We start from the raw sequence: 57,671 nt of genomic DNA on the forward strand, positions 1-57,671 counted from the left end.
GGGGTACGCCTGGGGCGGCTCGTACGGCTGCTGTGTGCCGCCCTGGGGCTGCCCCTGGCCACCCCGGCCCGGTGGCTGGGGCTGCGGCTGGGGCTGCGGCTGTCGGGTGTTGGTCACGGTTCCCCCCTCATGGGCGCCCTCGTCCGGGGTGCCGTCGGACGCGACGGAGCCACGGGCGCTGCGTTCCCCCTCGGTTGCGGGTTCCGGCGCGGAGTCCTGTGTGACGTCCGTGCCGCCCGTCGCAGCGCCCGTGGCTCCACTCACGACCTACTCCTCGTGTTACTCCGCCGCGGGCTGCGCACCCTCGGCTGCGGTCGCCCCGGACTCCTCGGCCTCACCGGTCTCGTCGAGCCCGTCGGGCCCGTCGACCTCCTCGGCCTCGCGACCGGCCTCGGCGTTGCGCGCGATGCCGACGACGGCATCTCGCTTGCCCAGGTTGATCAGTTGGACGCCCATGGTGTCACGGCCGGTCTCCCGGACCTCGTTGACCCGCGTACGGATCACGCCACCGCCGAGCGTGATCGCGAGGATCTCGTCGGTCTCCTCGACGACCAGCGCCCCGACCAGCGAACCCCGGTCCTCGACGATCTTGGCGGCCTTGATGCCCAGGCCGCCGCGGCCCTGGACGCGGTACTCGCCGACCGCGGTGCGCTTGGCGTAGCCGCCGTCGGTCGCGGTGAACACGTAGGTGTTTTCCCGGACCACGTTCAGCGAGAGCAGTTCGTCGTCCTCGCGGAAGCTCATGCCCTTCACGCCCGAGGTGGCGCGGCCCATCGGACGCAGCGCCTCGTCGGTCGCGGTGAACCGGATCGACTGGGCCTTCCTGCTGATCAGCAGCAGGTCGTCGGTCTCGGAGACCAGCTCGGCGCCGATCAGCTCGTCGTCCGAGCCGTCCGCCTGCTCGCGCAGGTTGATCGCGATCACACCGCCGGAGCGGGGCGAGTCGTAGTCCTTGAGCGGGGTCTTCTTCACCAGGCCGGCCTTGGTGGCGAGGACCAGGTAGGGCGCCGCCTCGTAGTCGCGGATCGCCAGGATCTGGGCGATCTGCTCGTCCGGCTGGAAGGCCAGGAGGTTGGCCACGTGCTGGCCGCGCGCGTCCCGTCCGGCGTCCGGGAGTTCGTAGGCCTTGGCGCGGTAGACCCGGCCCTTGTTGGTGAAGAAGAGCAGCCAGTGGTGGGTGGTGGAGACGAAGAAGTGGTCGACGATGTCGTCTTCCTTGAGCTTGGTGCCCCGCACGCCCTTGCCGCCGCGCTTCTGCGAGCGGTAGTCGTCGGTCTTCGTCCGCTTCACGTAGCCGCCACGGCTGATGGTGACGACGATGTCCTCCTCGGCGATCAGGTCCTCGATGGACATGTCACCCTCGAAGGGCACCAGCTTGCTGCGCCGGTCGTCGCCGAACTTGTCGACGATCGAGGCGAGTTCCTCGCTGATGATCTGGCGCTGCCGCTCGGGGGAGGCCAGGATCGCGTTGTACTCGCGGATCTTGCGCTGGAGCTCGTCGTGCTCGGCGGTGATCTTCTGGTGCTCCAGGGCCGCCAGCCGGCGGAGCTGCATCTCCAGGATCGCGTTCGCCTGGATCTCGTCGATCCGCAGCAGGCCCATCAGGCCCTCGCGGGCCACCTCGACCGTGTCGCTGCGGCGGATCAGCGCGATGACCTCGTCGATGGCGTCCAGCGCCTTGAGCAGACCGCGCAGGATGTGGGCCCGCTCCTCGGCCTTGCGCAGCCGGAACTTCGTCCGGCGGACGATGACCTCGACCTGGTGCGTGACCCAGTTCCGGATGAAGGCGTCCAGGGAGAGGGTGCGCGGCACGCCGTCGACCAGCGCGAGCATGTTCGCGCCGAAGTTGGTCTGCAGGTCGGTGTGCTTGTAGAGGTTGTTGAGGACGACCTTGGCGACCGCGTCCCGCTTGAGGACGATGACCAGCCGCTGGCCGGTGCGCGAGGAGGTCTCGTCGCGGACGTCCGCGATGCCGCCGACCCTGCCGTCCTTGACCAGGTCGGCGATCTTCTGCGCGAGATTGTCCGGGTTGACCTGGTAGGGGAGTTCGGTGACCACCAGGCACTGGCGGTTCTGGATCTCCTCGACCTCGACGACCGCGCGCATGGTGATGGAGCCGCGGCCGGTGCGGTACGCCTCCTCGATGCCCTTGCGGCCCACCACCAGCGCGCCGGTGGGGAAGTCGGGGCCCTTGATCCGCTCGATCAGCGCTTCCAGCAGTTCCTCGCTGGACGCCTCCGGGTGGGCCAGCGCCCACTGCGCGCCCTCGGCGACCTCGCGGAGGTTGTGCGGCGGGATGTTGGTGGCCATGCCGACCGCGATACCGGCCGAGCCGTTGATCAACAGGTTGGGGAAGCGGGACGGCAGGACCGTCGGCTCCTGGTTGCGGCCGTCGTAGTTGTCCTGGAAGTCGACGGTCTCCTCGTCGATGTCCCGGAGCATCTCCATGGACAGCGGCGCCATCTTGCACTCGGTGTACCGCATGGCGGCGGCCGGGTCGTTGCCCGGGGAGCCGAAGTTGCCGTTGGAGTCGACCAGCGGCATCCGCATCGACCACGGCTGGGCGAGGCGGACCAGCGCGTCGTAGATGGAGGTGTCACCGTGCGGGTGGTACGTACCCATGACGTCGCCGACGACGCGGGCGCACTTGTAGAAGCCCTTCTCGGGGCGGTAGCCACCGTCGTACATCGCGTAGAGCACGCGGCGGTGCACCGGCTTGAGGCCGTCGCGGACGTCGGGCAGCGCACGCGAGACGATGACGGACATCGCGTAGTCGAGGTAGGAGCGCTGCATCTCCGTTTCGAGCCCGACGGGCTCGACGCGCATTCCGACGCCGTCGATGGTGGCGGGCGCGCCCTCGGCGGTCACGCCGTCCGGGGTCACAGGGGGGTTCTCGTCGGCCATGGTGGTTCAAAGTCCTTTCGAGCTGCGGCTGGTGTGCGGGCCGACAGGGCTCAGATGTCGAGGAAGCGGACGTCCTTGGCGTTGCGCTGGATGAACGAGCGGCGGGCCTCGACGTCCTCGCCCATGAGGACGGAGAAGAGGTCGTCCGCGCGGGCCGCGTCGTCCAGCGAGACCTGGCCGAGCACCCGGTGGTCGGCGTCCATGGTCGTCACGCGCAGCTCCTCGGCGTTCATCTCGCCGAGACCCTTGAACCGCTGGATGGAGTCCTCGCGGATCCGCTTGCCGTTCTGCTTGCCGCGCTCGATCAGCACGTCCCGCTCCGGGTCGGAGTAGGCGTACTCGAAGTCGTCCCGACCCCACTTGATCTTGTACAGCGGGGGGCGGGAGAGGTAGACGTGCCCGGCCTCGACCAGCGGTCGCATGAAGCGGAACAGGAAGGTCAGCAGCAGGGTGTTGATGTGCTGGCCGTCGACGTCGGCGTCCGCCATCAAGATGATCTTGTGGTAGCGGAGCTTCTCGATGTCGAAGTCCTCGTGGACCCCGGTGCCGAAGGCCGAGATCAGCGCCTGGACCTCGTTGTTCTGCAGGATCTTGTCGACCCGGGCCTTCTCGACGTTGAGGATCTTGCCGCGGATCGGGAGGATCGCCTGGTACTCCGGGTTGCGGCCGGACTTGGCCGAACCACCGGCGGAGTCACCCTCGACGATGAAGATCTCGCACTTGGTCGGGTCGTTGGACTGGCAGTCGCTCAGCTTGCCGGGCAGCGACGCCGTCTCCAGCAGCCCCTTGCGGCGGGTCAGGTCGCGCGCCTTGCGGGCCGCGACCCGGGCGGTGGCGGCCTGGATGCCCTTGCGGATGATGTCCGCGGCCTCGTTGGGGTTGCGGTCCAGCCAGTCGTTGAGGTGCTCGTGGACGACCTTCTGGACGAAGGTCTTGACCTCGGTGTTGCCCAGCTTGGTCTTGGTCTGGCCCTCGAACTGCGGCTCGGCGAGCTTGACCGAGATGATCGCCGTCAGACCCTCGCGGATGTCCTCGCCCGTGAGGTTGTCGTCCTTCTCGCGCAGCAGCTTCTTGTCGCGCGCGTAGCGGTTGATCAACCCGGTCAGCGCGGCACGGAAGCCCTCCTCGTGGGTACCGCCCTCGTGCGTGTGGATGATGTTCGCGAAGCTGTAGACACCCTCGCTGTACTGGGTGTTCCACTGCATCGCGAGGTCGACGGAGAGGTTCCGCTCCTTGTCCTCGGCCTCCACCGAGACCACCGTCGGGTGCACCAGCTCGCCCTTGCGGGAGTTGAGGTACTTCACGAAGTCGACGATGCCGCCCTCGTAGTGGTACCGCACCGAGAGCGGCTTGCCGTCCTCGTCCACGTGGTCCGCGCGCTCGTCCTTGAGCGAGATGGTCAGCCCCTTGTTGAGGAACGCCATCTCCTGGAAGCGCCGGGACAGCGTCTCGAAGCTGTACGTGGTGGTCTCGAAGATCTCGCCGTCTGCCCAGAACGTGACCGAGGTGCCGTGCTTGTCGGTGGCCTCGTGCTGGGCCAGCGGGGCGGTGGGCACGCCCTGCTTGTACTCCTGGGTCCAGCGGTAGCCGTCGGTGTAGATCTCGACCGCGACCCGGGTCGACAGGGCGTTCACCACGGACACGCCCACGCCGTGCAGACCACCGGAGACCGCGTACCCGCCGCCGCCGAACTTGCCGCCGGCGTGCAGCACCGTGAGCACGACCTCGACGGCCGGCTTGTTCTCGGACGGCACGATGCCGACGGGGATGCCGCGGCCGTTGTCGACGACCCGGACACCGCCGTCGGCGAGGATCGTCACCTCGATGGTGTCGGCGTGGCCGGCCAGCGCCTCGTCGACGGAGTTGTCGACGACCTCCTGCACGAGGTGGTGCAGACCGCGCTCGCCCGTTGAGCCGATGTACATGCCGGGGCGCTTGCGAACCGCGTCCAGGCCCTCAAGGACGGTGATCGCGCTGGCGTCGTACGACTTCTCCACCGAGGAGTCGCCCACAGCGCCGGCCGAACCCCCCTCTTCGGTAGAAGCCATGTTGTTCTCGTTGAGGTCGCCGGAGTCGGCCACGAAGCGCCCTTTCTGGCACAGCACGAGCCCTTCCGCACCTGTTGCGATCTCCCCGCGAAGGACAGGTGGGAGCGGCTCGTCGTTCGACTTGTTCCGCGAGTGGGCGGGATTGTCACCAGTCTACCGGTAGCGCCGACACTCATGGGGGTTTGTAGGCGCCTGAGTCGCCATGTGCCGCCCTGAACTGACGTCCGCCGACTCCCCATATACGAGAAGGGGGCCCAGGGCGCCCACGCGGGCACTCAGCGCTTCGGGATGTCAACCGGCGGCTACCGTGAGCGCAGTCTCATGCGTCACACGTGTTTACAGGGTCCGTACGGGCGTGCGCCGTTTCCCGTGAAACAGCCCGTGACCAGGCAAGAAAGCCCGGAGGGGGGCGGTGTTTCACGTGAAACACCGCCCCCCTCCGTCAACGCTCCGCCACGCGGGCGGGGTCAGCCGTAGGTGTCGCCGGGACCCTTGCTGCCCGGCGCCCGCAGCTGGCCGTACCGGCGGGCCGGACCGCCCGGCCCCCACACCTTGATCATCTTGACCGTGCCGTGGCCCAGGTCCTCGTTGAGGCGGGCCACCAGCGTCGGGGCCAGCAGCCGCAACTGCGTCGCCCAGGCCGTCGAATCGCACTGGACGGTCAGGACGCGGGCCTCCTCGTCGTACCGCTGCGGCTCGCAGTGCTGCGCCACCTCGGGCCCCACCAGCTGCGGCCAGCGGCCCATCACCCCACCGACCGCCGCCGGGGTCTCCCAGCCGCGCTCCGTGATCAGGCGGTTGATCGCGGCGCCCAACGGCAGCGGGTCCCGGCCGTCCGCCCGCGCGCCCGAACGCAGCCCACCGCGCCGGGCCTGCTTCTTCTGCTGCACGGCGGCACCCCGGGCCCGCGCCTGTTCCTTGGCGGCGACCAGCGCCTGACGGGCCAGGTCCACGCCGGACAGCTCCGGCGTCTTGGGGCGCTCCGGCTGGGGCTCGGTCACCGTTCCACCTTCTCCACGAGGCCCCCGGAGACCGCGTACCGCGCCCCGGCCAGCACCCCCGGCACATCGTCGTCCACCGCCGCGGTCACCAGCACCTGCTCGCCCGGCGCCACCAGCTCCGCCAACCGTTCCCGGCGCCGCGCGTCCAGCTCGGCGAAGACGTCGTCGAGGACGAGCACCGGCTCGTTGCCCTCGGCCCGCAGCAGCTCGTACGACGCGAGCCGCAGGGCCAGCGCGTACGACCAGGACTCGCCGTGGCTGGCGTAGCCCTTCGCCGGCAACTGCCCCAGCTTCAGCAGCAGATCGTCGCGGTGCGGCCCGACCAGGGTCACCCCGCGCTCGATCTCGCTCTTGCGGGCCTCGCCGAGCGCCACCAGCAGCACGCCGTACAACTCCTCGCGGTTCGAGACCGCGGCCATCGCCTCGCCGGCGGAGCCGCGGTACTCCAGCCCCAGCGGTCCGCCGCCCGGCGCCAACTGCTCGTACGCCTTGTCCGCCAACGGCCCCAGCGCGGCGATCAGGTCGAGCCGCTGGGCCAGCAACTCGGCGCCGGCCCGGGCCAGGTGCTGGTCCCAGACGTCCAGCGTCGACAGGTCCATCTGCCGGCCGCCGTGCCGCCGGGCCAGCGCCGCCGTCTTCAGCAGGGTGTTGCGCTGCTTGAGGACGCGGTCGTAGTCCGCGCGCACGCCCGCCATCCGCGGCGAGCGGGCAGTGATCAGTTCGTCGAGGAACCGCCGGCGCTCGCCGGGGTCGCCCTTGACCAGCGCCAGGTCCTCCGGCGCGAACAGCACCGTCCGGACGATGCCCAGCACATCACGCGGCCTGACCTGCGACGACCTGTTGATCCGGGCGCGATTGGCCTTGCCCGGGTTGAGCTCCAGCTCCACCAACTGCTGCCGTTCGCCCTGGACGACCGCGGCCCGGACGATCGCACGGTCCGCCCCCATCCGCACCAGCGGCGCGTCCGAGGAGACCCGGTGGCTGCCGAGGGTGGCGAGGTAGCCGACCGCCTCGACCAGGTTCGTCTTGCCCTGCCCGTTGGGCCCCACGAACGCCGTGACGCCCGGGTCGAGCGGGACCTCGACCCGGGCGTACGAGCGGAAGTCGGCGAGCGACAGGTGCGATACGTGCATGGCTACGCGCCGACCTCCCCGGCTGCTGAGCTGGTTGTGCTTACTTCTTGTTCTCGACCGCGTGGCCACCGAACTGGTTGCGCAGCGCGGCGATCATCTTCATCTGCGGGGAGTCGTCCTGACGGGACGCGAAGCGCGCGAAGAGCGACGCCGTGATCGCCGGCAGCGGCACGGCGTTGTCGATCGCGGCCTCGACCGTCCAACGGCCCTCGCCGGAGTCCTCGGCGTAGCCCCGCAGCTTGTCCAGGTGCTCGTCGTCGTCGAGGGCGTTGACCGCCAGGTCCAGCAGCCAGGAACGGATGACCGTGCCCTCCTGCCACGACCGGAAGACCTCGCGCACGTCGGTGACCGAGTCGACCTTCTCCAGCAGCTCCCAGCCCTCGGCGTAGGCCTGCATCATCGCGTACTCGATGCCGTTGTGGACCATCTTCGCGAAGTGGCCCGCGCCCACCTTGCCGGCGTGCACGGAGCCGAAGTCGCCCTCGGGCTTGAGGGCGTCGAAGATCGGCTGCACCTTGGCGACGTCGTCCTTGTCGCCGCCGTACATCAGCGCGTAGCCGTTCTCCAGGCCCCAGACGCCGCCGGAGACGCCGCAGTCCACGAAGCCGATGCCCTTGGCCGCCAGCTCCTCGGCGTGCTTCTCGTCCTCGGTCCAGCGGGAGTTGCCGCCGTCCACGACGAGGTCGCCGGGCGAGAGCAGCTCGGCCAGTTCGTCGATGGTCGACTGGGTGGCGGCGCCGGCCGGGACCATGACCCAGACCACCCGCGGGCCCTTGAGGCCGTCCACGAGGGCCTTGAGGCTGTCCACATCGGCCAGGTCGGGGTTGCGGTCGTATCCGATGACGGTGTGGCCGGCGCGGCGAATGCGCTCGCGCATGTTGCCGCCCATCTTGCCGAGACCGACGAGACCGAGCTCCATCACAGACCCTCTTTGCACATAGTCGTTGCTGTTCGTACCCGAGTCCGAGCCTACGCCCGAGACCCCGTGCACAGCTGTGGGCTCAGCCGCTCATCAGGGCCACGTCAGCCAGTCGCCGCAAGGGCCCCGGCGCACGCCGGGGCCCGCTCGGCACGAGGGCCGTCCGCCGCCGTCAGCCGGAGAGGCGGACCGGCATGATCAGGTACTTGTAGGCGTCGTCGGCCTCCGCGTCCTTCGCCGGGCGGCCGCTGAGCAGCGCCGGCTTCGTCGACGTGGTGAACGACAGCTGGGCCACCGGGGAGTCGATGGCCGACAGGCCCTCGAGCAGGAAGCCCGGGTTGAAGGCGATCGAGATGTCGTCGCCGTCCAGGTCGGCGTCGACCCTTTCCACAGCCTGTGCATCGTCGCTGGAGCCGGCCTCCAGGATCAGCACGCCCTGCTCGAAGCTCAGCCGCACCGGGGTGTTCCGCTCGGCGACCAGCGCCACGCGCTTGACGGCCTCGACGAAGGGCGCGGTCTCGATCACCGCGACGGAGTTGAACTCCGTGGGGAAGAGCGTGCGGTACTTCGGCAGGTCGCCTTCGAGCAGACGGGTCGTGGTCCGCCGGCCGGCGCCCTCGAAGCCGATCAGGCCCTCGCCCTGGCCGGAGCCGGAGAGCGCCAGGGCGACGGTGTCGCCGCCGCTCAGGGACTTGGCGGTGTCCAGCAGGGTCTTGGCCGGGACCAGGGCGACCGCGGAGGTGTCCGGGCTCTCCGGCTTCCACAGGAACTCACGGACCGCGAAGCGGTAGCGGTCGGTGGAGGCCAGGGTGACGGTGTCGCCCTCGATCTCGATCCGCACGCCGGTGAGCACCGGGAGCGTGTCGTCACGGCCGGCGGCGATGGCCACCTGGGCGGCGGCGGCCGCGAAGACCTCGGCGGAGACGGTGCCGGTGGCGGTGGGCATCGCCGGCAGGGCCGGGTACTCCTCCACAGGCAGGGTGTGGAGGGTGAAGCGGGAGGAGCCGCAGACGACGGTCACTCGTACACCGTCGGTGGAAATCTCCACCGGGCGGTTGGGGAGCGCACGGCAGATGTCGGCGAGCAGCCGGCCGGAGACGAGGACGGTGCCCTCCTCCTCCACGTCGGCCTCCACCGAGACCCGCGCCGAGACCTCGTAGTCGAAGCCGGAGAGGCTCAGGGCGCCGTTGTCCGCCTTCAGCAGCAGGCCCGCGAGGACGGGCACCGGCGGACGGGCCGGGAGGCTCTTGGCCGCCCAGGCCACTGCCTCCGCGAGTACATCGCGCTCCACCCGGATCTTCACCGGAAACCGCCTCCTGCTGTTGCTGGCTCTCGCCCTGCTGGCTCTTCGTCGTCGGCTGAGTTGCCGGAGACCAGTCTGACGCACGCCGTCGATGGTCGGTGCGGCTCGGGGTCAAGTCGGCTCGATGGGAGCGGCGCGCTCCGGAGACGAGTTGTGCACAGGGCCCGGTTCCGAACGATTTCCCCGGTAGATATCCCTGGTCGTAGTAGTAGGGCCTGTGGAAACCGTGGACAACTGCCTTCGTGCAGGTCAGCAACGATTTTTTGTCCACCGCGCCTGTGGGTGGAGGCCGTGGATAAGCGGCTCCAGCTGTGGACTGCGAGAAGTTCTGCACACCCCATGCACAGGGCGGAGGCACTTCTCCCCAGTGCCGTCCCCAGGAATACCCACGTTCCCCACAGCCCAACCCACCACCTTGGTGTGACCGCTTTCACTCGGCGCGGTGAGAGGTGGTGTCGCGTTGCCGAACAGTGGACAGCGGTGTGGAGAAGCTGCGGATCACTGGGGACAACAGCCTCTGACCTGTGGGTAGCCGGTGGACAAGTCCGCGCGCCGCCTGTGGACGAAAACTCTGTCCACAGGCTGTGGATTACGGTTGGCCACAAATCCACACCCGGTTGACCTCGTCCGATGGCCCGTCAGCAGGCCGGCCTGTGGATCCCACAGGGATAACTTTCCCCTCCCCAGGTTGTGGACGGAAGATTCTTGCCCAATCTGTGGAGAGAACCCGTGACCTGGCCAGGAATCGAACAGAGCTGACGCGCTCCACAGGTTTGGGACGGCGGCGGACGAGCCGCGGACCCCGGCGACCGGCCCGCGAACCGCCTCGCGAACCGCCTCGCGAACCGCCTCGCGACGCCGTCGCACCGCCCGCGGCGGCGCCCTCCAACGTCCTCGGACACCTCCCCCGTTCGCTCCGTACCGCGACGCCACGACGAAGGGCGCCCCGGGAGCGGGTCCCGGGGCGCCCTGGTGGCGGTGGCGGCCGGCGGCAGGCCGCCCGTCAGCCGTTCTTGATGCGGTTGGTCAGCTCGGTGACCTGGTTGTAGATGGAGCGCCGCTCGGCCATCAGCGCGCGGATCTTGCGGTCGGCGTGCATCACGGTGGTGTGGTCGCGGCCGCCGAACTGCGCGCCGATCTTCGGCAACGACAGGTCGGTGAGTTCCCGGCACAGGTACATCGCGATCTGGCGGGCCGTCACCAGCACCCGGCTGCGCGAGGAGCCGCACAGGTCGTCCACGGTCAGCCCGAAGTAGTCGGCGGTCGAGGCCATGATTGCGGTCGCGGTGATCTCCGGCGCGGAGTCCTCGCCGCCGGGGATCAGGTCCTTCAACACGATCTCGGTGAGCCCCAGGTCCACCGGCTGTCGGTTGAGCGACGCGAACGCGGTGACCCGGATCAGCGCGCCCTCCAACTCGCGGATGTTCCGCGAGATCCGGGACGCGATGAACTCCAGGACCTCCGGCGGTGCGTTCAGCTGTTCCTGCACCGCTTTCTTGCGGAGGATCGCGATCCGGGTCTCCAGCTCCGGCGGCTGGACGTCCGTGATCAACCCCCACTCGAAGCGGTTGCGCAGCCGGTCCTCCAGGGTGACCAGCTGCTTCGGCGGCCGGTCACTGGAGAGCACGATCTGCTTGTTTGCGTTGTGCAGGGTGTTGAAGGTGTGGAAGAACTCCTCCTGCGTCGACTCCTTGCTCGCCAGGAACTGGATGTCGTCGACGAGCAGGATGTCCATGTCCCGATAGCGCCTGCGGAACGCGTCCGCCTTGCCGTCGCGGATGGAGTTGATGAACTCGTTGGTGAATTCCTCGGAGCTGACGTACCGCACCCGGGTGCCCGGATAGAGGCTCCGGGCGTAGTGCCCGATGGCGTGCAGCAGGTGGGTCTTGCCCAGCCCCGACTCCCCGTAGATGAAGAGCGGGTTGTACGCCTTCGCCGGTGCCTCGGCGACCGCGACCGCCGCGGCGTGCGCGAAGCGGTTGGACGCGCCGATCACGAAGGTGTCGAAGAGGTACTTCGGGTTCAGCCGCGCCGTCGGTTCGCCGGGGCCGGTGGCCGGTGCGGGTTGCGCGGCGAGCGGGCCGGGCGCGCCACTGGGCGCCGGCAGCGCCGAACCGGGACCGCCGGGGCGACCACCGGGCCCGGGCGGCGGAAGCTCGGAGTGGTCGCGGCGCTGCTGCTCGTAGGGGGAGCGCGGGCCGTCCGAGGGCCGCGGCCCGCCGCGGTCCGGTCCCTGCGAGCGGTAGTCGTTCTGGTGCTGCTGCAGATGGGCGGGCGGCGAGGAACCGTACGGCTCGCGCCACTGCTCCGTGGACGTCTCGCGGTCGGGGTAGCCGCCGAGGTGCTGTTGCTGCCAGCCGTACTCCTCGCGCGGGCCGACCGCGTCGGTGCGGGAGTGCTGCGGCCACGCACCGGGCTCGTGCCGGAGCTGCGGGTAGTCGGGGTACGCGGGGCGGACGCTGGGCAGGTCGTCGCCCTGGTGCCCATAGCCCTGGCGTGAGTCGTGGCGCGAATCGTGACGCTCGTCGTAGCCGTCGTACGCATCGTGCTGCGGCTGTTGGTGCGGGGCATGCTGCTGCTGGTGCGGTGCCGGCTGCGGGCCCGGGGGCTCCTCGGAGGAGTCGTCGACGGTGATCGCGATCCGGATCGGCCGTCCGCACTCGTGGCTGAGGGCCTCGCCGATCAGCGGCGCCAGCCGACCCTCGAGCACGCCCTTGGCGAACTCGTTCGGCACGGCGAGCAGTGCGGTGTCCGCGACCAGCGCCAGCGGCTGGGTCCGCTTGAGCCAGTCCTGGTCCTTGGGCTTGAGGCCGTCGGCCTCCGACCGCAGGAGGTGATCGAGTACGCGCGGCCACACTGCGGCAAGATCGGCAGGTACATCAGCCACAGGGCACGCTCTCTCACAGTCCCACGAATGTGTGATTCTCAGGACGGGCGGGAAGGAAATGGAGTTCAGCCACGGTAGTCAGGGCGGGCCTGGGGATTCAAGTTGTTGTCCACAGGCTGTGCATAGTGTGTCCTGGCGGGGGCTCTCCGCACCGTTCCGGAGCTGGTTTGACCGAATGGCGTAGCCCCGCGTACCGTGACCAGGTCGAGTTGTCGATGGCTGCTGCCGCCTGCCTCCGATGGGCAATGATTACGCTCTCGTGATCGTGTAGCGGTGCACTCGGGCGTGGCGAGCTACTCGTGGGCGCACGGTGACAGCCAGTCGACGCCCACAAATCTGTCTCTCTGAGACAACAAGTTTCCTGGAGCCCCCGAGTGAGCAAGCGCACCTTCCAGCCGAACAACCGTCGTCGCGCCAAGACCCACGGTTTCCGTCTGCGCATGCGGACCCGTGCCGGCCGCGCGATTCTCGCGTCGCGCCGTAGCAAGGGCCGCGGCCGCCTGTCGGCCTGAGCAGCCTGAACCTAGGTCCATGACGTGCTGCCTACCGAACATCGGCTGAGGCGGCGCGAGGACTTCGCGACCGCGGTACGCCGGGGACGCAGGGCCGGACGCCCGCTCCTCGTAGTGCACTGTCGTAGCGGCGCAACGGACCCGCACGCAGCTGGGGGAAGTGTTCCCCCAGCGCGTGCGGGTTTCGTCGTGAGCAAGGCCGTTGGCGGAGCCGTCGTCCGCACCAAGGTCAAGCGGAGACTGCGCCATCTCATGCGCGATCGGCTGGACCGGCTCCCCGCCGGTAGCCTGGTTGTGGTACGGGCCCTGCCCGGCGCGGGTGAGGCGGAGTACGACCAACTGGCCCGCGACCTGGACGCCGCCGTCGAGCGGCTGCTGGGAGGGGCGCCGAAAGGCTGCAATCCCACCGGGGCGATGACCGACGGCGGCCGCGCCGCTGGCCCCGGGAAGCCCGGACGGGACCCGGGAGGGAGCGCACAGTGAAGTACCCGCTGCTGCTTTTGATCAAGATCTACCAGTGGACCATCAGCCCGCTGTTGGGCCCGGTCTGCAAGTACTACCCGTCGTGTTCGCACTATGGCTACACGGCCATCGACCGGCACGGCGCGGTGAAGGGGACTGCGCTGACCGCCTGGCGCATTCTGCGGTGCAACCCGTGGTCGCTCGGTGGCGTCGACCACGTCCCTCCCCGGAAGCGTCCGGTTTGGCATCAGCGGCTGAGGAGCCGTCTGGGCGGGCCCACCGTCCCTGAGCCTGTCGCCCAGCCCGAGACTCAGCCCAACGCCCAAGGAGCCTGATTCGTGGACACGATCCTCAGTCCTCTTTATTACGCAGTTTCCTGGATCATCGTCCAGTTCCACTCGTTCTACAGTTTGATCTTCAACGCGAACAGTGGAGCTGCGTGGGGTCTGTCCATCGTCTCGCTGGTGGTGCTGATCCGTATCTGCCTGATCCCGCTCTTCGTGAAGCAGATCAAGTCGACGCGGAACATGCAGGCGCTCCAGCCGAAGATGAAGGCGATCCAGGAGCGCTACAAGAGCGACAAGCAGCGCCAGTCCGAAGAGATGATGAAGCTCTACAAGGAGTCGGGCACCAACCCGCTCTCGAGCTGTCTCCCGATCCTGGCGCAGTCCCCGTTCTTCATCTCCCTGTACCAGGTCCTCAGCCACATCGCGCAGAACAAGACCGTCGGCTTCATCGACCCGACGCTCCTGGCGAGCGCGCAGAAGGCGCACATCTTCGGTGCGCCGCTCGCGGCGAAGTTCATGGACAGCGCGGCGAAGATCCAGAGCCTCGGCGCTTCGGTGACCGACGTCCGCGTGGTCACGGTCATCATGATCGTCCTGATGTCGGCGTCGCAGTTCTACACCCAGCGCCAGCTGATGACGAAGAACGTCGACCTGACGGTGAAGACGCCGTTCATGCAGCAGCAGAAGATGCTGATGTACGTCTTCCCGGTCATGTTCGCCGTCTTCGGCATCAACTTCCCCGTCGGTGTCCTCGTCTACTGGCTGACCACCAACGTGTGGACCATGGGCCAGCAGATGTTCGTCATCCGCCGCAACCCCACCCCGGGCAGCAAGGCGTACACCGAGCGTCAGGAGCGGCTGCGCGCCCAGGGCAAGCTGGTCGAGAGCCCGGTTGAGATCGCGGCGAAGGAGGCCGCCGAGGAGGCGCGCCAGAACCGCCAGCAGCCCAAGCGGCAGACCAAGGCCAAGCGTCAGGGCGGTGCCAGTGTCGGTACCGGTACCGGTACAGCGACCGGGACCGCGCAGAACCGCACGCGGGCGAGTTCGTCGGCGGGCAGCAGCGAGGCTTCGCAGGACGCCAAGGAAAAGGGTGGTACGCCCGCCAAGGGCGGCGCCTCCGGATCCCGTAACACCAAGTCCGGGCAGCGCAAGGGCCAGCAGCGCCCCAAGCACCCGTCCAAGAAGTAAGAAGGAGTCCTTACGTGACGGACACGACCCCTGCCACCAAGGGCACCGACACCCTCAGCCGCCTGGAGCAGGAAGGCGAGATCGCGGCCGACTACCTCGAGGGACTGCTGGACATCGCGGACCTCGACGGTGACATCGACATGGACGTCGAGGCGGACCGTGCCTCGGTGTCGATCATCGGCGACTCGGACAGCCGTGATCTGCAGAAGTTGGTGGGGCGTGACGGCGAGGTGCTGGAGGCGCTCCAGGAGCTGACGCGGCTCGCGGTGCACCGCGAGACCGGCGACCGCAGCCGTCTGATGTTGGACATCTCCGGCTTCCGGGCGCGCAAGCGCGAGGAGCTCGCCAAGGTCGGGACGAGCGCGGCGGAGGAGGCCAAGAGCACCGGCCAGCCCGTGAAGCTCGACCCGATGACGCCGTTCGAGCGCAAGGTCGTGCACGACGCGGTGGCCGCGGCCGGCCTGCGGAGCGAGTCCGAGGGCGAGGAACCGCAGCGCTGCGTGGTTGTTCTCCCGGCCTGACGCCTCGCGCTCAGTCTTTCTTTGGCCCCGTCTGCTCGCAGGCGGGGCCAAAACTTGTCAGCCTTCTGTGTTATCCCCGGTCGTAACGCCGGGTTCCCGGCAGGAAAAGCAGTCCAGAGGAAGGGCGGTTCCCGTGACCGAGGCATCAGCGGAGCTCCCTCCTGCGCCGAAAACGGCGCAGGAGGTATTCGGTGAGCGCTTTCCGGAGGCCGTGCGGTACGGCGAGCTGCTCGCCGATGCGGGCGTGAAGCGCGGGCTGATCGGTCCGCGCGAGGTGCCGCGACTGTGGGAGCGGCACCTGCTGAACTGCGCGGTGCTTTCCGAGGTGGTCCCTCAGGGTGTCTCGGTGTGTGACGTGGGTTCGGGTGCCGGGCTGCCCGGCATTCCCCTGGCGCTGGTGCGCCCGGACCTCAAGATCACGCTCCTGGAGCCGCTGCTGCGGCGGACGAACTTCCTTCAGGAGGTCGTCGAGCTGCTCGGGCTGGACCACGTCACGGTGGTGCGCGGCCGTGCGGAAGAAGTCATGGGCAAGCTTCCGCAGGTGCACGTGGTGACCGCGCGGGCCGTCGCGCCGCTCGACCGGCTGGCCGGCTGGGGGGTGCCGCTGCTGCGTCCCTACGGCGAGATGCTGGCGCTCAAGGGCGACACCGCGGAGGAGGAGCTCAAGTCGGCCCGTGCCGCGCTGAGCAAGCTCGGTGTGGTGGAGACCTCCGTCGTGCACGTCGGCGAGGGTGTGGTGGATCCGCCGTCGACCGTGGTGCGCGTCGAGGTGGGAGAGAGCCCTGGTGGGGTGCGCTTCGCCGCGAAGCGGGCGAAGGCGGCACGTACCAGCCGGGCATCGCGGCCGCGCCGACGCTGATGGCGGGCTCCCTGATCTGCTAATCCGTGGTGGGTGCGAGTGTCCACGGAATAGCAGAAAGGGCGAATTCCGCAGGTGCCACAAAAAGCCACAAGACGGAGTGTCGCGGCTTATTCGGACGCGGCGCTGGCATCGTGTTTCACGTGAAACGTCGTTCTCTGCTGCAAGGGATCATCGGCCGCGGTCGTGCGGCTGCCGAGCCGCACGACCGGAAACCCACACGGGTCACGAAAGTATCCACAGAGGTGGGTTCATCCACAGGAGAACGGACCTCACTGGTTCGCGATACCGAAAGCATGGCAGGCTCTCACCATTGTGAGCCTGATGTCGAGGAGAGTGAATCCTTGCGGTCCGACGCCAACATCGCGGGACCGATGACCGATCCGGTCCCCGGTCCCCGCAACGAGTCGTTCGGGGACGACGTTTCACGTGAAACGCCGCCCCTGATGGACAACACACCGGTAGGTCGCGCAGCGCAGCTGGCGGTAGGGGCCATGGGCCGCGTAGGCGAGGGGTTGCCCCGTCCCGAAGCGACCCGGGTCATGGTGGTCGCCAATCAGAAGGGCGGGGTCGGCAAGACCACCACCACCGTGAACCTCGCGGCGTCGCTGGCGCTGCACGGAGCTCGCGTGCTGGTGATCGACCTCGACCCGCAGGGTAATGCGTCGACAGCCCTGGGGATCGACCATCACGCCGAAGTGCCGTCCATCTACGACGTGCTGGTCGAGAGCAAGCCGCTCTCCGACGTCGTGCAGCCGGTGGTGGACGTGGAGGGGCTCTTCTGCGCCCCCGCGACCATCGACCTGGCCGGTGCCGAGATCGAGCTGGTCTCGCTCGTGGCACGCGAAAGCCGGTTGGACCGCGCCATCAAGGCGTATGAACAGCCACTGGACTACATCCTCATCGACTGCCCGCCTTCGCTCGGCCTGTTGACCGTCAATGCACTGGTTGCCGGCGCCGAGGTGCTGATCCCGATCCAGTGCGAGTACTACGCACTCGAAGGCCTGGGGCAGTTGCTGCGGAACGTCGAACTGGTGCGGGGGCATCTCAACCCCAAGCTCCACGTCTCGACCATCCTGCTCACCATGTACGACGGACGTACCCGTCTTGCTTCGCAGGTTGCCGATGAGGTGCGCAGCCACTTCGGCAATGAGGTGCTGCGGACGAGCATCCCCCGCTCGGTACGCATCTCGGAAGCGCCCAGCTACGGGCAGACGGTGCTCACCTATGACCCGGGATCCAGCGGTGCGCTCTCGTACCTCGAAGCAGCCAGGGAGATTGCGCTCCGGGGGGCTTCACCGCAGCCCGGAGAGCAGGGCCTGAGTGTGAACTACCAAGCACAGCACACCATCTCGGAGGGGTCTCAGTGAGTGAACGACGCAGGGGGCTGGGCCGCGGGCTGGGTGCGCTGATCCCCGCCGCACCCCAGGGCACGGATCAGTCCGGGTCGGCGGTGGGGCGGGGAGCCACGTCGCCGTCGTCCGTACCGGTTCTGGCACCGGACCGCGGAGTGGCGGCCGCCAAGGTGGCTTCGCTACCGACGCCCGGTGTTTCACGTGAAACAGAGGCGCCGGCGGGTGCGGAGAGCGCGGGCGACCTTCCTGCGGAGGTGGCCGGCGCGTACTTCGCCGAGGTGCCGCTGGATGCCATCCGGCCGAACCCGCGGCAGCCGCGCGAGGTCTTCGACGAGGACGCCCTCGCCGAATTGGTCACCTCCATCAAGGAGGTGGGCCTGCTCCAGCCGGTCGTGGTCCGTCAGACGGCACCGGGGCGCTATGAGCTCATCATGGGTGAGCGGCGCTGGCGAGCGTGCCGGGAAGCCGGGCTCGAGAAGATCCCCGCGATCGTGCGGGCGACCGAAGACGAGCGGCTGCTGCTCGACGCGCTGTTGGAGAACCTGCACCGGGCTCAGCTGAACCCTCTGGAAGAGGCCGCTGCCTACGACCAGCTGCTGCAGGACTTCAAGTGCACCCATGACGAGTTGGCCGACCGGATCGGGCGTTCGCGACCGCAGGTGACCAATACGCTCCGGCTGCTGAGGCTGTCGCCTTCGGTGCAGAAGAGGCTCGCGGCGGGAGTCCTCTCCGCGGGACACGCCAGGGCTCTGCTGTCGCTGGAGGATCCTGAGGAGCAGGACAACCTCGCGCGCCGGATCGTGGCGGAGGGGCTGTCGGTCCGATCCGTCGAGGAGATCGTGACGCTCATGGGGTCGAGCCCCGCGAGCGCCGGCAAGGCGAAGAAGCCTCGGGCGGGCGGTCGGGTGTCCCCCGCGCTCACCGGTCTCGCCTCGCGGCTGTCCGACCGCTTCGAAACCCGGGTGAAGGTCGACCTTGGCCAGAAGAAGGGGAAGATCGTCGTCGAGTTCGCCTCGATGGAGGACCTGGAGCGCATCCTCGGAACCCTTGCTCCGGGCGAGGGTTCGGTCATGGGAAGCGCGTCGACCGACGAGGGCGCCGAAGCACAGTGAGCTGAGGCGTGTGGCTCGGGGCGAGCCGTGTTCCGGAAACTGATACCGGAACACGGCTCGCCCTTTGCTTTCTGGCAGTACCCGCGCCCTTAAAGGGTGGATACGATGCGATCGGGTATGGCACGCATCCACGTGGAGAGACCTCACATCGAGGAGAGGGCCATGCGATCAGTGAGCCGCACCGGACTGCTGGTGGCGGGGTTCGGCCTCGCAGCCCTCGGAGGGTTCGTTGGTGGTCTGCTCAAGGAGCAGGCGACGCTGACAGCGCTGCGCGGTGCGGCAGGCGAGGGAAGCGAGGACCTGGTTCCATGGGCCGTCGGCTCGTACCGCTCACGCTGGACAACCTTCCAGATCTCCCCAAGCGCTGTCGCTCCTGCATCTTCTGGGAGCTCGACCCCGTCAGCGGCGAGGCCGCGGTAAAGGCGGGACGTCCAGAGCTGGAGAAGGAAGCCTGGATCTCGGCGGTGCTGCTGGAGTGGGGATCCTGCGGGCGCGTTGTCTACGTCGACGATGTGCCGGCTGGGTTCGTCATGTACGCCCCGCCGGCTTACGTCCCGCGCTCCACGGCCTTCCCCACCAGCCCGGTGTCGCCGGATGCCGTGCAGTTGCTGACGGCGTGGCTGACTCCTGGCTACCAGGGGCAGGGGCTGGGGCGGGTGATGGTCCAGACGGTGGCCAAGGACCTCATCCAGCGGGGCTTCAAAGCGATCGAAGCGTTCGGTGATGCCGGCTGGACCGAGCCGGCGTGTGTACTGCCCGCTGATCATCTCCTGGCCGTGGGCTTCAAGACCGTGCGCCCGCATCCCCGCTTTCCGCGATTGCGGCTCGAGCTACGCACCACGATCTCGTGGAAGGAAGACGTGGAGCTTGCCCTGGACCGTCTACTCGGAGCCGTGCAGAAGGAGCCAGCGCTCCGACCGTTGTAGTCCGCCGCAGCGATGTTTCACGTGAAACATCGGCAGGTGTTTCACGTGAAACAGGCCCGCCCCCATGAAGGGGCGGGCCTGTTTCACGTGAAACGTGACGTCGTGCCTCAGGCGAGGAAGTCCGCCAGGTCGCGCTCGATGGCGGCCTTCGGCTTGGCGCCGACGATGGTCTTCACGACCTCGCCGCCCTGGTAGACGCTCATGGTCGGGATCGACATGACGCCGTACTTGGCGGTGGTGGCCGGGTTCTCGTCGGTGTTGAGCTTGGCGATGACGATCTCGTCGTGCTCGGCGGCAATGGCCTCCAGAGACGGGGCAATCTGGCGGCACGGGCCGCACCAGGTGGCCCAGAAGTCCACGAGGACAGGCTTGTCGCTCTTGAGGACGACCTCTTCGAAGTTGGCGTCCGTGACGGTCACCGTGGCGCCGGCCATGGCAATCTCCTTACTGGGTGGGTGATGGGAAAAGCTGTGTGGTGCGCGGGTCAGGCGGAAGCGGTCTTCTCCGGCTCGGCCGTGGCCTCACCGTCGGAGAGCGCCACGAGGAACCGCTCGGCGTCGAGGGCCGAGGAGCAGCCCGTGCCAGCAGCGGTGATCGCCTGGCGGTAGGTGTGGTCGACGACATCGCCGGCCGCGAAGACGCCGGCGAGGTTCGTGCGGGTGCTGGGCGCATCGACCTTGAGGTAGCCCTCGTCGTCGAGGTTCAGCTGGCCCTTGAAGAGCTCGGTACGCGGGTCGTGGCCGATCGCGATGAAGAGGCCGGTGACCGGAAGCTCGGAGGTCTCGCCGGTCTTGATGTTGCGCAGCGTCAGGCCGGAGAGCTTGTTCTCGCCCTGGACCTCGGCGACCTCGCTGTCCCACACGAACTTGATCTTCGGGTCGGCGAAGGCACGCTCCTGCATGGCCTTGCTCGCCCGCAGCGCGTCGCGGCGGTGGACGACCGTGACGGACTTGGCAAAGCGCGAGAGGAAGGTGGCCTCCTCCATCGCGGTGTCGCCACCGCCGATCACGGCGATGTCCTGGTCCTTGAAGAAGAACCCGTCGCAGGTCGCGCACCAGGAGACGCCACGGCCGGACAGCTCGTCCTCGCGCGGAAGGCCGAGCTTGCGGTGCTGGGAGCCCGTGGCGATGATGACCGCCTTGGCGCGGTGGACCTTGCCCATGGTGTCGGTGACGGTCTTGATCTCCTCGGCGAGGTCGACCGAGACGATGTCGTCCGGCACCAGCTCGGCGCCGAAGCGTTCGGCCTGGGCGCGCATGTTGTCCATCAGATCCGGACCCATGATGCCGTCGCGGAAGCCGGGGAAGTTCTCCACGTCGGTGGTGTTCATCAGTGCGCCGCCGGCGGTGACGGCGCCTTCGAAGACGAGCGGCTTCAGGGACGCGCGGGCGGTGTAGAGCGCTGCGGTATAGCCCGCGGGCCCGGAGCCGATGATGATCACGTTGCGGACGTCGCTCACGGGTGTCTTCCTTGTCTCTGCCGACGGCTTGCTGGGGTCTCGGAACTCTCACCCCACCCAACGGATCCTAAGGGGCGAGCATTCCCGGCGTGCCACAGCGCACGTGCCGGCGTTCAGTCTCGTCGATACGAGTGGGTCAGCAGGACCTTCCCCGGAGCCGGCGGGCTGCTGGAGATACAGGAAGCAGTGACGACGTAGGCGGACACGCTCTTCGGGTCGGAGGGATGCGGCAGCACCACCAGGAACGCGTCCTTGCCCTCATAGACGCCGCGCGTGGAGGCCAGCGGCTGCTCGGGGCGCCCGATGCCCTGGCGTACACACGACGGAGCGGTGTCCGCCTCGCCTCGCAATGGCGTCGCGGGAGAACTGCGGGTGCCGATCTCCGGCGTTTGCTGAGCCTTCTTCGTGGCAAGCAGCTTGTGGACGTCCGTCCCGAGCGTCGCGGCAGTCAGTCCCGAAGGGGATTCTCCGTGGGCTGAGGAGGAGCTGTCCTGCCTGGTGGCTTGAACGCCGCCGCCGCTGCCGCCGCTCTGGATCAGCAGCCCACCGACGCTGAGCACCGCAGCTGCGGCCGCCGAGCCGAGCAGAACCCGTGGCCAGCGTCGGGAGCGAGACGTACGGCGCCCTGGCGTTTGGCGGCCGGGTCCGGAAGCACCGCGGGCTCGCCTGCCCGGTGGTGCGGACGCGGCGGTCCGGGCAGATGCCTGCCCGCTGGTTTCACGTGAAACAGGGGCAGCTGCGGTCGATGTTTCACGTGAAACCAGCACGGGGTCGGTCGATGTTTCACGTGAAACGGAAGCATGGAGCGGCGATGTTTCACGTGAAACAAGAGGCTCGCCCTCGGAGGTGACGGCATCCAGGAGTGCCTCGGCGGCGAGGGCGGCATCGATGCGCTCAGCGACATCGGCCGGCATCCGTGTCGGACCGGGGAGTGTGCCGAGGAGTCCTCGGATCTCGTCCAGGGAGGCACGTACGTCTTCGCACAGTGCGCAGCCAGCGAGGTGGTCCTGCAGATCCGCGGTGTGTGAGGGGGAGAGCAAGCCGTCTGTGAGATCGGAGATCTCGGAGACCTCCGGGTGCTCGCCCGCGCCGGTTGTCGACGTCACGCTCGCCCACCTCCGCCCTTCACGGCATCTGTGCCCTTCGGTCCTGCCGTCGGTGGGACGGATGGCCCCTGCGCCCGGTTCCTTCCCCCGGCCGCGGGATTGTTACCCCCGCCGTCGCCGCGCAGATGGGTGACCAAGGGCAGTAGCCGGGCTCGGCCTCGTGAGCAGCGGCTTTTCACCGTTCCGGTCGGTACACCAAGGATCTCGGCGGTCTCCGCGACGGAATATCCCTGCATGTCGACGAGCACGAGCGCGGCACGCTGCTCTTCGGGGAGGGTGCGCAGCGCGACGAGGAGTTCGCGGTGGAGGTCCTCCCGTTCCGCCGGGAGCGCCGCGGACTCTTCGGGCTCGAGGAGCTGTTCCAGACGCTCTGTTTCGGCGACCGGCGAGGTGCGGCGCGAGGCCGCCTTGCGGGCCCGGTCGAGGCAGGCGTTGACGGTGATGCGATGAAGCCAGGTCGTCACGGCGGACTGACCGCGGAAGGAGTGTGCGGCGCGATAGGCGGAGACGAGCGCGTCCTGGACGGCATCAGCCGCCTCTTCGCGATCACCGAGGGTTCGTAAGGCGACGGCCCACAGCCGGTCGCGGTGGCGCCGGACGATCTCCCCGAACGCGTCGGGGTCACCTTTCACGTGCAGCGCAAGGAGATCAGCGTCGGTTGGTGTCGAAGCCTCGTCACTGTCGGTGGACACGGGCCCCCCGGCCGTAGCTGCCTGATCTCGGTCCCATTGAAGCCCGCCCGGTGACGAATGTAAATGCTGGGAGAGACACCTCGGCGAGTGGAGATGATCTACGTGTGCAGAGGGGCGTGGACACGGAGGTCGGTGCGGCCTCGCGGCCGGTCGACTGCCGTGTCCACGCCCCTCGGACGGTGTGCGTGCTCAGCTGGTGAAGGACACCTCGGTCACGCCCTGCTTGTAGCCGGCGCCGCTGTAGGTGTCCTGCGGCGAATAGGGCATCGCCGTGATCCACACGACGACGTAGCGCGTCTTCGCGGGGGTCTTGAGCGTGACCTTGGCCGTGCCTCCCGACGTCTTGGCCGTACCGAGCTCCTGCATGGAACTCAGCGGTTCGGACGGTGAGAGGGAATCGGCCGCGTAGAGCGTCACCGTCGTGTGGTCACCGGTGTAGTGCAGCCCGATGGACGCGGTGCTTATCTGCTGCTTCGAGCCGAGGTCGTAGACCAGCCCGACGCCCTTCTTGAAGGCCGGGTTCAGATCGGGGCCCTCGCGGTAGCTCTTGCTGCGCCAGTAGGTCGAGGGGTCCCTGTCGTAGGTGTCCCGCGCCTCGTCGGGGTGTTGCGGCTGCCCGTCCGGGTAGTACTCGGCGCCGTCCACGATCTTGATGGCCTTGCCGTCGGGCTTCGTCCCGCCGCCGGCGGTCTGGGAGTTCCCCGGACCGTCCTGGTCGTTCTCCCGCTTCAGCAGGGTGTCCGCCAGCTGCCAGCTGCCCAGGCCCAGTGCGGCGATCAGGAGCGCGGACACCGACCACTTCAGCGCCTTGCCGGTGCGGCTCTGCAGCGGGGGCGGCGGCGGTGCGACGGGCTGCGTCGCTTGCACCGACTGACCGTTGTGGCCTCGCGGCTGGCCGTAGGAACCCTGCTGGTAGCCCGTGCGCTGGTACGGCGGCGGAGTCGAGAACGCGGTCTCCGGCGGACGGATGCGCGGCATCGCGGCGACCGCCTTGGCCAGCTCGTCCGGTGTGGTGCACGCCGGCTCCTGGCGGGATGCGGTGGCCCCGTCGTTGACCAGGGCCCGCATGGCGAGCTCGGACAGCCCCCGGTGCACGCCCGCGCGCACCTGGTCGGGTGCGATCAGACCGACGCCCTTGGGCAGGCCGGTCAGGCCGTAGGCGTCGTTCTCGTAGGGCCAGCGTTGGGTGAGGGCGGCGTAGAGCAGCGCGCCGATCGCCTCGGTGTCCGTGCGCTGCGGGTGCTCGCAGGAGATGCCGCGCAGCGCCGCCATGACGGCCAGGCCGCGGATGCGGTACTGCCCGGACTCCGTGCGCAGCACCGAGCTGGGGGTGAGGCGCAGGTGGGACAGGCCCTCGCGGTGGGCGGCGGCCATCGCCTGCGAGACCTGGCTGACGAGCTGGTACGCGTCGTGCGGTTCGAGCGGCCCGTTGGCGAGGACCGTGGCCAGCTCGGTGGCGTCCGGCAGCCACTCGTGGACGACGTAGACCAGGTCGTTGTCCTCGACGGCGTCGAGGACCTGGACGAAGCGGGGGTCGCCGAGGAGGGCGGAGGCCCGGGCGGCCGAGAGCACCGGACGGGCCCTGGGGTGGTCCGCGGGCAGGACGTGCACGCCCACTGCCCGGCGGAGCTTCTCGTCCACGGCGCGCCAGCTGCTGAATCCGTCCAGACGGGTGACGCACTCCTCGAGGCGGTAGCGTCTGGCGAGTTTGTGGCCGCTGTGGAGTTCGGGTGGCTTGGAGTCGGTCGCTTCGGCACCCTTGTCGCCGGCGCCTGCAGTGTCCGTTTCCGTGCTGGATACCTTCTCGGCCTCCGCACCGTCGTCCGTGGCCTGACCCGCCTTGGCGGTCAGCGGCTCTTCGCCGCTCGTGTCGGCCACGTCGACGGCAGCCGTGCTCCGTTCCGCCACCGTCGTTCCTGCCTCCCCATCCGTTGCAGGCTCAATGAGCCAAGACAATTGTGCCCACAGTCCGCCACTATGCACGACACACGGTGGCAGCCGATGGTTGTGCGCGGTCAGCGTCCGAGCTTGGATCTGACCATGCCGACCAGGGCGTTCAGCTCCTCGATCCGCATTTTTCGGGCGGCGAGGTAGAAGACGGCCAGAAGTGCGGCGGCGCCGCCGATGAGGGCGGCGAGTGATCCGACGAGTCCGGTGCCGAGTGCCTGCATCAGGACGTACACCAGGGCGCCGGAAACGATCGTGGCGGGAATGCTGGCGCCGGCCAGCCGCGCGTAGGTCCGCACCACGTGCGCGGTGTCCAGGTCGCCGTCCATCCGCTTGCTCAGCCGGCGCCAGGCCACCCCGACGCCGATGACGTACGCCAGCCCGTAGGACGCCGCCATGCCGATCACGGCCCAGCGGGCGGGCAGGAGCAGGAAGCAGAGCGCGGAGGCCGCGGCGTTGACGCCGGCGACGATCACCGTGTTGTAGAAGGGGGTGCGGGTGTCCTCGTACGCGTAGAAGGCGCGCAGGACGACGTACTGCACCGAGAACGGGATCAGGCCCACGCCGAAGGCCATCAGCATGTAGCCCATCGGGATGCCGGCGCCGGACGAGCCGTAGACCAGCGTGCATAGCGGGATGCCGAGTGCGAGGAAACCGAACGAGATCGGGACGATCGCCACGGCCGAGGTCCGCAGGCCCTGGGAGATGTCATCCCGGACGGCGCCGGTGTCGCCGTCGTGGGCGGAGCGCGCGAGCCGGGGCAGCAGCGCCGCCATGACGGAGACGGTGATGATCGCCTGCGGCATGTTCCAGATCAGCTGGGCGCTGGCGTAGGAGATGAAGCCGGTGCCCGGGTGGCCCTGCCGGTCCGCGGTGTTTCCGGCCCAGGTGGAGAGCTGGGTGACGACCAGGACGCCGGCCTGGTTGGCGAGGACGAACAGCACCGTCCACTTCGCGAGCTTGGCGGCCTTGCCCAGGCCGTGGCCGCGCCAGTCGAACCGCAGCCGCAGCTTGAAGTCGGCGTCCCGCAGGTACGGGATCATCGCCAGCGCCTGGACCACCAGGCCGAGGAGCGTGCCGATGCCGAGCAGGCGGATGCCCTCGTCGGGGATGGTGGTGACGCCGATGTGGCTGGTCTTCGCCGTGCCGTAGACCCAGATGAACAGGCCGAAGGTGGCGATCATGACGATGTTGTTGAGGACCGGGGTCCACATCATCGCGCCGAAGCGGCCGCGGGCGTTGAGGATCTGCCCCATGACGACGTGCAGGCCCATGAAGAAGATCGTGGGCACGCAGTAGCGGGTGAAGGCGACCGCGACCTCGTTGGCGGCTGGATCCCTGGAGATGTCGAACGAGACCAGCTTGACCAACAGTGGCGCGGCGAACACCGCCAGTACGGTCAGGACGCCCAGGACGACGACGACCAAGGTGAGCAGCCGGTTGGCGTACGCCTCGCCGCCGTCTTCGTCCTCCTTCATCGCGCGGACGAGCTGCGGGACGAAGACGGAGTTCAGGCCGCCACCGATGGTCAAGATGAAGATCATCGTCGGCAGCTGGTAGGCGACCTGCCAGGAGTCACCGAGCACCGCGCCGCCGAGCGCGGCGACGATCAGCGCCGAGCGGACGAAGCCGGTGAGCCGGGACACCATCGTGCCGGCGGCCATCACCGCGCTGGACTTCAGCAGTCCGGAGGCGCGGCCCCCGGACTGCTTGCCGGCCGCCGCCACGGGGGCGGGCTCCGGCTCGGGCTCCTCGGTGAGCTGCTGCGCCACCGGCTCCGGGCCGGTGGGGGACGCCATCGGCGCCACCGGCGCCTGTGGGGCCTGCGGCCCTTGTGGGGCCACCGGGGCCCCGGTGGCCGGCGCAGGGTGCGGCGGTTGGTAGGGCTGTTGCTGGTCCCGGAAGAGGTGGGCGAACGCGTCCCGCTCGGGCTGCTCGTCGGTCCCGTGGGCCGTCAGCGCGTCACCGCCGGCGAACTGCATCGTCGCGTCGGGATCGCCGTACGAAAGGTCCTGGGTCGGGGCCTGGGGTCCCGCCGGTGCGGGCGCCGGCCACTGCTGGGGGCCGGGCGGCTGCTGGTACAGGGGGTGTGCGGGGTGTCCCGGGGGCGGCGGGGGCGCGGCCTGGCCGTAGCCCGGCTCGGCGGTCGGACCCTGGCCCGTAGGGGCGGGCGACGTGTACGGATCGTTGCGGTAGGGGTTCTGCGCGTACGGGTCCTGGGCGTACTGCTCTTGATCCGCAGGGGGCGGTGGCGTCGGAGGGACCGCCCCCGAGGGATCGCCGTGGGCGCCCCGGCCGCGGTCACCGTCATACGGCGCATTCATCGCTGCCCCACCTCATCCGTCGCCGGCCATCCGGCCCCGTCGTCTATCAACGGTCCACTTTCTCACCTGAGTCGGACGGCCCGGACTTCTCCGAACCGGTGTCCGGCGTGGGCTCACCCGGCTGCCCGGGGGCGTCGCCGCCGGTGCCGCCGTCGTCGCCGTCCTTCTCGTCGGCGGCGGAACCGCCGTTGTCCTCGCCGTTTTCCTCGTCGTCGGTCTCCTCGGCCGCCGCCCGCTTGCGCTGGAGGTAGATCCGCACGCCGGCGAGCACCAGCAGGAGGACACCGCCGGCGATGACGAGCATCACAGTGGCGGTGATCTCGGTGACGTTCACGCGGAACGTCATCGGCTCACCGTAGGGCTTGCCGTCCGCGGTGTAGAGCTGTGCGGTCACCCAGGCCAGACCGTTGGCGTTCGCGGTGGTCTCGAACTTGAACGACTGGCTGTGGCCGCCGTCCACCTTGATCTGCTGGCTCTTGCCCACGTCCAGACGGTTGGGCTGCGACGAGGTCAGCCGCAGGGTCAGGCCCTGGACGCCCTGGAGGAGGTTGTTCTGGACCGTCACCGGGATCGTGGCGCTGCGCCCGGAGAGCGTCGCCTCCGACTTCGGGATCAGGCGGACCTTCTTGGTCAGGCCGTCGAGGTAGCCGCGGACCGAGGTGCGGAACGCCGCGGCCCCCTTGTCGTCGCCCCGCCACGACGTGGACATCTCCCGCATTATGGCGTTGCCGAAGGGGGTGACCACGCGCTCCGGCTGGGCCAGGACCACCTGGAAGTCGTCCAGCGCGGTCTGGGTGTCCTCGATCTGCTGGAACGCCTCGATGGGGAGTTCCTCCCGCCGCAGGAAGGACGGGTAGGCGGAGCGGCTGGGGATCTGGCGGTTGGCGTGCGGGTCGGGCTTGGCCTTGGCCGCGTCACCGAGCTTCGTCGGCTGGACCCAGTTGGCCTGCTCCAGGTTCCGCAGCGCGCTGGCCATCGCCTGGGCCTGGGGCGCCGAGGGCATGCGCTGCGGCGCGACGACGACGCTGCGCTGCTGCTCCGGGTTCTCCAGGCCGATCATCTGGGCCTCGGCGAGGAACTCCTGGATCGCCAGGCTGGCGTTCCCGGACTTCGACATGTCGCCTTCGAAGGCCCGGGAGAGCTGGGTGTCGGCGACGATGGCGGTGTTGCCGCCGCCGATGGGCCGGGCGGCCGTCGGGGTGTAGGAGAGGCTCTCGTCCCGCAGGCTGTCGCTGCGGGTGATGACGTTGTGGGCACCGGCCGACGTGGCGACGTCGACGATCGAGGAGTCGATGGCGCCGTTCACCGGCCAGGTGAAGTCGGTGCGCGGCTTCACGCCCAGGATGGTGTCGACCGTCTTCGAGGCGAGTTCGGTGGCCGGACCGAGGTGGCCGAGCGCACTGGGCACGCTCTTGCCGTGGTGCGCGAGCGAGGCCAGGTCCGGGTCGCCGAACGGCAGGGCAACGACCTCGTGCCCCTTCACGGCGTTCTCGAGATCGTTGAGCCACTGCATGGCGACGGCCTGGTTCTTGCCCATCGGGCCGTCCGGGCCGTGCACGCGGTACGTCTTGGTCATCGCTTCGACGGACGCGAGCAGGTCCGGATCGATGACGAAGGTCACCCGGAGGTTCTTGCCGAGCTCGATCATCTTCTGCAGCCGGCCGCCCGGGGCGATCTCCGCCGCGAGGTCGTCGTTGCGGAACACCGGCGTCTGCTGGGCGTCCGCGCCGGTCTCGGCCGTCAGGTGGGTGGTGGAGATCAGCGGCCACAGGTAGGTGAGCTGGGTCTTCTTCGCCGGGGCGGCGTCCTGCCAGGGCAGGAAGGTCCGGTCGATGCCGAGCACCTGGTCGTACGACGAGTTCGACGTGTGCCCGGACAGGGTGACCCCGAGCGGGTAGACGCCGTCGTCGTTGAGGCCGAGGTCCTTGACCGGGACGTTCACGGTGAAGGTGCGGCTGGCGCCCGGGTCCAGCCGGTCGACCTTCTCGGTGTGTTCGGCGATCTCCGCGCCGTCGGCTGCCGGCAGGTACCCGGTGCGCTTGGTCACAGCCTCGATCGAACTGCGGTCGTTCAGCGCGGCCCCGCGGTGCAGCCCGACGTGGGCGCCGGTGATCGGGTTCTTGCTGTCGTTGGTCAGCGTGCCGGAGACGGTGACCGTGTCGTCCTTGCCGGGCGCGGCCGGGGACATCGCGTTGATCGTGACACTGACCGGGTGGGAGCCGGCCGAGTCGGCCCGCGCCGTGGCCGCCTGCGGGAGCTGCAGTGATGCCACGAGCAGGGGCACTCCGGTGAGCAGCGTCACGGTCCTTCGCAGCCACCGGCCACGCGGCCGTTCAGTCGCCTGGAACCCTGCCGCATCGGCCACGCGCTCGCCCGTCCCTCGTCGTGATCAGTGGTCGTCGGATTGTGCGTCCACGAATGGTAACGAGGCCCGGCGCGCCGTAGTGCCGCGGACTGCGCCACATGATCACTACTCCGGGAATCCGTGTGCGCTTGTCCCCTTTATCAACGTGACGCCGCCTGCCGCGCGGCCACGTACCCTTTTCTGTTGTGCCGAACGCCAACGATGACTTCCCCACCCCGCAGCCCGAGCGGACCCCGCAGCAGACGGACGCGCTGAACCACGTGCAGCGCCGCGCCGTGAGCGAACTGCTGAGGGTGTCCCCCGTCGCGGACGACCTGGCCCGCCGCTTCCAGGAGGCCGGTTTCACGCTTGCCCTGGTCGGCGGATCGGTCCGGGACGCGCTGCTCGGCCGGCTCGGCAACGACCTGGACTTCACCACGGACGCCCGGCCGGAGGACGTGCTGAAGATCGTCCGGCCGTGGGCGGACGCGGTCTGGGAGGTCGGCATCGCCTTCGGCACCGTCGGCTGCAAGAAGAACTCGTTCGACATCGAGATCACCACCTACCGCTCCGAGGCGTACGACCGCACCTCGCGCAAGCCGGAGGTGTCGTACGGCGACTCGATCGAGGACGACCTGGTCCGTCGGGACTTCACGGTCAACGCGATGGCGGTGCTGCTCCCGCAGAAGGAGTTCGTCGACCCGCACGACGGTCTGGAGGACCTCGCGGCCCGCGTGCTGCGGACGCCGGGGACGCCGCAGGAGTCGTTCTCCGACGACCCGCTGCGGATGATGCGGGCGGCGCGCTTCGCCGCCCAGCTGGACTTCGAGGTGGCGCCCGAGGTCGTCGAGGCGATGACCTCGATGGCGGAGCGCATCGAGATCGTCTCCGCGGAGCGGGTCCGTGACGAGCTGAACAAGCTCATCCTGGCTCCGAACCCGCGCAAGGGGCTGCGCCTGCTGGTCGACTCCGGGATTGCCGACCGGGTGCTGCCCGAGCTGCCGGCGCTGCGCCTGGAGAGTGACGAGCACCACCGTCACAAGGACGTCTACGAGCACTCGCTGACCGTGCTGGAACAGGCCATCGACCTGGAGGACGACGGTCCCGATCTGGTGCTGCGGCTGGCGGCGCTGCTGCACGACATCGGCAAGCCCAGGACGCGGCGCTTCGAGAAGGACGGTCGGGTCTCCTTCCACCACCACGAGGTGGTCGGAGCGAAGATGACCAAGAAGCGCATGACTGGCCTGAAGTACTCCAACGACATGATCAAGGACGTCGCGCGGCTGGTGGAGCTGCACCTGCGCTTCCACGGATACGGCACCGGAGAGTGGACGGACTCTGCGGTGCGTCGCTACGTCCGGGACGCCGGTCCGCAGCTGGGGCGCCTGCACAAGCTGACCCGCTCGGACTGCACTACCCGCAACAAGCGCAAGGCCGGCGCCCTGTCCCGCGCCTACGACGGGCTGGAGGACCGCATCGGGCTGCTTCAGGACCAGGAGGAGCTGGACGCGATCCGCCCGGACCTGGACGGCAACGCGATCATGGAGATCCTCGACATCGGTCCTGGCCCGCAGGTCGGCAAGGCGTACAAGCACATGCTGGAGATGCGGCTGGAGCACGGTCCGATGGACCACGAGGCCGCGGTGGCAACCCTCAAGGAGTGGTGGGCCGCTCAGAGCTGAGCGTGCCGAGACGCGCGCGGCCGTGAAACCGACGATGTTTCACGTGAAACCGGGCGGAGTGCGATGGGGCGGTGTTTCACGTGAAACATGCCGGTAGCTGACCGGCCGTTTCACATGAAACACCGCCCCTCGGCGTTCCCGTGCTACTTCAGCGGCTCAAGGCAGAGCACGAACCGCGTGGTGGAGGAGCGGCGGTGGCGCTGGGTCTCCGTGTAGGCCGTGGTGTTCTTGGAGCAGAGCCCGAGGTCCGTGGTGTCGGGGTGGACGGCCTGCACCTTGTACGTGGCCCCCGCCGTGCCGCAGTCCACCACCTTGAGATCGGGCTTGATCTCGTTGCCCTCGTTCTTCATGCAGTTGCCGACCTCGGCGGTATCGGCGTCGTCCCAGGAACTCACCCAGGCGATTCCGATGACGATCAGGCCGACGACCACGACGATCCCCTTCAGGATCGCCTTGGGGGAGCGGGACGGCCGAGGGTTCTGCGGTGGAACGGGCGCCCCGCCCTGCATATAGGGCTGCTGCGGCGCCGGAGGGAAACCCGGCTGCGGCTGCTGGCCGTAAGGAGGCTGTGGCGGCTGCGGGTAGGCGTACCCGCCCTGCGGCGGCGGCCCGCCCTGCGGTTGACCGCCCGGGGGCGGTCCGTACGGGGCCTGAGGCTGCTGCGGGTAGGGCGGTTGGCCGTACGGCTGGTGTCCGTAGGGGTTCTGGCCGTACGGGTTGGGCCCCTGCGGCGGCGTGGTCATGGGAGTTCCCCCGAAATTGGTGTGCCCGGAAGTGAGCTGTCCGGGCGCGTGAATCAACGCCCGTAACGTACCGGCTCCGGCGACGGCGTCGCACGGGCGAGCGCTCCCGCTGGGGGGAGAGCCGCGCTCAACGGCGTCCGAAGCGGATCAGCGCCGCGGCGACCAGGGCGTAGAGCGCGGCGACCACGACGATCAGCACGGCGGACCGGCCGTCCGGCGGCAACATCAGGGCGGCGACCGCGGCGGCGCCGACGAAGGCGACGTTGAACAGCACGTCGTAGAGGGCGAAGATGCGGCCGCGGAAGGCGTCGTCGACCGACGACTGGACCACGGTGTCGGTGGTGATCTTGGTGCCCTGGGTGCCCAGGCCGAGGACGAACGCGGCCGCCAGCATGGGCGCCGGGCGGAAGAACAGTCCGAGCGCGGGGGTGAGGACCGCGCCCGCCACGGCGCAGCAGGCCATCCAGCCGAAGGGTGTGAACCGGCCGACCGCCCACGGGGTGACCACCGCGGCCGCGAAGAATCCGGCTCCCGACACCGCGACGGTCACTCCGAGCAGGGCCAGGCCCCCCGACGTGGTGTCGGACCAGGCGTACCGACACAGCATCAGCACCATCACCGTCAGCGCGCCGTAGCAGAAGCGGACCAGCGTCATCACGGTGAGCGCGCCCGCCGGGGTGGGGCGTGCGGCGAGATGGCGGAGCCCCTCCGCGAGTCCCCGCACTGTGCTCAACAAGGCTTCCTTGACGTGTGGTTGCAGGGAAGTGGGGTCGGGGCCGAGCAGCTGCGGCGTCATCCGCAGGGCGGTGAGGGCGGAGCAGAGGTATAGCAGCGCGGCCAGCAGGACCACGAACCCGTCGAGGTCCGCACCGGCCAGTCGGATGGCGAAGGCGAGTCCGCCGCCGACCGTCATGGCGAGCGTGCCGGCCGTGGGTGCGAGGGAGTTGGCCATCACCAGTTGCGTTCCGCCGTCGACCACGCGGGGCAGGGCGGCCGACAGCCCCGCCAGGACGAAGCGGTTCACGGCGGTCACGCACAGGGCGGAGACGTAGAAGAGCCAGTCCGGGACCTGCATCGCGATCAGGGCCCCGGTGAGCACGGCGAGCACGGTGCGCAGCAGGTTTCCGTACAGCAGGACCTGGCGTCGGCGCCAACGGTCCAACAGGACACCGGTGAACGGCCCGAGGAGGGAGTACGGCAGCAGCAGGATCGCCATGGCGGAGGCGATCGCCTGGGGGGACGCCTGCTTCTCGGGCGAGAAGATGACGAAGGTGGCGAGCGCTGCCTGGAACACGCCGTCGGCGGCTTGGGAGAGGAGCCGTGCGGCCAGGAGCGAACGGAAGTCGCGTAGCCGGAGTAATACGCGGAGAGCGCGCACAGCATGCATGAGGCACAGCCTCACACAGGCCGCCGGCCTCCGGGAGGAATACCCGGAGGCCGGCGGAGGGAGGGTGGGGCGGGCGTTTAGCGCTCGACCTCGCCACGGATGAACTTCTCGACGTTCTCCCGCGCCTCGTCGTCGAAGTACTGCACCGGCGGCGACTTCATGAAGTACGAGGAAGCGGAGAGGATCGGACCGCCGATGCCCCGGTCCTTCGCGATCTTGGCGGCGCGCAGTGCGTCGATGATGACGCCCGCGGAGTTCGGGGAGTCCCAGACCTCGAGCTTGTACTCGAGGTTCAGCGGGACGTCGCCGAAGGCGCGGCCTTCGAGGCGGACGTAGGCCCACTTGCGGTCGTCCAGCCAGGCCACGTAGTCGGACGGGCCGATGTGGACGTTCTTCTCGCCCAGATCGCGGTCGGGGATCTGGGAGGTGACGGCCTGGGTCTTGGAGATCTTCTTGGACTCCAGGCGGTCACGCTCGAGCATGTTCTTGAAGTCCATGTTGCCGCCGACGTTCAGCTGCATCGTGCGGTCCAGGATGACGCCCCGGTCCTCGAACAGCTTGGCCATGACGCGGTGCGTGATGGTGGCGCCGACCTGCGACTTGATGTCGTCACCGACGATCGGCACGCCGGCCTCGGTGAACTTGTCCGCCCACTCCTTGGTGCCGGCGATGAAGACCGGGAGGGCGTTGACGAAGCCGACCTTGGCGTCGATGGCGCACTGGGCGTAGAACTTCGCCGCGTCCTCGGAGCCGACGGGGAGGTAGCAGACCAGCACGTCGACCTGCTTGTCCTTCAGGACCTGGACGACGTCGACCGGGGCCTCCGGGGACTCCTCGATCGTCTCGCGGTAGTACTTGCCCAGACCGTCGAGGGTGTGGCCGCGCTGGACCTGGACGCCGGCGTTCGGCACGTCGCAGATCTTGATGGTGTTGTTCTCGCTGGCGCCGATGGCGTCCGAGAGGTCCAGGCCGACCTTCTTGGCGTCGACGTCGAAGGCGGCGACGAACTCGACGTCGCGGACGTGGTAGTCGCCGAACTGCACGTGCATGAGGCCGGGCACGCGGCCGTCCGGGTTGGCGTCCTTGTAGTACTCGACGCCCTGTACCAGCGAGGCGGCGCAGTTGCCCACGCCGACGATGGCTACGCGAACCGAACCCATTCCGGTTGCTCCCTGTGTTCTCGATGAGGACCTGTCGGACAGGGCCTCATGTGGTGGTGTCATTCGGACGGATCCGGCCGGGAACCACCCCGGTGCCGGGGCAGGCCGCCCGTATCTGCTGACTGGTCGTTCTCGCCCTGCGCGGTGGGCTCCGGAGCGCGCTGATCGCGCCCGGCTCGCTCGCTCTCGATGAGCTCGTTCAACCACCGCACTTCGCGTTCCACGGACTCCATGCCGTGCCGCTGCAGTTCGAGGGTGTAGTCGTCCAGCCGCTCGCGGGTCCTGGCCAGGGAGGTGCGCATCTTCTCCAGGCGCTCCTCCAGCCGACTGCGGCGGCCTTCCAGCACGCGCATCCGCACGTCCCGCGACGTCTGACCGAAGAATGCGAAGCGGACACCGAAGTGTTCGTCCTCCCAGGCCTCCGGTCCGGAGTGGCTGAGCAGCTCTTCGAAGTGCTCCTTGCCCGCCGGGGTCAGTCGGTAGACGATCTTGGCGCGGCGTCCGGTGAGCGCCGTGGCGGGAACCCCGTCGGGGCCACCGCCCGTTTCCTCCACCAGCCAGCCGTGCGCGACCAGCGCCTTGAGGCAGGGGTAGAGGGTGCCATAGCTGAACGCCCGGAACACCCCGAGCGAGGTGTTGAGCCGCTTCCGCAACTCGTAACCGTGCATCGGGGATTCCCGGAGCAGGCCGAGGACGGCGAATTCGAGGATGCCCGAACGCCTGCTCATCCTCCGCCTCCTAGGTCCTGTGCGGTCTTTATCTCGTGCTGATGTATCGACTCGATACATCCAGACGATAGAACGGCGCCCTGGGCGGAACAAGTGGTCGGACGGTGAACGGCGTCACATCACTTATTCGTGCGAGCCAACCTGACTGTTTTGGAGTGAATTTCAACACTGGGCAGGTTTTGGCCGTGCGTAGTCTGTGCGGCATGCAGACTGCCGGGAACCGTGGGCTTATACGTGACGTCCCTGACCTCGGCGTAGTGCGGCCCGCGCGTCAGGAACGGGTCGTGCTTCGGGGGGATCTGAAGACAACTACCGCCTTCAGGCGACGAGAGAGCGCGCCTGCCCGAGGAGTATTCGTTCCATGAGCGAGCACCGTCGCAAAGCACCCCAGCCGCAAGGTGGCGGGCGTGCTGCTGCCAGACGCGCCGCACCATCCTCCGGGCGCCGAGCGGCCCCTGGGCAGGGTGCCGGTGCCGGGGCCACGCCTCAGCCGCCTCAGCCGCCGCAGCAGCCGCGGCCGGGCGGACGTGCCGAGGCCCGCCGGGCTGCCCAACGCGGCAGTCGTCGGCGGGGATCCGAGCCCGCGGCGATGGCGTCCGGCGGTGGTGCCGGTCGCGGCGGCGGCCGCCGTGGCGGAGGCGGTGGCGGAGAAGGAGGCCGGGGGCGCGGTCGGGGCGGGGGCAAGCCGCCCAGAAAGCGTTTCCTCGACTACCCGCGCGCCCGCCACACCGGTTGGCGACGCTGGATGCCCTCCTGGAAACAGGTGGCCAGCATGTGCGTCGCGGTCGCCGGCCTGGTCGTGGGGGTGGCCGGCGTCGGCCTCGCACTGGTGCAGGTGCCCGACGAGAACAAGGCCGCCAGGTCGCAGAACAACGTCTACCTCTGGGCCAACGGCAAGACCATGGCCCGGGACGGCGAGACCAACCGCCAGGTGGTCGGGATCAGCGAGATCCCGCTTTCCATGCAGGAAGCGGTGATTTCCGCCGAGAACGCCTCGTTCCGGAAGGACCACGGCGTCGACCCCATGGGCATCCTCCGCGCGCTGTTCAACATGGCGCGGGGCGGCGACACCCAGGGCGGCTCGACCATCACTCAGCAGTACGTGAAGAACGCCATGCTGAGCCAGGAACAGACCCTGGACCGGAAGTTCAAGGAACTCTTCATCTCGGTCAAGGTCGGCTGGAAGCAGTCGAAGGACGAGATCCTCCAGGGCTACCTGAACACCAGCTACTTCGGTCGGGGTGCCTACGGGATCCAGGCCGCGGCCCAGGCGTACTACGGCAAGAACGCCTCCCAGTTGAACGCCAGTGAGTCCGCCTTCCTGGCCTCGGTGCTCAAGGGCGCGAACCTGTACGACCCGGCCGGTGGCATCGGGGCGAACGCCACCCCCGCGCTGAACACCGCCCGCGCCAAGGAGCGTTGGTCGTGGATCCTCGACCGCATGGTGGCGAACAACCACCTGACGTCGGCGGAGGAGGCCAAGTGGAAGGCCCAGGGCTTCCCCATGCCGCAGAAGCCCAAGGCGGGGGCCAGCAAGGGCGGCCAGGTCGGCTACCTCATCGACGTCGCCAAGAAGTACGTCCTCAAGCACACGGACATCAGTGAGGCCCGCTTCGACAAGGGCGGCTACACGATCCAGACGACCTTCGACGAGAAGAAGACCAAGGCGCTCGCCGCCGCGGTGCAGAAGGTCAACGACCGGTACATCAACCTGAAGAAGCGGCCCGAAAAGGACAAGTACGTCCAGTTCGGTGGTGCTTCGGTGGTGCCGGGGGACGGCAAGATCGTGGCCCTGTACGGCGGTGAGGGCTACGACAAGGGGCACTTCAGCAACAACGCCGACACCTACGGCGTGCCGGTCGGCTCGACCTGGAAGCCGTTCGTCCTCGCCGCGGCGATGAAGTACGGCAAGGTCGGTAGTGGTCAGCCGCTCTCGCCGGCGAGCAAGTACAACGGCGACGACCACCTCAAGGTGAGGAACCCGGACGGCACGTACGTCCTGAAGAAGGACAACACGCCCTTCTACCAGGTGAACGAGAGCGACTACCCCTGGGGCTACATCCCCTTGCGGAAGGCGATGGAGCAGTCGGTCAACACCCCGTTCGTCCAGCTCGGCATGGACGTCGGGATGGACAAGGTGCGGGACATGGCCCAGGCCGCGGGCATCTCGCCGGCCAGCTTCGACCGGAACCTCAACCCGTCCTTCGCGCTGGGCACCTCGACGCCGAGCGCGATCCGCATGGCCGACGCCTACGCCACCTTCGCCGCCTCCGGAACGCAGGCGGAGCCCTACTCCGTCACCAAGGTCACCTCCGAGGGCAAGGAGCTGCCGGGCTTCGAGAAGCCGAAGCCGCACACGGCGATCGACGCGAACATCGCCAACAACGTCACCGACGTGCTGGAGAACGTGATCCAGAACGGTACGGGCAAGTCGGCCAAGCAGCTGGGGATGCCCGCCGCGGGCAAGACGGGCACCACGGACGAGAACAAGTCGGCCTGGTTCGTCGGCTACACCAAGCAGCTGTCGACGGCCATCACCATGTTCCGCGAGGACGCGCAGAACCCCCGCCAGCTGTCCATGAACGGCGTCGGTGGCTTCGACTCGATCCATGGTGGTGCACTGCCCACCGAGGTGTGGACGCAGTACATGCTGCAGGCGATGAACGGGCTCACCTCGGAGCCCTTCCCGCCGGCCCAGTCGATCGGGCAGGTCATCAACGAGTCCGGTATGCCCACGCCCACGCCGACGCCCACGCCGACGCCCACGCCCACTCCGTCGGACAAGCCGAGCAACACGGCCTCCCCGACGCAGACCCCGACCGCAACTCCGACCGAGACCTGTTCTCCGTGGGACGTCCGTTGCAAGAACCACGGGGGGAACAACGGCGGCGGCAACGGCGGTGGCCCCGGTGGACCGGGTGGTGCCACCGGTGGTTCGCCGCCGGCATCGCCCGATCCGACCGGCGGTGGGAACAACAGCGGAGGTGGCATCTTCGGCGGCCCCACCGGCTCTGACAACAACTGAGCGTTTCACGTGAAACGGTGCCGACGTTTCACGTGAAACACGGCGCCACGAAGCCCCCGACCCGGACGACCGGGTCGGGGGCTTCGTCGCGTTCGTCCCCGGTGGGTACGGCAGGATGGGGCCATGACGAGCCTGCGACAGGACGAGCCCGTACGGCCGACGCGACGGGACGAGGTGGCGGCGGCCGGCAGCGAGCTGATCGGCGGGCCGATCGGCCGACGCGCTTTGCTCGGGGCGCACTGGCTGTCGCCGGTGCGGGTCGTCGCACTCGTCGCCATCGGGATGTTCGCGCTCGGCATGGTGCAGAAGCTGCCCTGCTACAACGGCGGCTGGTTCTTCGGTGCCACCAGCCAGTACGTGCACGCCTGCTACTCGGACATCCCGCACCTCTACTCGGGCCGGGGCTTCGCCGACGGCCTGATCCCCTACTTCGACAAGCTGCCCGGTGACATGCAGTACCTGGAGTACCCGGTGCTGACCGGGCTCTTCATGGAGGTTGCCTCCTGGATGACGCCGCACGGCGGCACGATCCAGGACCGGGAGCAGATCTACTGGCTGGCCAACGCCGGCATGCTGATGGTCTGCGCCGCGGTCATCGCGGTCTGCGTGGCCCGCACCCACCGGCGGCGTCCGTGGGACGGGCTGCTGGTCGCCCTGGCACCGGCGTTCGCCCTCACCGCCACCATCAACTGGGACCTGCTGGCGGTCGCGCTGACCGCCGCCGGGATGCTGCTGTGGTCCCGCAGCCGGCCGCTGGCGGCGGGCGTCCTGATCGGGCTGGCGACCGCGGCGAAGCTGTACCCGGTCCTGCTGCTGGGCCCGCTGCTGGTGCTGTGCTGGCGGGCGGGGGCCTGGCGCGCGTACGGGCGGGCCGTCCTCGGCACGGTGGTGTCCTGGCTGGTGGTGAACCTGCCGGTGATGATCGCCCACGATGCCTCCGGCTTCCACCTGAGGGAGGGCTGGGCGAAGTTCTACACCTTCAGCCAGGAACGGCCCATCGACTTCGGCTCGGTCTGGCTGTTGATCTCGCAGCGGACCGGCAACCCCCTGGAGAACGCCAACCTCTACGCGTCGCTGCTCATGGTCGTCGGCTGCGGAGCCCTCGCGCTGCTGACCCTCTACGCACCGCGCCGACCGCGCTTCGCGCAGCTCGCCTTCCTCGTGGTGGCGCTGTTCGTCCTCACCAACAAGGTCTACTCGCCGCAGTACGTCCTGTGGCTGATCCCGCTGGCCGCGCTCGCCCGGCCGCGTTGGCGGGACTTCCTGATCTGGCAGGCGTGCGAGGTCATGTACTTCCTGGGGATCTGGATGTACCTGGCCTACACCGGCAGTGGCGACAAACACCAGGGACTGCCGCCCGAGGGCTACCAACTGGCCATCGCCCTGCACCTGCTCGGCACGCTCTACCTCTGTGCCGTGGTGGTCCGGGACATCCTCCTGCCGGAGCGCGACGTGGTCCGCAAGGACGGCGACGACGACCCCTCGGGGGGCGTGCTGGACCGCAGCCCCGACGTGTTCGTGCTCGGACGCGCGTCCCAGGAGCCACGGCACGCGCTGCACTTCGAGGCGGCGCCGCGGGTGCGCTGGGGCGTCGTACAGGACTGAGGGCAGCGGCGGAGAGCGTCAGGGCCCGGTGTGCGGAACCTCCCGCACACCGGGCCCTGACGTCGGTCTGGAGCCGTACCGACGGCTCAGCGGTCCACGAGGCGGTCGTACTGCGTGGTGGTGTGCCGCAGGTGGGCGACCAGTTCTTCGCCGACCTTGGGCTCGGGGGCCTCGGACGGGACGAACAGGATCGACACCTGCATGTGCGGGGGCTCGGCGAACCAGCGCTGCTTGCCGGCCCAGACGTACGGCGCGAGGTTGCGGTTGACGGTCGCCAGACCAGCGCGGGCCACGCCCTTGGCGCGCGGCATCATCCCGTGCAGCGCCTTGGGGGACTCCAGGCCGACGCCGTGCGAGGTGCCACCGGCCACCACGACGAGGTAGCCGTCCGAGGCCACCTTCTGCTGGCGGTAGCCGAACCGGTCGCCCTTGGCGACGCGCGTGACGTCCAGCACCGAGCCGCGGTACTCGGTGGCGTCGTGGTCACCGAGCCAGAGCTGGGTGCCGATCCGCGCGCGGAAGCGGGTCTGCGGGAACTGCTGCTGGAGGCGGGCGAATTCCTGGGGCTTGAGGTGGCTGACGAACATGGTGTGCAGCGGGAGACGGGCGGCGCGCAGCTGGTCCATCCACCCGATGACCTCGTCGACCGAGTCGGTGCCGTCGGCGCGGTCCAGCGGCAGGTGGATGGCGAACCCCTCCAGCCGGACGTCCTCGATGGCCGCGGCCAGCTTCGGCAGGTCCTCCGGCTTCACGCCGTGCCGCTTCATGCTGCTCATGACCTCGATGACGACCCGGGCGCCGACCAGTCCGCCCACGCCCTCGACCGAGGAGACCGAGCGGATCGCGCGGTCGGGCAGCGGCACCGGCTCCTCGCCGTGCCGGAACGGGGTCAGGACCAGCAGATCACCGCTGAAGTAGTCCTTGATCTGGGCTGCTTCGTAGGTCGTGCCGACCGCGAGGACGTCGGAACCGAGCCGGGTGGCCTCGTCGGCGAGGCGTTCGTGGCCGAAGCCGTAGCCGTTGCCCTTGCAGACCGGGACCAACCCGGGGAACTGCTGGAGAACGCTCTGTTGATGCGCCCGCCAGCGTGCGGTGTCGACGTAGAGGGTGAGCGCCATGGCCGGCCCGGAACCTTTCTCGTGGCTGGGGTGTGTCAGGAGTGCGGTGGAGCGGTCAGCGGCGCGACATGTAGATGTCGAGCGCCTTGTGCAGGAACTTGTTGAGCGGGAAGTCCCACTCGCCGAGGTACTCCGCCGCCTGCCCGCCGGTGCCGACCTTGAACTGGATCAGACCGAAGAGGTGGTCGTTCTCGTCCAGCGAGTCGCTGATGCCGCGCAGGTCGTAGACGGAGGCGCCGAGCGCGTAGGAGTCCTGCAGCATCCGCCACTGCATCGCGTTGGAGGGGCGGACCTCGCGGCCGATGTTGTCCGAGGCTCCGTAGGAGTACCAGACGTGCCCGCCGACGACGAGCATGGTCGCGGCGGAGAGGTTCACCCCGTTGTGGCGGGCGAAGTAGAGCCGCATGCGGTTGGGGTCCTCGGAGTTGAGGGCGGACCACATGCGCTGGAAGTAGCCGAGCGGACGCGGCCGGAACTGGTCGCGCTTCGCGGTGATCTCGTAGAGCCGCTGCCATTCGGCCAGGTCCTCGTAGCCGCCCTGGACGACCTCGACGCCGGCCTTCTCGGCCTTCTTGATATTGCGGCGCCACAGCTGGTTGAAGCCCTTGTGGACGTCCTCCAGCGGGCGGTCGGCCAGCGGCACCTGGAAGACGTAGCGGGGCTGCACGTCGCCGAAGCCGGCGCCGCCGTCCTCGCCCTGCTGCCAGCCCATCCGGCGCAGGCGGTCGGCGACCTCGAAGGCGCGCGGTTCGATGTGACTGGCCTCGACGTCCCGCAGCCGCTTGACGTCGGGGTTCTGGATGCCGCCCTTGATCGCGGTGGAGTCCCAGCGGCGGATGATGACCGGCGGGCCCATCTTCACGGAGAAGGCGCCCTGCTGCTTGAGGTGGCTGAGCATCGGACGCAGCCACTCCTCGAGATTCGGCGCGAACCAGTTGATGACCGGGCCCTCGGGGAGGTAGGCGAGGTAGCGCTTGATCTTGGGCAGCTGACGGTAGAGGACCAGACCGGCACCGACCAGCTCGCCGGACGCGTCGAACCAGCCCAGGCTCTCGGACCGCCACTCGGCCTTGACGTCAGCCCAGGCCGGGACCTGCATGTGGCTCGCCGCGGGCAGGCTCTGGATGTATGCCAGATGCTGCTCTCGGCTGATGGTCCTCAGGGTCAGGCTCATGCGGGGCGCTCCTCGGCTGGTGTGTCCCCATCGGTCGGGGCTCCGGCTCTCGCGCCGAAGCCTACTGTGACCGGGGAGTACCCCGTCTGGGCCGTACGGGGCCGGGCCCCGTACGGCCGCAGCGCGGTGGTCTAGCCGACCACGCCGCCGAAGAGGCCGCCGTGTGCGAGACCGAGGTAGAAGCCGACGCCGGCGGCTCCGAGCCCGATGATCAACAGGAAGCGTTCAGCCGTCGTCGAGGAGATGTACTGGCCCCACAGGCCCGTTCCGATGCCGATCAGGCCCACCCAGGAACTGACCAGGTGCAGGCCGGGCGAGAGCGCGCTGAGGGCGGCAATCGCACCGAGTACCAAGGTCACGACCGCGAGAGTGTTCTCCACGGGATGGGATTGGCCGTCGCTGTTGAGAAGCGCGAGCAGATTCCGTTGGGTCCGTGCTGCCTGTGCCATGCGGCACCTCCACTGACAGGGCGGCGCACTGTAACGCCGCTCACACCCGTTGTGTTCCAGATTGAGGGGTCCGCCGGGCGGATTTCAACCGGAAGCGCGGAGGCAGGTACTCTGTACGGTCTGCGCACATGTCTGCCCGGATTCTCCGGCGGGCCGGGCGCGGAACGCATCACGACCCTCCTGCCACGGAACGACCGTGGCCGCTGAGTCCAAAGGAGGTGGGTTAACCATGCGTCACTACGAGGTGATGGTCATCCTCGACCCCGATCTGGAGGAGCGCGCTGTCGCCCCCCTGATCGAGAACTTCCTCTCCGTTGTCCGTGAGGGCAACGGAAAGGTGGAGAAGGTCGACACCTGGGGCCGTCGTCGTCTCTCGTACGAGATCAACAAGAAGCCCGAGGGCATCTACTCGGTCATCGACCTGCAGGCCGAGCCTGCGGTCGTCAAGGAGCTCGACCGTCAGATGAACCTGAACGAGTCGGTTCTTCGGACCAAGGTCCTCCGTCCCGAGACCCACTGAGCGCGTACGCGCCCAGCGGTAACCGGGTTCGAGTAGCAGCAACACCAGCAGCCAGCAGCACACCCGCCGAGAGGTTCCCCTAATGGCAGGCGAGACCGTCATCACGGTCGTCGGCAATCTTGTCGACGACCCCGAGCTGCGCTTCACCCCGTCCGGTGCGGCGGTCGCGAAGTTCCGCGTCGCGTCCACTCCCCGCACCTTCGATCGCCAGACCAACGAGTGGAAGGACGGCGAGAGCCTGTTCCTGACCTGCTCGGTGTGGCGTCAGGCGGCGGAGAACGTCGCCGAGTCCCTTACGCGGGGTACCCGCGTGATCGTCCAGGGCCGCTTGAAGCAGCGGTCGTACGAGGATCGCGAGGGCGTGAAGCGCACGGTCTACGAGCTCGACGTCGAGGAAGTGGGCGCGAGCCTGCGCAACGCGACGGCGAAGGTCACCAAGACCAGTGGTCGTGGTGGCCAGGGCGGCGGCTTCGGCGGCGGCCAGGGCGGCGGTCAGCAGGGCGGCGGCCAGGGTGGCGGCGGTTGGGGCGGTGGCTCCGGCGGCGGTCAGCAGGGCGGCGGCGCTCCGGCCGACGACCCGTGGGCGACCGGTGGTCCTTCTGGCGGTGGCCAGGGCGGCCAGGGTGGCCAGGGCGGCGGCGGTGGCTGGGGCGGCGGCTCCGGCGGCGGCTACTCGGACGAGCCGCCCTTCTAGGTCCGGGCGATGCGTTCGTCCGCCGATGTTTCACGTGAAACGGCTCGTTTCACGTGAAACGAGGCAGGCGAACGGCCTGGGGCCTTGAGGGCGTCAGCACACACTTCTTGAACTCACTGGAGAGAGACAATGGCGAAGCCGCCTGCTCGCAAGCCTAAGAAGAAGGTTTGCGTGTTCTGCAAGGAGAAGATCTCCTACGTCGACTACAAGGACACGAACCTGCTGCGGAAGTTCATTTCCGACCGCGGCAAGATCCGTGCCCGCCGGGTGACCGGCAACTGCACTCAGCACCAGCGCGATGTCGCCACGGCCGTGAAGAACAGCCGTGAGATGGCGCTGCTGCCCTACACGTCCACCGCGCGATAAGGGAAGGGTGACCGACAAATGAAGATCATCCTCACCCACGAGGTCTCCGGCCTCGGTACTGCTGGTGACGTTGTTGACGTCAAGGACGGGTACGCCCGTAACTACCTGGTTCCGCGTGGTTTCGCGATCCGCTGGACCAAGGGTGGCGAGAAGGACGTTGCGCAGATCCGTCGCGGTCGCAAGATCCGCGAGATTGCCACGATCGAGCAGGCCAACGTGGTCAAGGCTCAGCTCGAGGGCGTCAACGTGAAGCTGGCCGTGCGTGCCGGCGACGCGGGCCGCCTGTTCGGCTCCGTCACCCCGGCCGACGTCGCCTCGGCGATCAAGGCTGCCGGTGGTCCGGACGTCGACAAGCGTCGCGTGGAGCTCGGTTCGCCGATCAAGACCCTGGGCGCGCACCAGATCTCCGTGCGTCTGCACGCCGAGGTCGTTGCGAAGCTCGGCGTCGAGGTCGTCGCCGCCTGAGCGCAGTTCGCAGCAGCACGTTGAAGGGCCGCACCCCACCACGGGGTGCGGCCCTTCGCGTGGAACGGGGGCGCGGGGCCGGGGGTCAGTCCTCGTTCTGGGCGCGCTTGTAGAGATTGGCGATGTCCTCGTCGAAGTACGAGGCGTAGGAGACGTCGTCCTCGTCGCCGCCGCCCTCGTGGCCGCCGAGGATGCCTATGACCGTGCCGGTGTGGCTCTTGGGGTCGTAGTCGGCCAGCCAGGGGCTGCCGCTGGTGCCGCCCTCGAAGTCGGTGCACTGGATGCGCATTTGGGTGTCGCTGAACTTCGTGGTGCGGTTCTGGCAGGAGATCGGGGTGTCGCGGCTGGTGGGGTAGCCGGTGATCTTCACCTGGTTGTCGAAGCCGCGGTCGATGCCGAGGGTGTTGCCGCCGAGGACGTCCTGGATCTCCTTGCCCTGCTTGGCGTCGAGGACGAGGAAGGCGACGTCGAGGTCCTCGTCCTGGGACTTCGCCCAGCGGTCGTCGACCACGACCTTGCTGACCTTCCACAGGCCGGTCGGCTCGTCGCCGTTGCGGTAGTCGGGGGCGAAGACCAGGTCGTCCACCGGCTTGCCGGCGTCGGCGTCGAAGGCGCAGTGGGCCGCGGTGATCAGCATGTTCCGGCCCGGGCTCTGCACCACGCTGGCGGTGCAGAAGTGGGAGCCGTGGTCGTCCTTCTCGAAGACCGCGCCGATCCGGGCGTTCTCCTCCGTCCTGCGCGGCGTGTAGGCGTTGCCGTTCTTGGGCGGGGCGCTGGCAGAGGGGTCCTGGTCCTCGGGCTCCTCGCTCGACGCGCCGGACGTGCCGTGACCGGTGTGGCTGCCGGTGGCTCTGCTCGGATGGGTCTCCTCCGCCGCGTAGCCCACCACTGCAGCTGCCCCCACGATGACGAGCGTCAGGGGCAGGACGGATTTCCTGGCAAGCGAGCGCACAAGGTCATTATCTGCACGGGCCCGGGATTGGCGAGGTGGTTCACCGGGAGGCACCCGTCACAATCCACCGGCCGGACCGCGTGCGCAGCCACAGCGTGAGCATCCGGGTGGTCATCATCAGGGCCATCGCCCACCACAGGGCGACGAGGCCGCCGCCGAGGGCGGGGACCGCCAGGGCGGCCGGGGCGAAGACGGCGAGCGTCACCACCATCGCTCCGGCGAGGTAGGGTCCGTCCCCCGCGCCCATGAGGACCCCGTCGAGGATGAAGACGATGCCGGCGACGGGCTGGGTGACCGCGACGACCAGGAGCGTGGTGAGCAGCGGGGACCGGACGGCGGGGTCGGTGGTGAAGAGCGGGACGAACAGCGGCCGGGCCAGCACCACCAGCACACCGAGGACGATGCCGGAGGCGATGCCCCACTGGACCATGCGGCGGCAGGCGGCACGGGCGCCGTCCTGGTCGCCGGCCCCGAGGTAACGTCCGATGATGGCCTGGCCGGCGATGGCGATGGCGTCCAGGGCGAAGGCCAGGAGCTGCCAGAGGGACAGGACGATCTGGTGGGCGGCGACGTCGGCGTCGCCGAGCCGGGCGGCGATCGCGGTGGCGATCATCAGCACCGCGCGCAGCGAGAGCGTACGGATCAGCAGCGGGACGCCGGCCTGCGCGCAGGCGCGGATCCCGGCGGCGTCCGGGCGGAGTGAGGCACCATGGCGACGGGCGCCGCGCACCACGACGACGAGGTAGACCGCGGCCATGCCGCACTGGGCGATGACGGTGCCCCAGGCGGAGCCGGCGATACCGAGTCCGGCGACGTAGACGAGTACGGCGTTGAGGGCGGCGTTGGCGGTGAAGCCGCCGACGGCGACGTACAGCGGGGTCCTGGTGTCCTGGAGGCCGCGGAGGACTCCGGTGGCGGCCAGGACGACCAGCATCGCGGGGATGCCGAGGGCACTGATGCGCAGGTAGGTCGTGGCGTACGGGGCGGCGGCCGGGGAGGCGCCGAAGGCTTCGACGAGCCAGGGTGCGGTGGGCAGGACGGTGACGATGACGGCCGCGCCGAGGAGGAGGGCGAGCCAGATGCCGTCCATGCCCTGGCGTATCGCGGAGGGGAGGTCGCCGGCGCCGACCCGGCGGGCGACCGCGGCGGTGGTGGCGTAGGCGAGGAAGACGAAGACGGAGACGGCGGTGGTGAGGAGGGCGGCGGCGACGCCGAGCCCGGCGAGCTGGCGGGTGCCCAGGTGGCCGATGACGGCGCTGTCGACCATGACGAAGAGCGGTTCCGCGACGAGGGAGCCGAAGGCGGGCAGCGCCAGCGCGACGATCTCGCGGTCGTGGCGGCGGAGGGCGCGCCGGGGCGTCGCGGGGGCCTGGGTCATGAGGGGCAATCTAATCGTCCACAGGTAACAGATGCAACCGTGTTGCGGTCCTTACTTTACGCTGTGTGTCGCTACCGTCCGCGTGGCGTTGGCGCCGATCATGAACAGGTTGCCGAAGTTTTTCTCCCCCACAGCCTATGGATGAGAAACGTGCAGGTCAGAGGGGTGCTGGTGGCGTGATTGTGTGCTTGTCCACAGAAGTTTCCCCCAGCCCGTGCACAGGATCCGGGGACTTCTCCACAGCTATGAGGCGGTCATCCACATGGCCTGTGGATAACCAGATTGGCGGACGGTGCGTGCGGGCCTACCGTGGTCCGGCACCCGCCGCCTGTTCCGACCTTGAGACCCCGTCCGAACTCGACGCGCCGTAACCGGAGTCGGGCGTCTCGAATGTCAGGGCTGTGCCGTAAGAAAGAACCGCACAGCAAGGTCCGCGTCGCGGACGGGAGGAGGTGCCGGGGTGAGCATTCCCGAGCCCATGGACGACCCCTGGGCGGACTCCGGTCCCAGCGACCTGCTGCCGGCCGCCCGCTCCCGCCGCGGTGACGGCAAGGGCCGGGGCCGTGGCGGCGACCGTGCGGAGCGCGACGAGGACGGCGGGAACTCCTGGGCCGGCGGGTTCGAGCGCGTCCCGCCGCAGGACCTCGACGCCGAGCAGTCCGTGCTCGGCGGCATGCTGCTGTCCAAGGACGCCATCGCGGACGTCGTCGAGGTGCTCAAGGGGGACGACTTCTACCGTCCCGCCCACGAGCTGATCTTCCAGGCGATCCTCGACCTGTACGCCAAGGGCGAGCCGGCCGACCCGATCACCATCGCGGCCGAACTCACCAAGCGCGGCGAGATCGGCCGGGTCGGCGGCGCCTCCTACCTGCACACCCTGGTGCAGTCGGTACCGACGGCCGCCAACGCCGAGTACTACGCCGAGATCGTCCACGAGCGGGCCGTGCTCCGCCGCCTCGTCGAGGCCGGCACCCGGATCACGCAGATGGGATACGCGGCCGACGGCGATGTCGACGAGATCGTCAACAAGGCGCAGGCGGAGATCTACGCCGTCACCGAGCAGCGGACCAGCGAGGACTACCTGCCGCTCGGCGAGATCATGGAGGGCGCGCTCGACGAGATCGAGGCGATCGGCTCGCGGCAGGGCCAGATGACCGGTGTGCCGACGGGCTTCACCGACCTCGACGCGCTCACCAACGGTCTGCACCCGGGGCAGATGATCGTGATCGCGGCCCGTCCTGCCATGGGCAAGTCCACGCTCGCGCTGGACTTCGCGCGGGCCTGCTCGATCAAGAACAACCTGCCGAGCGTGATCTTCTCGCTCGAAATGGGGCGCAACGAGATCGCGATGCGTCTGCTGTCCGCCGAGGCGCGGGTCGCGCTGCACCACATGCGTTCCGGCAGCATGACGGACGACGACTGGACGCGGCTGGCGCGCCGGATGCCGGACGTCTCGGCCGCCCCGCTCTACATCGACGACTCGCCGAACCTCTCGATGATGGAGATCCGCGCCAAGTGCCGGCGGCTGAAGCAGCGGAACGAACTCAAGCTCGTGGTCATCGACTACCTCCAGCTGATGCAGTCCGGTGGTTCGAAGCGGGCCGAGAGCCGTCAGCAGGAGGTCTCGGACATGTCCCGAAACCTCAAGCTGCTGGCCAAGGAGCTGGAGCTGCCGGTCATCGCGCTGTCGCAGCTGAACCGTGGCCCCGAGCAGCGCACGGACAAGAAGCCGATGGTCTCGGACCTGCGTGAGTCCGGTTCCATCGAGCAGGACGCCGACATGGTCATCCTGCTGCACCGCGAGGACGCCTACGAGAAGGAATCGCCCCGGGCCGGTGAGGCCGACCTGATCGTGGCGAAGCACCGTAACGGCCCCACCGCGACCATCACCGTGGCGTTCCAGGGCCACTACTCGCGCTTCGTGGACATGGCACAGACCTGAGCCGGGGGTTGTGGGGTCTCGGACTTCGTGGCCGAATCTCACGGGCGACGGGCAAGCGAGGGCAGGTCTGACACGGATCTCGCATACGCCGGGCTGCTGCGTACGGCTGGAGGGCGGTTCGGGCTTGGTCGTCGATGTCCGGTCGGCGGACCGGGTCGGCCCGGAGGAACACCGAGCCAAGCCGGGAGACAGCGGGAAGCTGCTCAGCGCCTCGTCTCGTACCTGGTCAGGACCACGCCGCCGGGAAACGTCCGCGTCTCCACGAGGTTCAGGTTCACCCAGCCGTCCAGCGCGGTGAAGAACGGCGTGCCGCCGCCCACCAGGACCGGATGGGCGGCGATCACGTACTCGTCGATCAGCCCGGCGCGCAGGGCCGCCCCGGCAAGCGTTGCGCCGCCGATGTTCATCGGGCCGCCGTCCTCGGCCTTGAGCCGGGTGATCTCGGCGATCGCGTCGCCGGTGACCAGGCGGGTGTGCCAGTCGACCTCGTCGATCGTCGAGGAGAACACCACCTTCGGTGTGTCCCGCCAGTTCCGCGCGAACTCGATCTCCGCCGGGGTGGCGTCGGGCTGCTGGTCGCCGGTCGGCCAGTAGGAGCTCATCGTCTCCCACAGCTTGCGCCCGTACAGCGACAGGCCACTCGCCTGCTCGTGGTCGAGCCACCACTGGAACAGCTCGTGGCTCGGCGGTCCGCTCCAGCCGATGTCGTCGCCGGCCGCGGCGATGTAGCCGTCCAGCGTCAGGTTCATGCCGTAGATCAGTTTCCGCATGGTCCAGCCTTCCGTCCGTGGGTGTCCGGCGTAGAGACCAGCGCGGCTCGGGAAACTCATCGGTGCGCGATCTGGGCTCGCCGGTGGTCACGCGCGGCGAGACCCTACAGGGGCGCCGTAGGGTCTCAGGTTTCGCGGCACCGTCTCGGTCGCGGGAGGCGAGGCGCCGCGGAGATCCATCAGAAGCGCCCTAGTAAACCTGGTCCGTTGTGGACTCCTGGAACTCCACCACGGCCGCGCCGTGCTCGTGGGCCCACTGCGTCAGTACGGCGATCGGCTGCACCAGCGTCCGGCCCAATTCCGTCAGCACGTACTCGACCTTCCCGGCCTCGGCGCGGCGGTCGACCAGGCCGTACCCCTGCAACCGCCGCAGCGTCTGGGTCAGCACCTTCCGCGAGATTCCGCCGATCAGGTCGACCAACTCGCCGTGCCTGCAAGGTTCCCGGCTCAACGCGAACAGCACGACCACCGACCACTTGTCGGCGATGATCTCGATCGCCAGCCGAGCCGGGCAGTCGGCGAGGAAGACGCTGCCGGGGTACTCATGCATGCCCCGACGGTAGCCCGCCGCCAGGTACCTGGAGGTACCCACCGCCTCACTAGCGTCCACGGCGGAAGCCACCGAGCAGGGGGACCGCATGAGAGCAGAGACCACATGGCCGGGCGGGCGGAAGGTCGTCGCGCTGGTCACCGTCGCGTTGGAGCTGTGGTCACCAGGGCACTGGCCCGCCTACGCGCCGATGGCCGCGGCGTGGCCGCTGTCCGGCACCGACGACACGCACAGCACCTCCTGGGCGGAGTACGGCGTCACCACCGGCATCTGGCGGCTGCTCGACGTCCTCGGTGACCTGCCCGCCACCGTCGGCGTCAACGGACTGGTGGCCGAGCGGCACCCCGAGACCGTCGCGGCCGTGCACGAGGCGGGTCATGAGATCGCCGCACACTCCTGGGCCCAGGACGTGGTGCCCGCGCTGCTCGACGTCGATGCCGAGCGGAGCAACATCCGTCGTTGCACCGACGTCCTCCGCCGGGTCACCGGCGTGCGCCCGACGGGGTGGATGAGCCCCCGCGCCACCGGTTCGAGGCACACTGACGGCCTGCTCGCCGAGGCCGGCTACCGCTGGACCGGCGACCACGGCGACCACGACCTCCCGCAGGTCCTGCCCACCGCGCACGGTCCTGTGGTCTCCCTCATGCACAGCGACCACTCCGACGTCCGCGACACCGCGGCCGGCCCGCACGCCTACCGCGACCTGCACCGTGAGCTGCTGGACCAGCTGCTCGCCGCCCCCGGCCCAGGCGTCTTCCACCTGACCGTCCACGCCCACGTCGGAGGCCGACCGCTCCTCGCGGGCATGGTCGGCCAGATCCTCGACCACCTCCGTGCGTCCGGCGACGTCTGGGTCGCCACCCACGCCCAGGTGGCCGAACACGTCCTGACACACCAGGGAAGAACGCCATGACCCACGTCCTCGTCGTCGGCGGCACCGGAGCCATGGGCCGCCACGTGATCCGGCACCTGTTGGCCACCACCGACGCCACCGTCACCGTCCCCACCCGCCACCCGCAGTCCGCCCACGCCACCGAACTCGCCGCCAGCGCGCCCGACCGCGTGCGACTGGCCCGCTCCGACGAGGCGGCCCTGGAGGTCCTGATCGGGCAGGCCGACCGGGTGTTCGCCAACACCGACTTCTTCGCGACGGGCAGCGCCGTGGGTGAGTACCGGCAAGGGCTGCACCTGCTGGCCGCCGCGGAGCGGGCCGGCGTGGAGCGCTTCGTCTGGTCCTCGTTGGACAGCGCGGTGTCCCTGACCGGCCACCCCGTCCCGCACTTCGACAGCAAAGCCGCCGTCGCCGCCCACATCGACCTGATGCGGTCGGAGGAAATGCTCCGCAAGGAGACCGACGGCTGGTACACGGACCACGTGTCGGTACTGACCACCGCGCCGTACTTCGAGAACCTGCGGGACCGACTCACCCCGAGACCGGACGGTCGGGGCGGCCTGACCTTCAGGCTCCCCCTCGGCGCCGCCCGCTACCCGCTCGTCGCCCTCGACGACATCGCCTGGTTCGCCGGCCACATGTTCGACAACTGGCAGTCCTGGGGCGCGCGCGACCTCGCGGTGATCGGCGACAGCCTCACCGGCGACCAGATCGCCGCCACCTTCGCGCAGGTCACGGGCACCCCCAGCAGCTACCTCCCGATGCCGCACGACGAACTGCGGGCCGCCGTCCCCGACTTCGCCCACGACTACGCGGCGATGTTCCGGTTCTTCGCCGACCGTGACCTCTACGCCCGGGACCGGGACATCGACCTCCTGCGCCGCCTGCACCCCGACGTGATGACCTTCGAGGACTGGCTGCACCACACCGGATGGACGGGATGACCACCCGCCACGTCGGCGTCCCACCGGCGGCCGGCGGGCGGGCGCCCGGGACGGTCGGCGATCCCGCTGCGGAACGTCCCGGACGCGGGGCTCAACTTCCGGAGGGTGAGGCGCCGTTGCCCCGGTGAGGGACGTCGAACGCCCGTGGCAAAATCAGCGGGTGCAGATCGGGATGCTGGGCCCCTTGGAGGTGCGCACGGCGGACGGCGGCTCGGCCGACGTGCCGGGCGCGCGGTTGCGCGGACTGCTGATCGCCCTCGCGCTCAGGCCGGGGCAAGTGGTCCCGAAGGCGTCGCTGATCGACTGGATCTGGGGGGAGCAGCCGCCCGCCGACGCGACGAACGCACTGCAGCGCCTGGTCTCCCGGCTGCGGAAGGTGCTGCCGGGCGGGACGGTCGAGGGGCACACGGACGGCTACCGGTTGGCGGTGCAGCCCGACGCCGTCGACGCCGTGCGGTTCGCACGCCTCGTCACCGAGGGGCAGGTCCGTACCGAGGACGCGGCCCGACGGGCGGGGCTGCTGCGCGAGGCCCTCGGGCTGTGGCGCGGTGCGGCCCTCCAGGACGTCGGTCTGCAGGACAGTGCCGCGTTCGACGCGGCGGTCGTCCGGCTGGAGGGGCTGCGCCTGACCGCCACGGAGGAGCGGGCCGACGCGGACGTCGCCCTCGGGCGCGGTGCGGAGGCGGTCACGGAGCTGACCGACCTGGTGGCCGCGCACCCGGTGCGCGAGCGGCTGGTCGCCGCGCTGATGCGCGCCCTCGCCGCGGACGGTCGCGACAGCGAGGCGCTGCTGGTGTACCAGCGCGCACGGGAAGCCCTCGCCGACACGCTGGGCGCCGACCCCTCGCCGGAGCTGTCCGCCGTGCACGTCGCGCTGCTGCGGGGGGAGTTGGGGCGGCGCGAGGAGAGCCGCAGGACCAACCTGCGCGCCGAACTCACCAGCTTCGTCGGCCGGGACGCCGAGGTCGCCGCGGTCCGCGGGCTCCTCGCCGAGCACCGGCTCACCACCGTCATCGGACCGGGTGGCGCGGGGAAGACCAGGCTGGCCACGGAGACCGCGCGCACCCTGCTCGGTGCGCTGCCGGACGGGGCATGGCTGGTGGAGCTCGCCGCCATCGGCGTGGACGGCGACGTGCCGCAGGCGGCGCTCGCCGGGCTGGGGCTGCGGGACACGCTGCTCGGCGGGGCCCCGAACGCGGAGCTGACGGACCGCCTCATCGCCGCGATCCGCGAGCGGGAGGCGCTGCTGGTCCTGGACAACTGCGAGCACGTCATCGAGTCGGCGGCGGTCTTCGTCCACCGTGTGCTCGGGGAGTGCCGGCGGCTGCGGGTCCTGGCGACGAGCCGGGAACCGCTCGGGATCACCGGGGAGGCGCTGTGGCCGGTCGAGCCGCTGGCGCTGCCGGCGCCCGACGCGGGCCCGGCGGGGACCGCGAACTCCCCCGCCGTGCAGCTGTTGCGGGACCGGGCCGGGGCGGTGCGCCCGGACCTCGCGGTCGACGGCCACGCGCTGGCGACGATGGGGCGCGTCTGCCGGGCGCTGGACGGGCTGCCGTTGGCCATCGAACTGGCCGCTGCCCGGTTGCGGACCCTGTCCGTCGACCAGCTCGCCAACCGGCTCGACGACCGGTTCCGCCTGCTGACCAGCGGCAGCCGGACCGCGCTGCCGCGGCACAAGACGCTGCGCGCGGTGGTCGACTGGAGCTGGGAACTGCTCACCGACGCCGAGCGGACGGTGCTCCGCAGGCTCTCGGTGTTCTCCGGCGGGGCGAGCCTGGAAGCGGCCGAACGGGTCTGCGCCGGCGACGGGGTCGAACCCGAGTCCGTGCTCGAACTGCTCACCGCGCTGACCGAGAAGTCGCTGCTGCTCGCCGAGGGCGACGGCGCGCCGCGCTACCGCATGAGCGGCACGATCAAGGAGTACGCCGGGCACCGGCTCGCGGAGGCGGGGGAGACGGACCGGGTGCGCCACGCCCACCTGGCCCACTTCACCGAGCTGACCGAGACCGCGGAACCGCACCTGCGCCGGGCCGAGCAACTCCACTGGCTGGCCACGCTGGAGGCCGAGCACGACAACATCGGCGCGGCGATGCGCGGCGCGCTCGCGGCGGGGGAGGCGCAGGAAGCGATGCGGCTCGCGGCGGCCGCGGGCTGGTACTGGTGGCTCGCCGGGCACCGGACCGAGGGCCGGGAGCTGATCGCCGCGGCCAGCCGGACGCCGGGCGAGGTCACCGACGAGGTCCGGGCCATGGCGTACGCCTTCATGGTGCAGTTCGTCAGCTCCGGACGGGGTGACGAGCACCGGGCCGCGGAGTGGATCCACAAGGCGTACCGGTCCAGCCGCCGCAGCCGGCGCCGCTCCCCGCTGCTGGGGCTCGTCGCCCCGCTGGAACGGATGCTGCGGGCGCCCGACACGGCCTTGTCCGCGTTCGAACCGCTCCTCGACGACGAAGACCCCTGGGTGCGCGCCATGGCCCGGCTGCAGTCGGGCAAGATGCGGATCGTGCACGGCCTGGGCGGGACGGAAGCCGACGCCCACCTGGAGAAGGCGCTCGCCGAGTTCCGGTCGCTCGGCGAGCGGTTCGGGATCTCGTTCGCACAGTCCGAGCTGGCGGACCGGATGGCCGCGCGCGGCGCGTTCGCCGGCGCGTGCGCGCACTACGAGCAGGCGATCACGGCGGTCACCGAGGTGGGCGCCACCGAGGACGTCATCCGCATGCGGGCGCGGCAGGCGCAGCTGTACTGGCTGCTGGGCGACGAGGACACCAGCGCGGCCACCCTCGCCGAGGCGCAGCGGTGCGCGGAGCGGGTCACCTGGCCGGACGCACTGGCCGAACTGGCGCTGGCGAAGGCGGAACTCGCCCGGTGGGCCGGCAACGCCGAGGAAGCCCACGAGCAACTCGGCGTCATGGCCGCCTTGCTGGGCGACGAGGCCGAGGGCGCGCAGATCCGGGCGTTGACGCACGACCTGCACGGCTACCTCACCGACGACCTCGACGAGGCCCGGACGCACCGCGCGGCGGCCTGCGCGGCGGCGGCCGAGGCGGGGTACGCGCCGCTGATCGCGCAGGTGCTGGTCGGGGTCGCGGACCTGGCACTGCGCCGCGACCGGCCGGAGCAGGCCGTGCGGCTGCTCGCGGCGAGCACGGACGTGCGCGGGCTCCAGGACCACTCCCAGCCGGACGCGGCCCGGATCGAGCGGGCCGTGCGGGACCGCCTCGGCGACGCGCGGTGCACCGAGGTGGCCCGGGAGGGGACGGGGACCGGCTGGTCCCAGCTGGTCGAGGACGCGCTCGTGCCGTGACGGGGCGGGCCGCCCGCGGCGCGCGGCCGGCGGCATCCCGGCGGACGGTTTGACCTTCAGGTTGGTCGAAGTCCGAGAATCGCGGCCATGGACGAGGACGGCGGGCTCTGAGGCATCGGCGCGTTCGCCCGGCGGGTGGGACTGACGCCGAGCGCGCTGCGCTTGTTTCACGTGAAACGGTGGGCGGGCAGGGGTGTTTCACGTGAAACGGCGGGCTGCGGAAGGCGTGTCGTTTCACGTGAAACCGGGCTCGGCTGCTGCTGGACGTCGCACCATGGCTCAGGAAGCGCCCGGCGGTGTTTCACGTGAAACACGGAAGCGCCGGCGGTGGCGGCCGCGGCAGGATGGCGAGCATGGCGGGCAGCCGCTCGCCGCTGCCCTGGGCCGGCCGCGCTGGCTTGCCGGGTGGGACGTCGCGTTGAGGAGCGTCATGACGGTCGTGGAGTCCGTGGAGCCCCAGGGGCCCGAGCCGAGGGAGAACGGGTGGCGCGAGGTGGTCCCGCGCGGCGGGGCCGTCGTGGACTCGGTCGAAGAGCACCGGGAGCTGATGCCGCAGACACGGCGGGCGCTGCTCCGACGGTTGGCCCTCGCGCAGGCCGAGGGGCGGGCGCCGTCGATGATGGGGGCGGTGGTCCGCGGGGGCGAGGTGGTCTGGACGGGGGCCCGGAGCTCGGTGGACGGGGAGGTGCCGCACGGGGACGTGCAGTACCGGATCGGTTCGCTGACCAAGAACTTCGTGGCCGTGCTGGTGCTCCGACTCCGGGACGAGGGGCTGCTGAAGCTCGACGACCCCATCGGGAACCACCTCGCGGACGTCCCCGTGCCCGAGGCGACCCTCGCCCAACTGCTCTCGCACAATGCGGGGTTGGCGGCCGAGCCCCGCGGTCCGTGGTGGGAGCGGACCGCCGGTGAGCTGCGGCCCGAGCCGGCCGACCTGTTCGGCGAGGGGGCACGGCTGCACCCGGCGGGGCGGCGGCACCACTACTCCAACCCCGGTTTCGCGGTCCTCGGGGCGCTGGTCGAACGACTGCGGGGCGGGACGCCGTGGGGCGAGGTGCTGCGCCGCGAGGTGCTGGAGCCGCTGGGCATGACGCGGACGACCCTTCAGCCGGAGATGCCGCACGCGGGCGGTTGGGCGGTCCACCCCTGGGCCGATGTGCTGCTGCCGGAACCCGCGCACGACACCGGGCTGATGGGGCCGGCCGGGCAGCTGTGGTCCACGACGGAGGACCTGTGCCGGTGGGCGGTGTTCCTGCTCCGGGGCGACGAGCGGGTGTTGAGCGGGGCGAGCCTGGCCGAGATGCAGGTTCCCGCGGTGCCGCCGGAGGGCGACGGCTGGGACGCGGGCTACGGCTTCGGGACGCAGCTCGTCCGGCGGAACGGACGCCGACTGGTCGGGCACGTCGGATCGATGCCCGGGTTCCTGGCGGTGCTGTGGGCCGATCCGGCGGAGGACACGGCGGCGCTCGCGCTGGCGAACTGCACCTCCGGCGTGCCGATCGCCGCGGTGGCGGCCGACTTCCTGGACGTCGTGGCCCACCACGAGCCGCGGATCCCGGAACCGTGGCGGCCCCTGCCCGGCGCGGTGGACGAGGAGCTGCTGGCCCTGACCGGGCCCTGGTACTGGGGCGCCAGCCCGTTCGCGCTGCGGCTGACCGGCGGGCGGGCCCTGGAGCTGGTCACGCTGTCCGGCAACGGCCGCACCTCGCGCTTCCGGGCCGAGACCGATGGGACCTGGACCGGGCTGGACGGCTACTACGCGGGCGAGACGCTGCGGGTGGAGCGGGCACCGGACGGGACGGTCAGCCACCTCGACCTGGGGACCTTCGTCTTCACCCGGGGCCCCTACGCGCCCGCCGGCCCGGTGCCGGGCGGGGTGGACCCGGACGGCTGGCGGGGAGTCTGACCGGGGCGTGCGCACCGACCGCGGGTGCCGGCGGGCGCGGCCCCGCGGCGGGTGGCCCGAGGCCCGGCGTCGGGCGCTCGGGCCCGTCCGGCGGGGGCGAAACGGGCGGACGTACAGTCGAGCCAGACGTCAGGAGCCGCCGCAGCGCGCGGCTCGCTACCGCTGGAAGGCCACTGTGACTGCCGTGACTGCGAACGCCGACACCCCGGTTCTGCTCGATCTGCCTCCGCTCGACGCCGCCCGTTTCGCGCGGATCGAGGACAAGGTCGCGGCGCTGATGCGCACCCGCTGCGATGTCGTCACGACGCAGGGCGAGGCGCTGCTGCCCCTGGAGGCGTGCATCCGCTCGGCGGTACGGCCCGGCAGCACCGCCCTCAACGTCATCACCGGCCCCTACGGCGAGACGTTCGGTGGCTGGCTGCGTTCCTGCGGAGCCGAGGTGGTCACCCTCAGCGCGCCGTTCACCGGCGCGGTCACCCCCGAGCAGGTGGCGGACGCGCTGCGGGAGCACCCCGAGATCGACTTCGTGAGCCTGGTGCACGCCGAGGCGGCGACCGGCAACACCAACCCCGTCGCCGAGATCGGTGCGGTGGTCCGCGAGCACGGTGCGCTGCTGATGCTCGACGCG

At 69.7% G+C, this 57,671-nt stretch carries 47 protein-coding genes and 1 pseudogene (2 of these 48 cut by a window edge); 22 read left to right on the forward strand and 26 right to left on the reverse strand.

Features of this window, described 5'->3' with window-relative positions:
- The 8 genes from ABD385_RS10540 to dnaA all read right to left on the reverse strand — a co-directional run.
- On the reverse strand, positions 1–264 hold the beginning of the coding sequence (locus ABD385_RS10540) for a DUF3566 domain-containing protein (RefSeq protein WP_344574841.1). It extends 441 nt beyond the left edge of the window; 264 of the gene's 705 nt are visible here — the first part of the coding sequence; it begins with the start codon at positions 262–264; its stop codon lies off the left edge, out of view.
- A gap of 15 nt (positions 265–279) precedes the next feature.
- Positions 280–2,904, reverse strand: coding sequence for a DNA gyrase subunit A (gyrA, locus tag ABD385_RS10545; RefSeq protein ID WP_344574843.1), 2,625 nt, complete (start codon positions 2,902–2,904; stop codon positions 280–282).
- A gap of 50 nt (positions 2,905–2,954) precedes the next feature.
- The gene (gyrB, locus tag ABD385_RS10550) at positions 2,955–5,009 is read right to left on the reverse strand and encodes a DNA topoisomerase (ATP-hydrolyzing) subunit B (protein ID WP_344574844.1); all 2,055 of its coding nucleotides are present in this window, start codon (positions 5,007–5,009) and stop codon (positions 2,955–2,957) included.
- A gap of 410 nt (positions 5,010–5,419) precedes the next feature.
- Entirely contained in the window at positions 5,420–5,953 is a 534-nt protein-coding gene (locus ABD385_RS10555; protein ID WP_344574845.1) for a DciA family protein, read from the reverse strand.
- Positions 5,950–7,086 (reverse strand): DNA replication/repair protein RecF, encoded by a 1,137-nt coding sequence (recF, locus tag ABD385_RS10560; RefSeq protein WP_344574846.1) that lies wholly within the window; start codon positions 7,084–7,086, stop codon positions 5,950–5,952. The genes ABD385_RS10555 and recF overlap by 4 nt, the downstream gene beginning before the upstream one ends.
- 40 nt (positions 7,087–7,126) lie before the next feature.
- Positions 7,127–8,005, reverse strand: coding sequence for a phosphogluconate dehydrogenase (NAD(+)-dependent, decarboxylating) (gene gnd, locus ABD385_RS10565; RefSeq protein ID WP_344574847.1), 879 nt, complete (start codon positions 8,003–8,005; stop codon positions 7,127–7,129).
- Between the two features lie 172 nt (positions 8,006–8,177).
- Positions 8,178–9,308, reverse strand: coding sequence for a DNA polymerase III subunit beta (dnaN, locus tag ABD385_RS10570; protein ID WP_344574848.1), 1,131 nt, complete (start codon positions 9,306–9,308; stop codon positions 8,178–8,180).
- A 1,003-nt stretch (positions 9,309–10,311) separates the two neighbouring features.
- Positions 10,312–12,195 carry a chromosomal replication initiator protein DnaA gene (gene dnaA / locus ABD385_RS10575; protein WP_344574849.1) on the reverse strand — a complete coding sequence of 628 codons (1,884 nt, stop codon included), beginning with the start codon at positions 12,193–12,195 and terminating at the stop codon, positions 10,312–10,314.
- A 374-nt stretch (positions 12,196–12,569) separates the two neighbouring features.
- On the opposite strand from dnaA, the gene rpmH reads away from it, so the two are divergent.
- From rpmH to ABD385_RS10620, 9 genes and pseudogenes are all read left to right on the forward strand, one after another.
- Complete coding sequence (gene rpmH / locus ABD385_RS10580; protein WP_009716483.1) at positions 12,570–12,707, forward strand: 50S ribosomal protein L34; 138 nt, start codon at positions 12,570–12,572, stop codon at positions 12,705–12,707.
- A gap of 24 nt (positions 12,708–12,731) precedes the next feature.
- Positions 12,732–13,100: pseudogene (rnpA, locus tag ABD385_RS10585) on the forward strand (ribonuclease P protein component); the annotation flags it as partial.
- An 86-nt stretch (positions 13,101–13,186) separates the two neighbouring features.
- Positions 13,187–13,504: a membrane protein insertion efficiency factor YidD gene (gene yidD, locus ABD385_RS10590; RefSeq protein WP_006604423.1), complete on the forward strand. Its 318-nt coding sequence runs from the start codon at positions 13,187–13,189 to the stop codon at positions 13,502–13,504.
- A gap of 3 nt (positions 13,505–13,507) precedes the next feature.
- Complete coding sequence (yidC, locus tag ABD385_RS10595) at positions 13,508–14,644, forward strand: membrane protein insertase YidC (RefSeq protein ID WP_344574852.1); 1,137 nt, start codon at positions 13,508–13,510, stop codon at positions 14,642–14,644.
- Positions 14,645–14,658: 14 nt separating this feature from the next.
- Positions 14,659–15,165, forward strand: coding sequence for a Jag family protein (locus ABD385_RS10600; protein ID WP_344574853.1), 507 nt, complete (start codon positions 14,659–14,661; stop codon positions 15,163–15,165).
- A 133-nt stretch (positions 15,166–15,298) separates the two neighbouring features.
- Positions 15,299–16,024: a 16S rRNA (guanine(527)-N(7))-methyltransferase RsmG gene (rsmG, locus tag ABD385_RS10605; protein ID WP_344574854.1), complete on the forward strand. Its 726-nt coding sequence runs from the start codon at positions 15,299–15,301 to the stop codon at positions 16,022–16,024.
- A gap of 296 nt (positions 16,025–16,320) precedes the next feature.
- Positions 16,321–17,394 (forward strand): ParA family protein, encoded by a 1,074-nt coding sequence (locus ABD385_RS10610; protein WP_344575026.1) that lies wholly within the window; start codon positions 16,321–16,323, stop codon positions 17,392–17,394.
- Positions 17,391–18,491, forward strand: coding sequence for a ParB/RepB/Spo0J family partition protein (locus ABD385_RS10615; RefSeq protein ID WP_344574855.1), 1,101 nt, complete (start codon positions 17,391–17,393; stop codon positions 18,489–18,491). Before ABD385_RS10610 ends, ABD385_RS10615 begins: the two co-directional genes overlap by 4 nt.
- A gap of 308 nt (positions 18,492–18,799) precedes the next feature.
- Entirely contained in the window at positions 18,800–19,417 is a 618-nt protein-coding gene (locus ABD385_RS10620; protein WP_344574856.1) for a GNAT family N-acetyltransferase, read from the forward strand.
- A 107-nt stretch (positions 19,418–19,524) separates the two neighbouring features.
- Here the strand turns inward: ABD385_RS10620 and trxA are convergent, their stop codons facing one another.
- The 7 genes from trxA to ABD385_RS10655 form a co-directional block, all read right to left on the reverse strand.
- Entirely contained in the window at positions 19,525–19,851 is a 327-nt protein-coding gene (gene trxA, locus ABD385_RS10625; RefSeq protein ID WP_344574857.1) for a thioredoxin, read from the reverse strand.
- Positions 19,852–19,901: 50 nt separating this feature from the next.
- Complete coding sequence (trxB, locus tag ABD385_RS10630) at positions 19,902–20,876, reverse strand: thioredoxin-disulfide reductase (protein ID WP_344574858.1); 975 nt, start codon at positions 20,874–20,876, stop codon at positions 19,902–19,904.
- 113 nt (positions 20,877–20,989) lie between these two features.
- Complete coding sequence (locus ABD385_RS10635) at positions 20,990–21,982, reverse strand: anti-sigma factor (RefSeq protein WP_344574859.1); 993 nt, start codon at positions 21,980–21,982, stop codon at positions 20,990–20,992.
- Positions 21,979–22,674: an RNA polymerase sigma factor SigM gene (gene sigM / locus ABD385_RS10640; RefSeq protein WP_344574861.1), complete on the reverse strand. Its 696-nt coding sequence runs from the start codon at positions 22,672–22,674 to the stop codon at positions 21,979–21,981. Before sigM ends, ABD385_RS10635 begins: the two co-directional genes overlap by 4 nt.
- A 189-nt stretch (positions 22,675–22,863) precedes the next feature.
- Positions 22,864–24,582, reverse strand: coding sequence for a protein kinase family protein (locus ABD385_RS10645; RefSeq protein ID WP_344574862.1), 1,719 nt, complete (start codon positions 24,580–24,582; stop codon positions 22,864–22,866).
- A gap of 107 nt (positions 24,583–24,689) precedes the next feature.
- Entirely contained in the window at positions 24,690–26,945 is a 2,256-nt protein-coding gene (gene murJ, locus ABD385_RS10650; RefSeq protein WP_344574864.1) for a murein biosynthesis integral membrane protein MurJ, read from the reverse strand.
- 46 nt (positions 26,946–26,991) lie between these two features.
- Positions 26,992–29,247 carry a DUF6049 family protein gene (locus ABD385_RS10655; protein WP_344574865.1) on the reverse strand — a complete coding sequence of 752 codons (2,256 nt, stop codon included), beginning with the start codon at positions 29,245–29,247 and terminating at the stop codon, positions 26,992–26,994.
- Between the two features lie 248 nt (positions 29,248–29,495).
- Between ABD385_RS10655 and ABD385_RS10660 the strand changes: the two genes are divergently transcribed.
- A complete protein-coding gene (locus ABD385_RS10660; protein WP_344574866.1) occupies positions 29,496–30,971 on the forward strand; it encodes a CCA tRNA nucleotidyltransferase in 1,476 nt (491 codons plus the stop codon).
- A 143-nt stretch (positions 30,972–31,114) separates the two neighbouring features.
- Here the strand turns inward: ABD385_RS10660 and ABD385_RS10665 are convergent, their stop codons facing one another.
- The 4 genes from ABD385_RS10665 to ABD385_RS10680 form a co-directional block, all read right to left on the reverse strand.
- Complete coding sequence (locus ABD385_RS10665; protein WP_344574867.1) at positions 31,115–31,714, reverse strand: LppU/SCO3897 family protein; 600 nt, start codon at positions 31,712–31,714, stop codon at positions 31,115–31,117.
- 127 nt (positions 31,715–31,841) lie between these two features.
- Positions 31,842–33,101: an MFS transporter gene (locus ABD385_RS10670; RefSeq protein WP_344574868.1), complete on the reverse strand. Its 1,260-nt coding sequence runs from the start codon at positions 33,099–33,101 to the stop codon at positions 31,842–31,844.
- A 77-nt stretch (positions 33,102–33,178) separates the two neighbouring features.
- Positions 33,179–34,261, reverse strand: a complete 1,083-nt coding sequence (locus ABD385_RS10675) for an inositol-3-phosphate synthase (protein WP_344574869.1) — start codon at positions 34,259–34,261, stop codon at positions 33,179–33,181.
- A gap of 59 nt (positions 34,262–34,320) precedes the next feature.
- Positions 34,321–34,989: a PadR family transcriptional regulator gene (locus ABD385_RS10680; RefSeq protein WP_344574870.1), complete on the reverse strand. Its 669-nt coding sequence runs from the start codon at positions 34,987–34,989 to the stop codon at positions 34,321–34,323.
- A gap of 361 nt (positions 34,990–35,350) precedes the next feature.
- Here ABD385_RS10680 and ABD385_RS10685 point away from each other — a divergent pair, with 361 nt between their 5' ends.
- A complete protein-coding gene (locus ABD385_RS10685; RefSeq protein WP_425585381.1) occupies positions 35,351–38,014 on the forward strand; it encodes a transglycosylase domain-containing protein in 2,664 nt (887 codons plus the stop codon).
- 123 nt (positions 38,015–38,137) lie between these two features.
- Positions 38,138–39,619 carry a glycosyltransferase family 87 protein gene (locus tag ABD385_RS10690; RefSeq protein ID WP_344574872.1) on the forward strand — a complete coding sequence of 494 codons (1,482 nt, stop codon included), beginning with the start codon at positions 38,138–38,140 and terminating at the stop codon, positions 39,617–39,619.
- Positions 39,620–39,705: 86 nt separating this feature from the next.
- Here the strand turns inward: ABD385_RS10690 and ABD385_RS10695 are convergent, their stop codons facing one another.
- The 3 genes from ABD385_RS10695 to ABD385_RS10705 all read right to left on the reverse strand — a co-directional run bounded on the left by ABD385_RS10695 (position 39,706) and on the right by ABD385_RS10705 (position 42,360).
- Entirely contained in the window at positions 39,706–40,737 is a 1,032-nt protein-coding gene (locus tag ABD385_RS10695) for an alanine racemase (protein ID WP_344574873.1), read from the reverse strand.
- A 55-nt stretch (positions 40,738–40,792) separates the two neighbouring features.
- Entirely contained in the window at positions 40,793–41,911 is a 1,119-nt protein-coding gene (locus ABD385_RS10700; RefSeq protein ID WP_344574875.1) for a lipid II:glycine glycyltransferase FemX, read from the reverse strand.
- 131 nt (positions 41,912–42,042) lie between these two features.
- Positions 42,043–42,360, reverse strand: coding sequence for a hypothetical protein (locus ABD385_RS10705; RefSeq protein ID WP_344574876.1), 318 nt, complete (start codon positions 42,358–42,360; stop codon positions 42,043–42,045).
- A gap of 229 nt (positions 42,361–42,589) precedes the next feature.
- Between ABD385_RS10705 and rpsF the strand changes: the two genes are divergently transcribed.
- The 4 genes from rpsF to rplI all read left to right on the forward strand — a co-directional run bounded on the left by rpsF (position 42,590) and on the right by rplI (position 44,405).
- Positions 42,590–42,880, forward strand: a complete 291-nt coding sequence (gene rpsF, locus ABD385_RS10710; RefSeq protein WP_018542659.1) for a 30S ribosomal protein S6 — start codon at positions 42,590–42,592, stop codon at positions 42,878–42,880.
- Between the two features lie 82 nt (positions 42,881–42,962).
- Positions 42,963–43,574, forward strand: coding sequence for a single-stranded DNA-binding protein (locus ABD385_RS10715; protein ID WP_233657265.1), 612 nt, complete (start codon positions 42,963–42,965; stop codon positions 43,572–43,574).
- Between the two features lie 129 nt (positions 43,575–43,703).
- The gene (gene rpsR, locus ABD385_RS10720; protein ID WP_003978893.1) at positions 43,704–43,940 is read left to right on the forward strand and encodes a 30S ribosomal protein S18; all 237 of its coding nucleotides are present in this window, start codon (positions 43,704–43,706) and stop codon (positions 43,938–43,940) included.
- A gap of 18 nt (positions 43,941–43,958) precedes the next feature.
- Complete coding sequence (gene rplI / locus ABD385_RS10725) at positions 43,959–44,405, forward strand: 50S ribosomal protein L9 (RefSeq protein WP_344574878.1); 447 nt, start codon at positions 43,959–43,961, stop codon at positions 44,403–44,405.
- Between the two features lie 85 nt (positions 44,406–44,490).
- Here rplI and ABD385_RS10730 read toward each other — a convergent pair whose 3' ends face one another.
- Positions 44,491–45,309: a trypsin-like serine peptidase gene (locus ABD385_RS10730; protein ID WP_344574879.1), complete on the reverse strand. Its 819-nt coding sequence runs from the start codon at positions 45,307–45,309 to the stop codon at positions 44,491–44,493.
- Between the two features lie 88 nt (positions 45,310–45,397).
- Positions 45,398–46,735 (reverse strand): MATE family efflux transporter, encoded by a 1,338-nt coding sequence (locus ABD385_RS10735; protein ID WP_344574881.1) that lies wholly within the window; start codon positions 46,733–46,735, stop codon positions 45,398–45,400.
- 460 nt (positions 46,736–47,195) lie between these two features.
- On the opposite strand from ABD385_RS10735, the gene dnaB reads away from it, so the two are divergent.
- The gene (dnaB, locus tag ABD385_RS10740; protein ID WP_344574882.1) at positions 47,196–48,677 is read left to right on the forward strand and encodes a replicative DNA helicase; all 1,482 of its coding nucleotides are present in this window, start codon (positions 47,196–47,198) and stop codon (positions 48,675–48,677) included.
- Between the two features lie 203 nt (positions 48,678–48,880).
- Here dnaB and ABD385_RS10745 read toward each other — a convergent pair whose 3' ends face one another.
- Together ABD385_RS10745 and ABD385_RS10750 are read right to left on the reverse strand one after the other, a co-directional pair.
- Positions 48,881–49,447, reverse strand: a complete 567-nt coding sequence (locus tag ABD385_RS10745; RefSeq protein ID WP_344574883.1) for a dihydrofolate reductase family protein — start codon at positions 49,445–49,447, stop codon at positions 48,881–48,883.
- Between the two features lie 190 nt (positions 49,448–49,637).
- On the reverse strand, positions 49,638–49,997 hold the full coding sequence (locus ABD385_RS10750) for a winged helix-turn-helix transcriptional regulator (RefSeq protein WP_344574884.1): 360 nt from the start codon (positions 49,995–49,997) through the stop codon (positions 49,638–49,640).
- A gap of 88 nt (positions 49,998–50,085) precedes the next feature.
- On the opposite strand from ABD385_RS10750, the gene ABD385_RS10755 reads away from it, so the two are divergent.
- The 5 genes from ABD385_RS10755 to ABD385_RS10775 all read left to right on the forward strand — a co-directional run.
- Entirely contained in the window at positions 50,086–50,910 is an 825-nt protein-coding gene (locus tag ABD385_RS10755; RefSeq protein ID WP_344574885.1) for a polysaccharide deacetylase family protein, read from the forward strand.
- Complete coding sequence (locus ABD385_RS10760) at positions 50,907–51,833, forward strand: NmrA family NAD(P)-binding protein (protein ID WP_344574886.1); 927 nt, start codon at positions 50,907–50,909, stop codon at positions 51,831–51,833. The genes ABD385_RS10755 and ABD385_RS10760 overlap by 4 nt, the downstream gene beginning before the upstream one ends.
- A 160-nt stretch (positions 51,834–51,993) precedes the next feature.
- Positions 51,994–55,137, forward strand: coding sequence for an AfsR/SARP family transcriptional regulator (locus ABD385_RS10765; RefSeq protein WP_344574888.1), 3,144 nt, complete (start codon positions 51,994–51,996; stop codon positions 55,135–55,137).
- 547 nt (positions 55,138–55,684) lie between these two features.
- Positions 55,685–57,043, forward strand: a complete 1,359-nt coding sequence (locus ABD385_RS10770; protein WP_344575027.1) for a serine hydrolase domain-containing protein — start codon at positions 55,685–55,687, stop codon at positions 57,041–57,043.
- Positions 57,044–57,218: 175 nt separating this feature from the next.
- Positions 57,219–57,671, forward strand: the start of a protein-coding gene (locus ABD385_RS10775; protein ID WP_344574889.1) for a pyridoxal-phosphate-dependent aminotransferase family protein. Its footprint extends 687 nt past the window's final position; the window shows 453 of its 1,140 coding nt (coding positions 1–453); the start codon lies at positions 57,219–57,221; its stop codon lies off the right edge, out of view.

This window comes from Streptomyces lunalinharesii (assembly GCF_039532155.1).
Classification (GTDB): domain Bacteria; phylum Actinomycetota; class Actinomycetes; order Streptomycetales; family Streptomycetaceae; genus Streptomyces; species Streptomyces lunalinharesii.

Coding starts and splice junctions, on each gene's coding strand:
- gyrA (WP_344574843.1), bottom strand. CDS start 2,904: ATGGCCGACGAGAACCCCCCTGTGACCCCGGACGGCGTGACCGCCGAG.
- recF (WP_344574846.1), bottom strand. CDS start 7,086: ATGCACGTATCGCACCTGTCGCTCGCCGACTTCCGCTCGTACGCCCGG.
- gnd (WP_344574847.1), bottom strand. CDS start 8,005: ATGGAGCTCGGTCTCGTCGGTCTCGGCAAGATGGGCGGCAACATGCGC.
- ABD385_RS10610 (WP_344575026.1), top strand. CDS start 16,321: ATGGCAGGCTCTCACCATTGTGAGCCTGATGTCGAGGAGAGTGAATCC.
- ABD385_RS10620 (WP_344574856.1), top strand. CDS start 18,800: ATGGGCCGTCGGCTCGTACCGCTCACGCTGGACAACCTTCCAGATCTC.
- trxA (WP_344574857.1), bottom strand. CDS start 19,851: ATGGCCGGCGCCACGGTGACCGTCACGGACGCCAACTTCGAAGAGGTC.
- murJ (WP_344574864.1), bottom strand. CDS start 26,945: ATGAATGCGCCGTATGACGGTGACCGCGGCCGGGGCGCCCACGGCGAT.
- ABD385_RS10665 (WP_344574867.1), bottom strand. CDS start 31,714: ATGACCACGCCGCCGCAGGGGCCCAACCCGTACGGCCAGAACCCCTAC.
- ABD385_RS10670 (WP_344574868.1), bottom strand. CDS start 33,101: ATGCATGCTGTGCGCGCTCTCCGCGTATTACTCCGGCTACGCGACTTC.
- ABD385_RS10675 (WP_344574869.1), bottom strand. CDS start 34,261: ATGGGTTCGGTTCGCGTAGCCATCGTCGGCGTGGGCAACTGCGCCGCC.
- ABD385_RS10680 (WP_344574870.1), bottom strand. CDS start 34,989: ATGAGCAGGCGTTCGGGCATCCTCGAATTCGCCGTCCTCGGCCTGCTC.
- ABD385_RS10685 (WP_425585381.1), top strand. CDS start 35,351: ATGAGCGAGCACCGTCGCAAAGCACCCCAGCCGCAAGGTGGCGGGCGT.
- ABD385_RS10690 (WP_344574872.1), top strand. CDS start 38,138: ATGACGAGCCTGCGACAGGACGAGCCCGTACGGCCGACGCGACGGGAC.
- ABD385_RS10695 (WP_344574873.1), bottom strand. CDS start 40,737: ATGGCGCTCACCCTCTACGTCGACACCGCACGCTGGCGGGCGCATCAA.
- ABD385_RS10700 (WP_344574875.1), bottom strand. CDS start 41,911: ATGAGCCTGACCCTGAGGACCATCAGCCGAGAGCAGCATCTGGCATAC.
- ABD385_RS10705 (WP_344574876.1), bottom strand. CDS start 42,360: ATGGCACAGGCAGCACGGACCCAACGGAATCTGCTCGCGCTTCTCAAC.
- rpsF (WP_018542659.1), top strand. CDS start 42,590: ATGCGTCACTACGAGGTGATGGTCATCCTCGACCCCGATCTGGAGGAG.
- ABD385_RS10715 (WP_233657265.1), top strand. CDS start 42,963: ATGGCAGGCGAGACCGTCATCACGGTCGTCGGCAATCTTGTCGACGAC.
- rpsR (WP_003978893.1), top strand. CDS start 43,704: ATGGCGAAGCCGCCTGCTCGCAAGCCTAAGAAGAAGGTTTGCGTGTTC.
- rplI (WP_344574878.1), top strand. CDS start 43,959: ATGAAGATCATCCTCACCCACGAGGTCTCCGGCCTCGGTACTGCTGGT.
- ABD385_RS10735 (WP_344574881.1), bottom strand. CDS start 46,735: ATGACCCAGGCCCCCGCGACGCCCCGGCGCGCCCTCCGCCGCCACGAC.
- ABD385_RS10745 (WP_344574883.1), bottom strand. CDS start 49,447: ATGCGGAAACTGATCTACGGCATGAACCTGACGCTGGACGGCTACATC.
- ABD385_RS10750 (WP_344574884.1), bottom strand. CDS start 49,997: ATGCATGAGTACCCCGGCAGCGTCTTCCTCGCCGACTGCCCGGCTCGG.
- ABD385_RS10755 (WP_344574885.1), top strand. CDS start 50,086: ATGAGAGCAGAGACCACATGGCCGGGCGGGCGGAAGGTCGTCGCGCTG.
- ABD385_RS10760 (WP_344574886.1), top strand. CDS start 50,907: ATGACCCACGTCCTCGTCGTCGGCGGCACCGGAGCCATGGGCCGCCAC.
- ABD385_RS10770 (WP_344575027.1), top strand. CDS start 55,685: ATGCCGCAGACACGGCGGGCGCTGCTCCGACGGTTGGCCCTCGCGCAG.